This window comes from Psychromonas ossibalaenae ATCC BAA-1528, assembly GCF_000381745.1.
Classification (GTDB): domain Bacteria; phylum Pseudomonadota; class Gammaproteobacteria; order Enterobacterales; family Psychromonadaceae; genus Psychromonas; species Psychromonas ossibalaenae.
This window is the reverse complement of the sequence record NZ_KB906980.1, coordinates 1-57671: the sequence shown is the minus strand read 5'-3', so window position 1 is coordinate 57671 and position 57671 is coordinate 1. Positions and strand designations below refer to the sequence as shown.

Annotated in this window: 43 protein-coding genes (1 of these 43 running past the window's edge); 31 read left to right on the top strand and 12 right to left on the bottom strand. The window is 42.6% G+C overall.

Going from position 1 to position 57671, the window contains the following annotated elements:
* Positions 1-1331, bottom strand: the 5' portion of a protein-coding gene (locus G327_RS24310; RefSeq protein WP_019614419.1) for a sodium-dependent transporter. It extends 169 nt beyond the left edge of the window; 1331 of the gene's 1500 nt are visible here — the first part of the coding sequence; it begins with the start codon at positions 1329-1331; its stop codon lies beyond the left edge, outside the window.
* Positions 1332-1726: 395 nt separating this feature from the next.
* Here G327_RS24310 and mazG point away from each other — a divergent pair, with 395 nt between their 5' ends.
* From mazG to ampD, 4 genes are all read left to right on the top strand, one after another.
* Positions 1727-2560: a nucleoside triphosphate pyrophosphohydrolase gene (mazG, locus tag G327_RS0108900; protein ID WP_026339273.1), complete on the top strand. Its 834-nt coding sequence runs from the start codon at positions 1727-1729 to the stop codon at positions 2558-2560.
* 321 nt (positions 2561-2881) lie between these two features.
* Complete coding sequence (locus G327_RS0108895; protein WP_019614417.1) at positions 2882-4519, top strand: CTP synthase; 1638 nt, start codon at positions 2882-2884, stop codon at positions 4517-4519.
* Positions 4520-4629: 110 nt separating this feature from the next.
* Positions 4630-5928, top strand: a complete 1299-nt coding sequence (gene eno / locus G327_RS0108890) for a phosphopyruvate hydratase (RefSeq protein ID WP_019614416.1) — start codon at positions 4630-4632, stop codon at positions 5926-5928.
* A 629-nt stretch (positions 5929-6557) separates the two neighbouring features.
* Entirely contained in the window at positions 6558-7103 is a 546-nt protein-coding gene (ampD, locus tag G327_RS0108885; protein ID WP_019614415.1) for a 1,6-anhydro-N-acetylmuramyl-L-alanine amidase AmpD, read from the top strand.
* On the opposite strand, the gene G327_RS0108880 is transcribed toward ampD, so the two are convergent.
* Positions 7092-10457 (bottom strand): response regulator, encoded by a 3366-nt coding sequence (locus G327_RS0108880; protein WP_019614414.1) that lies wholly within the window; start codon positions 10455-10457, stop codon positions 7092-7094. The genes ampD and G327_RS0108880 overlap by 12 nt on opposite strands.
* Before the next feature lie 744 nt (positions 10458-11201).
* Between G327_RS0108880 and G327_RS0108875 the strand changes: the two genes are divergently transcribed.
* The 20 genes from G327_RS0108875 (at position 11202) to G327_RS0108775 (ending at position 44112) form a co-directional block, all read left to right on the top strand.
* Positions 11202-12884 (top strand): ABC transporter substrate-binding protein, encoded by a 1683-nt coding sequence (locus tag G327_RS0108875; protein ID WP_019614413.1) that lies wholly within the window; start codon positions 11202-11204, stop codon positions 12882-12884.
* A 205-nt stretch (positions 12885-13089) separates the two neighbouring features.
* Complete coding sequence (locus G327_RS0108870) at positions 13090-14073, top strand: ABC transporter permease (protein WP_019614412.1); 984 nt, start codon at positions 13090-13092, stop codon at positions 14071-14073.
* Positions 14074-14078: 5 nt separating this feature from the next.
* Positions 14079-15119, top strand: a complete 1041-nt coding sequence (locus tag G327_RS0108865) for an ABC transporter permease (RefSeq protein ID WP_019614411.1) — start codon at positions 14079-14081, stop codon at positions 15117-15119.
* Positions 15119-16135: an ABC transporter ATP-binding protein gene (locus G327_RS0108860; protein WP_019614410.1), complete on the top strand. Its 1017-nt coding sequence runs from the start codon at positions 15119-15121 to the stop codon at positions 16133-16135. Before G327_RS0108865 ends, G327_RS0108860 begins: the two co-directional genes overlap by 1 nt.
* Positions 16136-16168: 33 nt before the next feature.
* Positions 16169-17161 (top strand): ABC transporter ATP-binding protein, encoded by a 993-nt coding sequence (locus tag G327_RS0108855; RefSeq protein WP_019614409.1) that lies wholly within the window; start codon positions 16169-16171, stop codon positions 17159-17161.
* Positions 17162-17322: 161 nt separating this feature from the next.
* Entirely contained in the window at positions 17323-19032 is a 1710-nt protein-coding gene (locus G327_RS0108850) for a glycoside hydrolase family 9 protein (protein WP_019614408.1), read from the top strand.
* A 36-nt stretch (positions 19033-19068) separates the two neighbouring features.
* A complete protein-coding gene (locus G327_RS0108845; protein WP_019614407.1) occupies positions 19069-20982 on the top strand; it encodes a beta-N-acetylhexosaminidase in 1914 nt (637 codons plus the stop codon).
* A 68-nt stretch (positions 20983-21050) separates the two neighbouring features.
* Positions 21051-23456, top strand: a complete 2406-nt coding sequence (locus G327_RS0108840) for a glycoside hydrolase family 94 protein (protein WP_019614406.1) — start codon at positions 21051-21053, stop codon at positions 23454-23456.
* 64 nt (positions 23457-23520) lie between these two features.
* Complete coding sequence (locus G327_RS0108835; RefSeq protein WP_019614405.1) at positions 23521-24933, top strand: phosphoglucomutase/phosphomannomutase family protein; 1413 nt, start codon at positions 23521-23523, stop codon at positions 24931-24933.
* A gap of 422 nt (positions 24934-25355) precedes the next feature.
* The gene (locus G327_RS0108825) at positions 25356-27371 is read left to right on the top strand and encodes a TonB-dependent receptor plug domain-containing protein (RefSeq protein ID WP_019614403.1); all 2016 of its coding nucleotides are present in this window, start codon (positions 25356-25358) and stop codon (positions 27369-27371) included.
* 19 nt (positions 27372-27390) lie between these two features.
* Complete coding sequence (locus tag G327_RS26000; protein ID WP_019614402.1) at positions 27391-27948, top strand: YfiR family protein; 558 nt, start codon at positions 27391-27393, stop codon at positions 27946-27948.
* 5 nt (positions 27949-27953) lie between these two features.
* Positions 27954-30344 carry an ATP-binding protein gene (locus G327_RS24300; protein WP_019614401.1) on the top strand — a complete coding sequence of 797 codons (2391 nt, stop codon included), beginning with the start codon at positions 27954-27956 and terminating at the stop codon, positions 30342-30344.
* A 17-nt stretch (positions 30345-30361) separates the two neighbouring features.
* Complete coding sequence (locus G327_RS24295) at positions 30362-32575, top strand: two-component system response regulator (protein WP_083938471.1); 2214 nt, start codon at positions 30362-30364, stop codon at positions 32573-32575.
* A 379-nt stretch (positions 32576-32954) separates the two neighbouring features.
* Positions 32955-33704, top strand: a complete 750-nt coding sequence (gene pdhR / locus G327_RS0108805) for a pyruvate dehydrogenase complex transcriptional repressor PdhR (RefSeq protein WP_019614399.1) — start codon at positions 32955-32957, stop codon at positions 33702-33704.
* A gap of 151 nt (positions 33705-33855) precedes the next feature.
* Positions 33856-36519 carry a pyruvate dehydrogenase (acetyl-transferring), homodimeric type gene (gene aceE / locus G327_RS0108800; protein WP_019614398.1) on the top strand — a complete coding sequence of 888 codons (2664 nt, stop codon included), beginning with the start codon at positions 33856-33858 and terminating at the stop codon, positions 36517-36519.
* Positions 36520-36587: 68 nt separating this feature from the next.
* Positions 36588-38195: a pyruvate dehydrogenase complex dihydrolipoyllysine-residue acetyltransferase gene (gene aceF, locus G327_RS24290; protein ID WP_019614397.1), complete on the top strand. Its 1608-nt coding sequence runs from the start codon at positions 36588-36590 to the stop codon at positions 38193-38195.
* 115 nt (positions 38196-38310) lie between these two features.
* A complete protein-coding gene (gene lpdA / locus G327_RS0108790; RefSeq protein WP_019614396.1) occupies positions 38311-39738 on the top strand; it encodes a dihydrolipoyl dehydrogenase in 1428 nt (475 codons plus the stop codon).
* Between the two features lie 243 nt (positions 39739-39981).
* Positions 39982-42579, top strand: a complete 2598-nt coding sequence (gene acnB / locus G327_RS0108785; protein ID WP_019614395.1) for a bifunctional aconitate hydratase 2/2-methylisocitrate dehydratase — start codon at positions 39982-39984, stop codon at positions 42577-42579.
* 262 nt (positions 42580-42841) lie between these two features.
* A complete protein-coding gene (locus tag G327_RS0108780; protein ID WP_019614394.1) occupies positions 42842-43675 on the top strand; it encodes a winged helix-turn-helix domain-containing protein in 834 nt (277 codons plus the stop codon).
* Between the two features lie 68 nt (positions 43676-43743).
* Positions 43744-44112: a YacL family protein gene (locus tag G327_RS0108775; protein WP_019614393.1), complete on the top strand. Its 369-nt coding sequence runs from the start codon at positions 43744-43746 to the stop codon at positions 44110-44112.
* Positions 44113-44155: 43 nt separating this feature from the next.
* On the opposite strand, the gene mgtE is transcribed toward G327_RS0108775, so the two are convergent.
* From mgtE to kdsC, 9 genes are all read right to left on the bottom strand, one after another.
* Positions 44156-45514: a magnesium transporter gene (gene mgtE / locus G327_RS0108770; protein WP_019614392.1), complete on the bottom strand. Its 1359-nt coding sequence runs from the start codon at positions 45512-45514 to the stop codon at positions 44156-44158.
* A 19-nt stretch (positions 45515-45533) separates the two neighbouring features.
* Positions 45534-45809 carry an HPr family phosphocarrier protein gene (locus G327_RS0108765; RefSeq protein ID WP_019614391.1) on the bottom strand — a complete coding sequence of 92 codons (276 nt, stop codon included), beginning with the start codon at positions 45807-45809 and terminating at the stop codon, positions 45534-45536.
* Positions 45810-45814: 5 nt separating this feature from the next.
* A complete protein-coding gene (rapZ, locus tag G327_RS0108760; protein ID WP_019614390.1) occupies positions 45815-46660 on the bottom strand; it encodes an RNase adapter RapZ in 846 nt (281 codons plus the stop codon).
* 21 nt (positions 46661-46681) lie between these two features.
* On the bottom strand, positions 46682-47128 hold the full coding sequence (gene ptsN / locus G327_RS0108755; protein ID WP_019614389.1) for a PTS IIA-like nitrogen regulatory protein PtsN: 447 nt from the start codon (positions 47126-47128) through the stop codon (positions 46682-46684).
* 151 nt (positions 47129-47279) lie between these two features.
* Positions 47280-48725, bottom strand: a complete 1446-nt coding sequence (locus G327_RS0108750) for an RNA polymerase factor sigma-54 (RefSeq protein WP_019614388.1) — start codon at positions 48723-48725, stop codon at positions 47280-47282.
* A 49-nt stretch (positions 48726-48774) separates the two neighbouring features.
* Positions 48775-49500: an LPS export ABC transporter ATP-binding protein gene (lptB, locus tag G327_RS0108745; protein WP_019614387.1), complete on the bottom strand. Its 726-nt coding sequence runs from the start codon at positions 49498-49500 to the stop codon at positions 48775-48777.
* Positions 49501-49505: 5 nt separating this feature from the next.
* A complete protein-coding gene (gene lptA / locus G327_RS24285; RefSeq protein ID WP_019614386.1) occupies positions 49506-50195 on the bottom strand; it encodes a lipopolysaccharide transport periplasmic protein LptA in 690 nt (229 codons plus the stop codon).
* Positions 50182-50745, bottom strand: coding sequence for an LPS export ABC transporter periplasmic protein LptC (gene lptC / locus G327_RS0108735; RefSeq protein WP_019614385.1), 564 nt, complete (start codon positions 50743-50745; stop codon positions 50182-50184). Before lptC ends, lptA begins: the two co-directional genes overlap by 14 nt.
* Complete coding sequence (kdsC, locus tag G327_RS0108730; RefSeq protein ID WP_019614384.1) at positions 50746-51294, bottom strand: 3-deoxy-manno-octulosonate-8-phosphatase KdsC; 549 nt, start codon at positions 51292-51294, stop codon at positions 50746-50748.
* A gap of 382 nt (positions 51295-51676) precedes the next feature.
* Between kdsC and G327_RS0108725 the strand changes: the two genes are divergently transcribed.
* From G327_RS0108725 to murA, 7 genes are read left to right on the top strand one after another with little or no spacing between them, the layout of a single operon-like run.
* Positions 51677-52486 carry an ATP-binding cassette domain-containing protein gene (locus tag G327_RS0108725; protein WP_019614383.1) on the top strand — a complete coding sequence of 270 codons (810 nt, stop codon included), beginning with the start codon at positions 51677-51679 and terminating at the stop codon, positions 52484-52486.
* Entirely contained in the window at positions 52483-53262 is a 780-nt protein-coding gene (mlaE, locus tag G327_RS0108720; protein WP_019614382.1) for a lipid asymmetry maintenance ABC transporter permease subunit MlaE, read from the top strand. The genes G327_RS0108725 and mlaE overlap by 4 nt, the downstream gene beginning before the upstream one ends.
* 26 nt (positions 53263-53288) lie before the next feature.
* Positions 53289-53759, top strand: coding sequence for an outer membrane lipid asymmetry maintenance protein MlaD (gene mlaD / locus G327_RS0108715; RefSeq protein WP_019614381.1), 471 nt, complete (start codon positions 53289-53291; stop codon positions 53757-53759).
* Positions 53759-54373, top strand: a complete 615-nt coding sequence (locus G327_RS0108710; RefSeq protein WP_019614380.1) for an MlaC/ttg2D family ABC transporter substrate-binding protein — start codon at positions 53759-53761, stop codon at positions 54371-54373. The genes mlaD and G327_RS0108710 overlap by 1 nt, the downstream gene beginning before the upstream one ends.
* Positions 54370-54630: an STAS domain-containing protein gene (locus tag G327_RS0108705; protein WP_157601059.1), complete on the top strand. Its 261-nt coding sequence runs from the start codon at positions 54370-54372 to the stop codon at positions 54628-54630. Before G327_RS0108710 ends, G327_RS0108705 begins: the two co-directional genes overlap by 4 nt.
* Before the next feature lie 11 nt (positions 54631-54641).
* Positions 54642-54890 carry a BolA family protein gene (locus G327_RS0108700; protein ID WP_019614378.1) on the top strand — a complete coding sequence of 83 codons (249 nt, stop codon included), beginning with the start codon at positions 54642-54644 and terminating at the stop codon, positions 54888-54890.
* A 20-nt stretch (positions 54891-54910) separates the two neighbouring features.
* Complete coding sequence (murA, locus tag G327_RS0108695) at positions 54911-56170, top strand: UDP-N-acetylglucosamine 1-carboxyvinyltransferase (RefSeq protein WP_019614377.1); 1260 nt, start codon at positions 54911-54913, stop codon at positions 56168-56170.
* Positions 56171-56221: 51 nt separating this feature from the next.
* On the opposite strand, the gene degS is transcribed toward murA, so the two are convergent.
* Positions 56222-57319: an outer membrane-stress sensor serine endopeptidase DegS gene (gene degS, locus G327_RS0108690; RefSeq protein WP_026339271.1), complete on the bottom strand. Its 1098-nt coding sequence runs from the start codon at positions 57317-57319 to the stop codon at positions 56222-56224.
* Between the last annotated feature and the right edge of the window lie 352 nt (positions 57320-57671).

Sequence of the window (57671 nt, the reverse complement as noted above, 5' to 3'; positions counted from 1 at the left end):
AAAATCACGATTAAAAATGCCGGGCTAATGAAACGCAGGCAGATTTCAAACCATTTACCGATAGTGAATTCAGATACGCTGTTTACATGTTTATGAATATCGGTCAGTTTCACCAACCATCCCATAATGAATAATTCCACAACACAGCTAGCCAGCAGCGCAATGTTATTAATAAAGTAATCCACTAAATCAAGCAGTAATAAACCACCGTTGGTTGCAAAAGACATGGATACAACAAAACCAACACCACAAACAATGGAAGCTGCTTTTTTACGCGACCAGTTTAATTTGTCCATAAAGGCAGAAGTGACTGCTTCAATGATAGAGATATGCGAGCTTAATCCGGCAATCACTAATGCGAAGAAAAATACCGGCCCTAAAACTGACGGTGCAGGCAGTAAGTTAATCGCGGCTGGAATTGTCACAAATGCAAGACCTACACCGGCGCTAACTACCTCTGTTAGAGGTTTTGCCTGCTCATGAGCCATATTACCTAGGATTGAGAATATTAATATACCGGCAACAATAGAGAAACCACAGTTAATTAATACTGTCATAAAGGCATTATTATTAATATCTGATTTTTCAGGCAGGTAGCTTGAATAAGCCAGCATAATGGCAAAACCAACACTTAGCGTGAAAAATATCTGACCATAAGCAGCAGACCAGACTTTAGGATCTGTGATCTTACTGAAATCCGGCTGGAAAAGGTAATTCAGTCCGTCTAAAGCACCTGGTAGAAAAACCATGCGTGCAATTAATGCAACAACCATTAAAAACAGTAAAGGCATCATAATTTTGCTGGCACGCTCAATACCTGCTTTTATACCGCCGAAAATTGCGGCGAAGGTAATCGCCCAGGCAATCAGCATTGGAATAGCAATATGCCACTGTACAGAGCCTAATTTACTTGGAGAGTTATCACTGCCAAGCTTCAGGTATTCACCGAAGAAATAAGCATTTGTGTCTGTTCCCCAGCTTTGTGTAAAAGACATACTGAAATATGAAATTGCCCAGCCGATAACGGCAACGTAATAAACGGCAATAACAGCTGCAACAAAAACCTGGAACCAGCCGAGCCATTCATATTTTTTACTTAACCTGGCAAATGTTCGCGGTGCGGCGCCTCTGTATTTATGGCCCATGCCGAATTCCATGATCATAAATGGAATACCAGCTGTTAACATCGCAAACAGGTAAGGGATGAAAAACGCTCCTCCGCCGTTTTCATAAGCCATATACGGAAAACGCCAAATATTACCTAACCCGATTGCAGATCCTACGGCTGCAAGAATAAACCCCGCACGGGAGCCCCATTGTTCTCGTTTCATAAAAAATTTCCTAAGTAATTCATCCTTGATAATTAGCCGATGCTAACCATTGATCGTACTGTGCTTAAGCTCTCTGGAGCTAAGCGATAAATGCAGACTACCTATTTGAGGCGCTTAAGGCAATAGCTTTGCATGGTAGATCTTGCCGAAAAATGCTGTTTGCTGGTTTTTTGTGTCGCCAAACTCTTGTTGTGTGGGTGAATGTCGTGCTTTTTATGGGTTTGCTGTTATTTTGTTTGGTTGTGAGTTTTTTGATAAAAGATCCCTGGGTGAAGAAAGTTGGGGAATAACTGTATATTGTAAGAATAAATAATATGCAGCTGAGGGTTTTTACAATATTCAGCAATTCCATTATCCTTAAATCTATTCTTACCCCTATTATTGGAAAGCAGCTGATGTCCCAAAGTCACATTGAACAGTTATTAAATATTATGAAGCAGTTAAGGGATCCTGAAAATGGATGTCCCTGGGATATTAAGCAGACTTTTGCTTCGATTGTGCCGCATACCATTGAAGAAGTTTATGAAGTCGCGGATGCGATTGAGCAGAAAGACTATAAGGAGCTGCAGGGAGAGCTGGGGGATCTATTATTTCAAGTGGTGTTTTATGCACAGATGGCAAAAGAACAAAACCTGTTTGAGTTTGATGACATTATTGCCGTCTTAAATGAAAAACTGATGCGCCGTCATCCGCATGTTTTTGCCGATAAAGAATTTGCTGATGAAGATGCTGTTCATGCTAACTGGGAAGCCGAAAAAGAGAAAGAGCGGGCCTTAAAAGCGCAAGCCGCGGATATAGATGAAAGTGTTCTGGATAATATCCCTCTAGCAATACCCGCATTAAGCCGTGCTTATAAAATACAAAAACGCTGCGCAAATGTGGGATTTGACTGGAAGAAGCTTGCTCCAGTGGTTGATAAAATTAAAGAAGAACTCGATGAGGTGCTGGTGGAAGTTAAACGTGATGATTTAACGGATCAGCAGAGGCAGCTTCTCATTGAAGATGAGCTCGGGGATCTGTTATTTGCCAATGTTAATTTAGTGCGTCACCTGAAATGTAACCCTGAACAGGTCCTGCGACAGGCTAACCATAAATTTGAAAAACGCTTCCGTTTGGTCGAGATTGAAGTTTTTAAACAGGGAAAGCGGATGAGTGACTGCTCCTTAGAAGAATTAGAAGAAATTTGGGTAAAAGTTAAAAAGAGGCTTAACGAAGATCTTTCTTCATAGAAAACAAAGGCTAATTTGTTGTTAATGAATGTTGTGCTGTTTTATGTAAGCAGCGCCGCGTGCGTTAAAACAAACCGGTCAGAAAAACTCCGCCATATTTTTAAGTAAATAAGTATAAAAGATTGTCGAAAATGAGAGGTCTTGCTATACTGCATTCCCATCAAAATGTTCAAAATTCTCATTTATAATTACAGTAAATTAATCGGCTGACTTAACCCATCACTTATTCAATTAAGCTGATGTTTTTGTGTTTGCGGGTTTGTTATTAATTGTGAATGAATATAACTTTCTTTTTTCTAATTCCTAATTCTCAGGGTTACTATGACGACAAAATATATTTTCGTAACTGGTGGTGTTGTTTCATCACTAGGTAAAGGTATTGCAGCAGGTTCACTGGCTGCTATTCTAGAAGCACGTGGTCTTGACGTAACAATTCTGAAACTTGACCCGTATATTAATGTTGACCCTGGCACAATGAGTCCTACCCAGCACGGTGAAGTTTTTGTTACAGATGACGGTGCTGAGACCGATCTTGATTTAGGGCATTACGAGCGTTTTATCCGCACCCGTATGACTAAACGTAATAACTTTACAACGGGTCGTATCTACTCTGATGTTTTAGCAAAAGAACGTCGTGGTGACTATCTGGGCGCAACTATTCAGGTTATTCCACATATTACCAATGCAATTCAAGAGCGTGTTATTGCCGGTGGTGAAGGTCATGATGTTGCTATTGTTGAATTAGGCGGCACGGTAGGTGATATTGAATCACAGCCTTTCCTGGAAGCAATTCGTCAGTTAGGTTTAAAAGTAGGCCGTGAAAATGCGATGTACATGCATTTAACACTGCTGCCTTACCTGAAAACTGCCGGTGAAGTGAAAACTAAACCGACACAGCACTCAGTAAAAGAGCTGCGTAGCCTGGGTATTCAGCCTGATATTTTGATCTGCCGCTCTGAAGTGAGTTTCCCTGCCAACGAACGTGCAAAAATCGCACTATTCTGTAATATTCAGGAAAAATCTGTAATTTCATTACGGGATGTAGATTCTATTTACAAAATCCCTGCTTTATTAAAATCACAAGGTCTTGATGAGATCTGTGTAAAACGTTTTGGTATTGACTGCCCAGAAGCAGATCTAAGCGAGTGGGAGCAGGTTGTTTCAGAAGAAGCAAATACAACCAGTGAAGTTGTTATCGGTATGGTTGGTAAATACATTGAATTACCGGATGCCTACAAATCAGTTAATGAAGCATTAAAACACGGCGGCTTAAAAAATGCCGCGTCAGTAAAGATCAAATATATTGATTCACAAGATGTTGAAGTTAAAGGTGAAGAAGCACTTAAAGGTATTGATGCCATCTTAGTCCCTGGCGGGTTCGGCGAGCGCGGTATTGAAGGTAAAATTTTAGCTGCACAGTACGCACGTGAAAACAAAGTACCTTATCTTGGTATCTGTTTAGGTATGCAGGTAGCATTAATTGAATATGCTCGTAATGTTGCCGGCCTTAAAAACGCACATTCAACAGAGTTTAAGCCTGACAGTGAGCAGCCGGTTGTTGGTTTAATTACTGAATGGATTGACAAATCTGGTGAAGTTGAACAGCGTACTGAAACTTCTGATTTAGGTGGTACTATGCGTGTAGGCGCTCAACTTTGTCATTTAAAAGAAGGCTCTAAAGTGATGGATATGTACGGAAATAAAGAAATTTTCGAACGTCATCGTCACCGTTATGAAGTAAACAACAATCTGCTTCCTATTTTAGAAAAAGCAGGTTTAGAAATTACCGGTTTATCTGAAGATAAAAAACTAGTAGAAATTATTGAAAATCCAAATCACCCATGGTTTGTTGCTGCGCAGTTCCACCCGGAATTTACATCAACACCACGTGACGGCCATCCTTTATTCAAAGGTTTCATAAAATCTGCGATAGATCATCAACAAGGCCGATTTAAATAGTTTTTATTGACCCTATCACTTTATTTTGTTAAAAAATTACAAAATAAAGTGTAGCAAAATTACATAAGCAATTTTTAATATTATTTTTACATACAATCAAAGGAACAATTATGTCTAATATCGTAAAAGTACTTGGTCGCGAAATCATGGATTCACGTGGTAACCCAACTGTAGAAGCTGAAGTTCACCTAGCTGACGGTTCTATCGGTATGGCTGCTGCACCATCAGGTGCTTCTACTGGTTCACGTGAAGCTCTAGAGCTGCGTGACGGTGACAAAGGGCGTTACCTAGGTAAAGGTGTTCTTAAAGCTGTTGAAGCTGTAAACGGTCCAATCGCTGAAGCACTAGCTGGTAAAGATGCACTAGCACAAGCTGAGCTTGACCAGATCATGATCGACCTAGACGGTACTGAGAACAAAGCTAAATTCGGCGCAAATGCTATCCTAGCTGTTTCTCTAGCTGCTGCTAAAGCGGCTGCAACTTCTAAGAAAGTTCCTCTATACGCTCACATCGCTGACCTAAACGGTACTTCTGGTGTTTACTCTATGCCTCTTCCAATGATGAACATCATCAATGGTGGTGAGCACGCAGATAACTCTGTAGATATCCAAGAATTCATGATCCAGCCTGTTGGCGCTGCTAACTTCCGTGAAGGTCTACGTATGGGTGCAGAAGTATTCCATAGCCTTGCTAAAGTACTTAAAGCTGACGGTCACTCAACTGCTGTTGGTGATGAAGGTGGTTTCGCTCCAAACCTTGAGTCAAACGAAGCTGCACTTGCTGCAATCAAAGTTGCTGTTGCAAACGCAGGCTACGAGCTAGGTAAAGACATCACTCTAGCGATGGATTGTGCTGCATCTGAGTTCTACGACAAAGAAGCAAACATCTACGATCTTAAAGGTGAAGGTAAGAAATTCACTTCTGAAGAGTTCAACTTCTTCCTACAAGATCTTACTAAAGAATACCCAATCGTTTCTATCGAAGATGGTCTTGACGAGTCTGACTGGGATGGTTTCGCACACCAGACTAAACTAATGGGTGATAAAATCCAATTAGTTGGTGACGATCTATTCGTAACAAACACTAAGATCCTTAAGCGTGGTATCGACAACGGTATTGCTAACTCAATCTTAATCAAGTTTAACCAGATCGGTTCTTTAACTGAAACTCTAGCAGCAATCAAAATGGCTAAAGACGCTGGTTTCACTGTTGTTATCTCTCACCGTTCTGGTGAAACTGAAGATGCAACAATTGCTGATCTAGCTGTTGGTACTGCTGCAGGCCAAATCAAAACTGGTTCTCTAAGCCGTTCTGACCGTGTTGCTAAGTACAACCAGCTTCTACGTATCGAAGAAGCTCTAGGTTCAAAAGCACCTTACAACGGTCTTAAAGAAGTTAAAGGTCAGTAATCACTGATTTTTAAATATTAAGATTTTAAATCCTCACTTCGGTGGGGATTTTTTTTGCCCGCTATTTAGTAAACAAAGAACATTAAGCCGTTCTGACCGTGTTGCAACTCTTTGTTAACTACGGGCAAGCAACAAATATTGATTCAATTTATAACTTATAAATTGAATCAATATTTAACGTAGCTAAGTTGATCTAGGCTCAAAAGCACCTGCATTTACTTCAGTCTTAAAGAAAAGGTCAGTAATATTTACTGAGTTTTAAACGATAAGATTTGAAACGCTTCTTCGGAAGCGTTTTTTTATGTCTGCGGTTTATAAATATAGGTGCAAAGCACCATCATTCACTTCAGTCTTAAAGAGAAGGTCAGTAATTCTGATTTTTAAATTTTAAGATTTAGAATCCTCACTTCGGTGGGGATTTTTTTTGCCTGCGGTTTAGCGGATGAAGAGCTTTAAGCCGTTCTGACCGTGTTGCTCTAGGCGCTGAAACACCTCAACCTTAAAGAGAAGCTCAGTAATTCTGATTTTTAAATTTTAAAGATTTTAAATCCTCACTTCGGTGGGGATTTTTTTTATGTGTAGGAAAGACTATGATGGCTTAGCGAAAATACAGATACTGGAAAATTATTATGATCGACAAACTCGGCATTTACCCGGCAGCAAAACAGATCCGCAGTCCCTTTTATAATGAGCGTCCCGCTGATGTTCAGATTAGCTTATTAGTGATCCACTGTATCAGCCTTCCCGAAGGTATATATGGCGGGAAAGCCGTTGAGCAGCTGTTTACCGGCTGTTTAGACTGCAGTGAAGATCCCGGCTTTGCAGACCTGCAGGGCTTAGAAGTATCGGCGCATTGTGTGATCCGCCGTGATGGTCAAGTGGAGCAGTATGTTCCTTTTGCAAAACGTGCCTGGCATGCAGGTTTTTCTTGTTTTGCAGGTATTGAAGGGTGCAATGATTATTCTATCGGTATCGAGCTGGAGGGGACAGATAAGAGTGCTTATACAGAAGATCAGTATCGGGCGCTTGCTGCATTAACGGTGCAGATTCAGCAGTGTTATCCGGCAATCACAAGGTCGCGGATAACGGGACACAGTGATATTGCACCGGGGCGAAAAACGGATCCCGGTGCTTTATTTGACTGGAATTATTATTTCCGTTTGTTAGCTGATTAACTTCTGCAGCTGTGAGCGCAGCTGCTCAATTTTCAAACGCTGCTGATTGTGTACATCACAATTACTAAGTACATACTCGATAGTGCTTAGTACCGTCCGCCAGCGCGGTGCTTTAGGTAAGGTTTCTAAATGCAGGTATTTATCAAGAGTACGGGTCTGCAGTGTGCTGCGGTCTAAATAAACTCGCCATAAGCGGCTTTGTTCGGCTAGTTCAAATTTAGTTTGATTACTTTCTAATTCCCAGTATTCCAGTGTTCGGTTCATGACATCTACTAGTACCTCGCGTTTAAGCTGGTTTTTATCTGCTCCTTTGCCTTCAACTTTATCCACCAGGCGGGTGAATTCGCCGCCTAACTCTTTTAATGACTGTAACTGTCTGCTGTCGCCGTCAAAGGCATAGCTGGAAAGGGCATCGACGGCATTTTCTAAGTTAGTGACCCGCTGCGCATCATAGTTATCATCAATGCAGAAGATAATCAGGCTGTGCAGCCCTGACTGCTCAGGCAGAGGGATAACTGAAGCGGTTAAGCGTTGAATTTTACCTTCGATATAAATATCAATTTCATGATTATGCTTGTTTTTATTTTCTAAGCTGCGTTTCACTACCAAATCATCAAGCTGATAATGCTGCAGCTGCTGCAGACTGCGTTTGAATAACTTACCGGCGTTGCGGTTGGCAAAATGGATTCTTTCATCATTGCGGATACACAGGACGGCATCTGGGCTATGCTCAAGCAGGGTCAGCAGGTTACCCTGCGTTTCTAACAAGTCTGCTTCTATCTGCTCCTGATTTTTAAGGGTTTGACGCAGCTGTATGTTACTGTTATTCAAACGCTGAGTCTGACTTGCCTGCAGATGGGCATTGATTCGGGCTGCCAGCTCTTTCTGATTAAAGGGTTTACTGACATAATCATTCGCCCCGGCCTCAAAACCTCTAATACGGTCCTTACTTTGACTTAATGCTGTCAGCATAATAATCGGCAGACTGCCGGCATCAAACTCTTTACGCACAGCCTGACAAACTTCATAACCGCTCATTCCCGGCATCATGACGTCTAATAACAATAATGCCGGTATTTCCTGCTCTATAAGATCAAGTGTTTCTACACCGTTTGGTGCGGTTTTTACGCGGTAACCTTCGAGTCTTAAAAAGCTGGTTAATACCTGTAAATTGACTGCTTCATCATCGGCAACAATTAATAACGGAGCATCCGGATTATCGGGCAAGGAGTCGGTTGTAACCGATATCTGTTCATAGGGAGCAGGAATATCAAAATGTTTAACCGCATTGGGCAAATTTGTTTCAGAGACTGCTACTGCTGATGCCAGGGGCAGGGTGAAGCTGAAAGTGGTGCCTATCTGCGGCTGGCTGCTGACATATAAACTGCCGCCCATTAATTCAATTAAACGCCGGCTGATTGACAGCCCTAGTCCTGCACCCTGGCGGTAATAGGGGCTGTCTACATTAGCCTGAATAAGTGGTTCAAAGATATGTTCAAGCTGGCCTGCTTCAATACCGCTGCCGGTATCTATGACCTGCACCTGCAGGTTCGTTTCCATTATACTTGCGCAGATAATAATTTTCCCTTCACTGGTATATTTTATCGCGTTGCCGATCAGGTTGTATAATACCTGTTCTAAGCGTTGTTCATCTGCAGTCACCAGCGGCAGCTGCTCGGGGACTTGGTTAATTATTCTTAACGGTTTGTTATTCAGGAGGTGACTGGAGAGTTCTAAAACCAGGTGTACTGCAGATGATAAATCAACCGCATGTTTGTTAATGTATAAATTACCATAGCGCATTTTATGGTAGTCGAGCAGGTCATCAACCAGATTAGATAAACGCATGCCGCTGTTATTGATTATATCGAGCTGATACAGCTGATCTTTATTAAGGGGGCCGTAGGCACCGGATGATAACATCTCTGTGATACCCAGCATGCCGTGTAACGGAGTGCGAAGCTCATGGGAGGTAGTGGCTAAAAATTCATCTTTTAATTTATCGCTAAGCTGCAGCTCGTTATTCTGCTGCTGAATAAGTGTCAGGTTGGTTTCTAGTTCTTTATTCTGTTTATTAATCAACTGCAGTTTTTCACTTACTGAGTGTTTCATTCGTGCAAAACTGACGGCCAGCCTGCCTATTTCATCCTGGCGCTCAGTTCCTGTCATTTCCTGCTCAAGATCTCCGGCGGCCAGACGCTCTGCAATCCAGGCTAAATTAAGAATAGGGGCGGTAATTGAATTGGATAAATAATGTGAAGCAATAACGACCAGTGCAATAGCAAGCAGCAGAGTGATGATAAATACCTGTTCTAGTTGTTTTATCCGTGCGTAGGCTAATTTTTCCGGCAGCTCAACTGCTAATGCCCAACTTTTCCCTAGCACAGATATCGGTGTAAAGGCTGCCAGTACCTGGTCTCCCTGTGTATTACTGAAGCTGTCAACCGAAGTGAAACCGTTAATTGCCTGTAGGATACTGTCGGTTTGGCTCTCGCTATTTTGCTCCTGTGCAGTTTTGATCCGTGAGCGGGAATTACCGTCAGTTAATAATGTCCGCTGCTGGTGCCCGCTGGATTTAGCAAGCAAAGTACTTAAGTGAGTATTATCAAGTTTAAAAATAACAAAGCTGTGCAGGTACCCCTGCTCTTTTATCGGAGCTGCAAACCAGGCAGGCTCTTCTGTTCCCTGCTTCTTAAAATCAGAAAAAATTACCGGCGTTATTTTTTCGTCTGGATTGATTTTAACGTGCTGAGCAACTGTTTTAAAGGTTTCTGCCAGCGGACTGTTCTGATATTTACCGTTAAGCAGGTTAGTACCGTAATAATCGAATTTGCGGGTAGAATAGACAATCGTGCCTTTTAAATTAACCAGAAGAATATCGCTAAAATCAGATCGAGCCAGCAGGTCTGAATAGAGGTGGTGGTAACGTTTATGGATCAGACGGTAGCGTTCACTACCAAGGTACTCGGGTGAATCGCGTTTTATTTTACTGTTAATAACATCTCCAGAGCCGGTTTCATAACGTCTTTGTGCATGTATTTGTGCTTCCTGGGTAGTATTACCTAAATGCTGGAACGCCTTTACCAGTCCGTAAAAACGTCCGCCGCTGGAGATGCCTAATTCTGAGCGTGCAAAGCTGCGGACTTCAGACTCCTGGGCTTTGAAATAACTTTCTACCTGCTGCTGCTGATTATCACGTTGAGTCGTCAGATGGGTTTTAATCTGTTCGCTTAAATCCTGACTTTGCGTGTATAGGTAAAATAACGAACTCAGAGTTAACGGCGTAATGCTGAGCACCAGGAAAGCGACCATTAAGGTGTTTTTAAGTTTTTTGAAGTAGTTAATTTTAATCATAGAAACTTTTTAAGTGATAACCCCAAGTAGTCTTCATTTTGTCTCTCTTTCAGGAGATGGATCTGTTAAGCGATAATTTTTTTAATTAAACCTATTTTCTCAGCCGTAATAAATACATCAAATATGTAACATCAATTTAAGAGAACAACCTTAATTTGCTAGGCAAAATATTCTAGTTAAAGTTATCACAAAGCGGCATTATTTCTTATCACTTTAGTCTTTTAAATAGAATTGTTAAGTAAAATGCGAGAGAAGTCACAACGAATCGGCAAAATGCAGGAAGAAAAAATCATGAACTGTAACAAATCAAAGTGCTATCGTTTTTTTATGCTCTTTTCTTAAGTGTTGCTTATGTGTCGTTGTAAGTGGGCGCTAACGTAATCTTTCTTTGTGTTGTAAATAAAGGTGATCTACAGCAGATAAATATGTTTATAAAACAAGCATAAAAACGTTGAAAATAACGTTTTTAACGGAGTTTTAAAGGCTTTTGACGTATTTAACGGAGAGAGGAATTGACTCTTTTGAACTGCTGTAGTTTTCTTAGCAGCGAAAGCCGGACATGAGAATGTTTCAGAGTTTAAGTGGCCATGGTTTGAATGGAATTTTTCAATAGGTTAGCACTCAGATAAGAGTGAATACGAGACTCAAGAATGAGCTGCTAGGCACTCAGGATGAGACATAAAACTTATTGAAAAATGTTTGTACGTATAAATATTATTGAAAAATATAGAGTAAGGAATACAAATGTTTGCCAATTTTAAAAAAACGAAAATAACTGCACTTGTTCTTTCAGCAGCTGCTGCGGGTTTGATTACACCGCAAATTGCTCAAGCTTCAGATAAAAGCGAATTAACAATTGTTTCTCACCTATACCCTACAAGTATCCGTAACTTTAATCCGTTCCTGGGTACTGCTTTACGTACAACACTCGGTTTTGTATACGAGCCGCTGGTTATCTTTAATGAGATGCACGCTAACAAACCTGAGTTCCGTTTAGCCACTGGTTTTGAAATGGCTAAAGACCTAAAATCAGTAACCTTTGATATCCGTAAAGGTGTTAAGTGGTCTGACGGTGAAAAATTCACTGCAGATGATGTTGTGTTCACATTCGATTTAGTGAAAAACACAACCTCTCTAGACCAGACCGGTGTTAATAAAGTTGTTACTTCGGTTAAGAAAATAAATGAATACAAAGTTGAGTTCACTTTAGCTGAAGCAAACTCTAACGCACCTTACGAAATAGTTCGTGTACCAGTTGTAGCACAGCACGTATGGAGCAAAGTTGACAAGCCGGATACATTTACCAATGAAAACCCTGTAGGTACTGGTCCGTTTACTGAAGTGGATGTGTTTACTCCTACTTTATACACTCAGTGTACTTCTGCAACATACTGGGATGCAGATAATCTAGATGTTGACTGTATCCGTATGCCGCAAATTGCAAACAACGATCAGTTATTAGGCAAGGTTATCAATTCTGAGCTGGACTGGTCTGCTTCATTCATTCCAGATATCGACAAAACATACGCATCTAAAAATCCAAATCATAAATACTGGTTAACGCCGGCAGGTACTCAGGCATTTGTTGTTAACTTCAAAAACCCTGATGCTGCTAAAAATGAAGCACTGACGAATGTTGATTTCCGTCGTGCATTCTCAATGGCGATAGATCGCGAAACTATTATTGATATCGCATTCTACGGTAACGGTGTGGTGAATGATTTTGCTTCTGGTTTAGGTTATGCGTTTGAAGCATGGTCTGACGAAGCTGTTCATAATAAATACAAAAAATTCAATACCTACAATGTTGACGGCGCTAAAGCCTTATTAACGAAAGCCGGCTTTAAAGATTTAAATGACGATGGTTATGTAGAAACTCCGTCTGGTAAATCATTTGAGCTGATTATTCAGTCTCCAAACGGCTGGACTGATTTTAACAACACGGTACAGCTTGCTGTTGAAAACTTAGAAGAAGTAGGTATTAAAGCTAAAGCACGTACGCCTGATTTTGCGGTATACAACAAAGCGATGCAGGATGCGACTTATGATGTAGCTTACACTAACTACTTCCACGGTAGTGACCCGCACAAATACTGGGACAGCGCGTACGCGTCTAAGTACCAGACAGCAACTGCGCCGCGTTTTGCTATGCACCATTGGAAAAACGCTAAAGTTGACGCTTTATTAGCAAGCTTCTACAAAACGGCTGATAAAGCTGAACAGATCAAGATGGCAAACCAGATTCAGGCAATCATTGCTGCTGATCAGGTAACCATTCCAGTTATGTCCGGCTTAAACAGCTTCCAATACAACACAAGTCGCTTCAGCGGCTGGTGGAATGCAGACAATGCGAAAGGCCGTCCAGGCATCTATGCAGGTATTCCTGAGCGTGTTCTACAGGTATTAGACTTAAAACCGATTAAATAACGTTAACCAAAGGCACACATTGTGTGCCTTTTTTAATTAAACCGTTATTTGTTAAATATAAGTTAACAGTTCTATAGAAGTAAGTTTTGGCGCATCTATTGTGCGCCTTTTTTCCTCGCAATTTTTTATTGTGGTGACTGTTTTACCATGATGATTTTTCCATTCCGCTTACGCGGACAAGTAATGGATTATTAAGGTGTAAGTTATGGGATTTTTCTTAAGACGTTTATCGTTTTACTTTATTGCGTTGCTCTTTGCAGCAACCTTGAACTTTATTATTCCACGGGCAATGCCGGGCGATCCGGTAACCATGATGTTTGCAAACGCAACTACTCAAGTAACACCTGAGCGTATCGCTGCCATGAAAGAGTTATTAGGCTTTGTTGACGGTCCTCTTTATGAGCAGTTTTTTATCTACATCAAAAGTGTTCTTAGCTGGGAGTTAGGCACTTCAGTGCAGTTCTACCCGTTATCGGTAAACTCTGTACTGGGTAACGCATTCGGCTGGTCTCTGTTCCTCGCCGGTAGTGCAGTATTATTATCATTTACTTTAGGCTCTGTACTCGGCATTTTTGCCGCCTGGCGCCGCGGCAGTAAGTTCGATACGATTTTTTCCCCCGGCATGTTGGCTGTTCAGTCTGTACCGCAAGTGGTTATTGCGATGATTCTGATGTTTACTTTTGCTATCGGTTTAGGTTGGTTCCCTACCGGTAATGCCTACACGCCGGGACTCACTCCTGACTGGACAAGCTGGACATTTCTAAAAGATGTCGCTTACCACGCAGTATTGCCGTTAATTGCAGCTTCGATTGTGCAGGTCGGCGGTTTCCTTATCAACATGCGTAATAATATGATCAACTTGTTAGCTGAAGATTACATCACTATGGCTAAAGGCAAGGGGCTGAGTGAAAACCGTGTGGTATTTAACTATGCGGCGCGTAACGCTATGCTGCCGAGTGTCACTGCGCTGTCTATGGCGCTGGGTATGGCTATCGGTGGTCAGATGATTGTGGAAATTATTTTCAATTACCCCGGCCTTGGGACAGTTTTATTGAATGCAATCAATGCGCGTGACTATCAGGTACTGCAGGGGCAGTTACTGGTAATGACACTGTTTATGCTGTTCTTCAATTTATTAGCCGACATGCTTTATGTTGTGCTGGATCCTCGCCTTCGTAAGGGAGCTTAAGAATTATGAAAGGTTTGATTAAATTACTGTCAAATAATCCGAAAGCATTATTCGGCTGCAGCATCCTGTTTATATTTATCTTTATGGCGGTATTTGCACCGTTAATTACCGGGCATGTACCAGATAAACGTACTGGTAAACCGCATGAATACCCAGGGGCTATTGTGAAAATGGCACAAGCTTCTCCAGACGGCTGGGTGGCGCAGAACTTAGCTGATGATAAGCGAAAAATGCTGATGTCTAAAAAAGCAGATCATGTTTTAGGTACAACCCGCATGGGGCGTGATGTCTGGGCGCAGGTTGCCTACGGCGCACGTGTATCTCTGGCGGTTGGTTTCGGCGCAGGTATCGTTGTTTGTTTCTTAGCAACAGTGGTCGGTATATCAGCAGGTTACTTCGGCGGTCGTGTCGACGACATATTAAGTGCGGCGATGAACATCATGCTGGTTATTCCTCAGTATCCGCTGCTGTTTGTATTAGCCGCCTTTATCGGGGAGGCGGGGCCGTTAACCATTGCACTGATAATCGGTATGACCTCCTGGGCATGGGGGGCGCGGGTAATACGCGCACAGACCATGTCATTAAGAGAAAAAGAGTTTGTAAAAGCCGCTGAGGTATTAGGAGAGTCGCGTATACGTATTATCTTTATTGAGATTCTGCCAAACCTGATCTCAATTGTCGGAGCAAGTTTTATCGGTTCGGTCAGCTACGCAATCGTGACTGAAGCAACTATCTCATTCTTAGGTCTTGGTGACCCGGGCACAATCAGCTGGGGCATTATGCTCTATAACGTGCAGACTTCATCGGCGATTCTGATCGGCGCCTGGTGGGAGTTATTAGCGCCGTGTTTAGCACTGTCAACGCTGGCAATCGGTCTTTCCATGCTTAACTTTGCCGTTGATGAAATTGCCAATCCGCAGTTGCGCTCTAATAAGGGCATGAAACGCTGGGAAAAAATGGCTAAAAAAGATAAAGAATCACGTACCCCGCATACAGCTGTTCCAAGCTTTGCTGGTGTAAAAGACTTAGCGGGCGGAGAAAAATAATGACTACACCTCAAATATCTATCCGTAATTTATGTGTTGACTACATCACTGCTGATGGTGATGTACGTGCGGTAAACAATGTTAGTTTTGATATCGGCAAAGGTGAAGTATTCGGCCTTGCTGGTGAGTCTGGCTGCGGTAAATCAACGGTTGCTTTTTCATTAATGCGCCTGCATAAGCCGCCGGCTTATATCAGCGGCGGTGAAGTTCTCTTTGATGATGGTAACGGTGCAAAAGACATCATGAAGTACAGCGATGGTGAAATGGGCATCTTTCGCTGGAGTGAAATGTCCATGGTATTTCAAAGTGCGATGAACGCTTTGAATCCGGTTATCCCGATTGTTGATCAGTTTACCGATGTGATTATGCGTCACACCGATAAAAACAAATATGAAGCAGTAAAACGTGCAGAGCAGCTGCTGCAGATTGTTGATATTCACCCTAATCGTTTATCAGACTATCCGCACCAGTTCTCCGGCGGTATGCGTCAGCGTTTAGTGATTGCTATTGCCTTAGCGCTTAATCCTAAATTAATCATTATGGATGAGCCGACTACCGCGCTTGATGTGGTGGTACAGCGTGAAATATTACAAAAAATCTATGCCTTAAAAGAAGAGTTTGGTTTCTCTATTTTATTCATTACCCATGATCTGTCGCTAATGGTCGAGTTTTCAGACCGTATCGGCATCATGTACTCAGGTGAGTTAATTGAAGTTGCCGCCGCTAAAGACATTTTAGAAAGCCCTTACCATCCCTATACACATGGTTTAGGAAGTTCTTTCCCGTCATTAACCGGACCTAAAGCTGAACTAAAAGGTATTCCGGGAAATCCGCTTAATCTGCTGGATCTGCCGCAGGGCTGTCGTTTTCAGGCGCGTTGTGAACGTGTCACTGATATCTGCCGCAGGAAAGCGACGCAGCTGCGTGATGTCCAGGCAGGGCATCTCTCTAATTGTCATCTTGCTGTCGGCGGCCAGCCGATTGCGATTGTTGAAACTGAGGCTGTCGCGGTTTAGGACCTTCAGATTAGATTATTTAAGGAAATAGTTATGAGTAATAAGTACGGTGAACTTCTGGTTGAAGGGCAGAATATCGTCAAAGACTTCAAGGTCAGCAGTAATGCATTAAAACAGCCGCTGATGCGCGCATCTAATGATGTCTCTTTTAAAATGTACAAAAGCCGCGGTATGGCTGTTGTAGGTGAATCCGGTTCCGGTAAATCTACCATTGCTAAAATGATAGCTAAAATGTATGCCCCGACAGCCGGCAAGATTTTATATAAAGGGCGTGATATTCAGACCATTACACATCGTAAGGAGCTGATGACCTACCGGGAAGGTGTGCAGATGGTCTGGCAGGACCCGTTTGGTTCTTTAAATCCGACCCATAATATCTTCCACCATATTGCCCGTCCTTTGAAGATTCATAACAAGGTCAGCAAGGGTAATAAAAAAGAGCTGGAAGAGCGCGTCTACGAACTTCTTGAGCAGGTTGGCCTTATTCCGGCTAAAGAAACTGCTGCTAAGTTTCCGCATCAGCTTTCCGGCGGTCAGCGTCAGCGGGTTAACTTAGCGCGTAATATTGCGGTGGGGGCTGAAGTAGTACTTGCCGATGAGCCGACCTCGATGCTAGATGTTTCTATCCGCGCAGGGGTACTTAACCTGATGCAGGAAATGAAATTTGATCGTGAAATGTCACTGCTGTACATCACTCATGATATTGCCACTGCACGTTATATCGCTGAAGATCTCGCGGTAATGTATGTTGGTCATATGGTTGAGTGGGGAGATACCGATCAGATCATTCATGATCCGCAGCACCCCTATACACAGCTGTTGGTTTCTGCTGTACCCGATCCGGGCAAATCGATTCATACCAAACTGGCAGGCAACAAGGGAGAGATCCCTTTGTGGACACCTGATTCAGTTGGCTGTCCTTTTGCCGGCCGTTGTTTACATGCTGTACCTCGTTGTAAAGACGAGATGCCGGCGGCTAAGCAGCTTGCTGAAAACCACTTTGTCCGTTGTCATTTACACGAGTAATGGTAAATGCCTGCGATTCAACTCTCCTTTGAATCGCGGAACATCGTTCTAAAGTGGTCTTCCCCGGGCCGTACGGCTCGGGGATTCTTTTTTATAGTAGATCAGATAATTAAGCGCTTTGAAAAGCAACCTTGTTATCTTAACGGACATCTGGAGGTTAAGTGGAGCTGCTTAGCAATCATATAGGTTACGAGCGTTTTGGGGCTAAGCAGGCCGTCCTGCAGACTGAAACGTTTTTAGAATTACCCGCAGTAAAATTAGTATCCGCAGAAAATGGAGAAGTGATTAAACACCTGCCGATTTTATCCTCCGGTTCAGTTGACCAATGGAGCCATAGATACTTTTATCTCGTTGATTTTTCTGATTTTCAGTTGTCAGGTTCATATTTTCTTCGCTGCGGTGACAGTACATCACATACTTTCCTGATTGCTGAAAATATTTTAATGCACAGCAGTTTTTCTGATGTTTTACATTATTTCAAATCACAGCGCTGCACTGGTACTTTTGATCAGCACGATAAGCAGGCACCTGTTTTGGGAAGTGATAAAAAAGTTGATGTACACGGAGGCTGGTATGACGCATCGGGGGATATGAGTAAATATTTCAGCCACCTTTCCTATGCCAATTATATGAATCCGCAGCAGATCCCGATGATCGTATGGAATATGTTTAAAGGTTTAGATTTATTACAAGACAGCCCGGACTTTGCGACCCATTCAAAAATTCGCCTGCAGGAGGAAGCTGTATTTGGAGCCGATTTTCTGCTTCGCATGTTCAGTGAAGAGGGCTATTTTTACCTGACGGTTTTTGATAAATGGAGCAAAGATCCAAAGCAGCGCGATATCTGTGCCTACGAAAAACAAAGCGGTAATAAAACGGATGATTATCAGGCTGCTTTTCGTCAGGGAGCCGGCATGGCAATTGCCGCCCTTGCCCGAGCATCACGAAGCCCTGAAGGTGGAGAGTATGATGCACAGCAGTATCTGAACTGTGCTGAAACAGCTTACTGGCACCTGAAAACCTATAACTGCAATTACTGTGATGACGCCGTTGAAAATATTATTGATGAATATTGTGCATTAATCGCAGCGGTAGAGCTTTTCAGCACAACAGAGCTGGATAAATACCTGCAGGAAGCACGTTACTGGGCGGCACAGTTAAGCAGGCGTCAGCAAAGCGATGCCAGTCACAACCATTTCTGGTCTGCTAATGCCGACGGTTCACGTCCCTATTTTCACGGCGCGGAAGCCGGCCTGCCGGTTATTGCACTTTGTCAGTATCTGGAGATTGAAACAGATCTGCAGCAGAGAGAGCTGTATCAGCAGATATTAATTAATGCACTGAATTTTGAGCTGTCTATCAGCAGTGAAGTTTTTAATCCGTTTTCTTATCCGCGTCAGTACGTTAAATCTGTTAATGGTGAAAAACGCAGTGCTTTCTTTATTGCTCATGATAACGAGAGCGGTTACTGGTGGCAGGGGGAAAATGCGCGTTTAGCTTCATTAGCCTGCATGGCTTATTTTGCTAAACCCTGGGTTAATGATGCAGAGATTACTGCTCAACTAGACAAGTTTGCGCAGGGATCGCTGAACTGGATCCTGGGATTAAATCCATACGATATGTGCATGCTGGATGGGGCGGGTTTTAACAATCCGGATTACCTGCCGGAATTAGGTTTTTTTAATGCCAAAGGCGGCGTTTGTAACGGCATTACCGGCGGTTTTGAAAATGAAAATGATATCGCTTTTAACCCGCCTGTACATGGCAGAGACATGCTTCAGAACTGGCGCTGGGGTGAACAGTGGATCCCGCATGCCGGCTGGTATCTGCTGGCTGTGACTGCGCAGTATGCAGATCAGCAGGAGGTCTGATGAAGTATTTTGCCTTAATTAGAGAAGGAGTAAGAGATGAATTTTAAAATAGATCTCGCAGTTCTCGATGCACAAGAGATGCGCCTGTCTTTAACCCTGCATAATCGAACGGATGCAGCGCTTTCTGACTGGCTGCTGACTATGGATTTTGCGCGTTATATTTTTCCTGAGTCACTGAGTAAAGGTGCAGTAAAACAGGTCGGAACCTTCAGCAGGTTAACACCGCCTGCAGCTGAAATTATTGCTGCTAACAGTAGTTACACTGTTGAATTTAAAATAAAATCTGCGCCGTTTAGTAATTATGAATGCGGTATCAGAGAAGCATTCATTTGTGATGCTTCGGATAATTACCAGAAAACGACAGTGGTATCTATTAATCCGGTTAGTTTAAAACTGCCGGTGCAGAAAACAGTGAACAAAATTACTGCTAAAGCTGCTGCCGGCGCAGTTATTCCACAGCCAGCTTCGCAGGTCAGTCTCTTAGGTGTTTTTGAGTTATCGGCAGATACACAGATTAATTCTCAGTATGAACCGGCCATGGCCGCCAGCGACTGGCTGAGTGCAGAAATTACACAAGCATCGGGTTTTACACTGGGAAGAAGTGTCGGCGGCACTGTCTCTTTAGTATTGGATGAACAGATGCCGGTTTGTGCTTATTCGCTTTCTGTTAATCCAAACAGTGTGCTGATCAAAGCAAATTCGCAGCAGGGTTTTGTGCATGCCTGCGCTACTTTAATACAGTTAATTAGCGGGGCAGAGCGGCTGGACAATGTGATTTTATTACCCTGTCTGAAAATTAATGATCAGCCTCGTTATCAGTATCGTGGTCTGATGCTCGATTGTGCCCGCCATTTTCATTCTATCGCTACGGTTAAGCGTCTGATTAAGCAGTTAGCCTTATACAAATACAATTATTTTCACTGGCACCTGACTGATGATGAGGGCTGGCGGATTGAGATAAATGCATTTCCTGAATTAACAGAGATTGGTGCATGGCGGGGGCCGGGCACTGAGTTAGAGCCGCAGTTTTCACATTTAACTGAAAAATACGGTGGTTATTACACGAAGCAGGAAATCCGCGAGGTGATCAGCTATGCCGAACAGTTTGCCATTACAGTGATCCCTGAAATAGATATTCCCGGGCACAGCCGCGCTGCCATTAAATCACTGCCGTATCTACTGGCGGATCAACAAGACAAGTCGGACTATTTAAGCATTCAGGCTTATACGGATAACGTGCTGTCTCCTGCACTGCCGGGTACCTATCAGTTCATCGATAAAGTAATCGATGAAGTTTGTGCTCTGTTTCCTTCACCTTATATACATATCGGTGCAGATGAAGTGCCAGAAGGAGTCTGGAGCAGAAGTGAAAAATGCCGTTTATTAATGGCTGAGCACGGGTATACGGAAACAAAAGAGCTGCAGGGGCATCTGCTTCGGTATGTGGAAAACAGACTGCATAAACGCGGCAGAAGAATGCTTGGCTGGGAAGAAGTTAAACAGGGTGACAAGGTCAGTAAAGAGACGGTTGTTTACTCCTGGATAGGTGAGCAGGCTGGGTTGGAATGTATACAGAACGGTTTTGATGTGGTGATGCAGCCAAGCCGCTATACCTATTTCGATCTGGTTCAGGATTATGCGCCGCAGGAGCTGGGTGTTGACTGGGCCGGTACTCTGCCTTTAGAGCAGGCTTATAGCTATCAACCTCTGAAACTACTGGACCAGGATGACCCGTTAAGGTCACGCATATTAGGGGTGCAGTGTGCACTATGGAGTGAGGTGGTGCTTAATCAGGATCGGATTGACCATATGCTTTTTCCGCGCCTTCTAGCGAATGCTGAAGTCTGCTGGTCACAGCCGAAAAATCGTAACTGGCAGAACTTTCAAAGCCGACTGCAGGGACATCGTCGCTTGTTAACCGCGCAGGGTATTAATTTCAGAGAATTTTAACAGCAGATTTAATATTTAAATCAGAATAATTATTTACAACTAATTCTACTACAGAGTAAGGAAGCAAAATGAAATACGGTTTTTTTGATAATGACAACAGAGAATACGTTATCACACGCCCGGATGCACCGGCGCCATGGACTAACTACTTAGGTACAGAAAAGTTCTGCACCGTAATTTCGCAGAATGCTGGTGGTTACTCTTTTTATAATTCACCTGAATACAACCGTGTGACTAAATTCCGCCCGAATGCGTCATTTGATCGTCCCGGACATTATGTTTACTTACGTGATGATCAGACGGGGGACTACTGGTCTATCTCATGGCAGCCGGTAGCGAAAAGTTTAGATGAAGCGGATTACGAAGTACGTCACGGTCTGTCTTACTCAAAATTTAAATGTGTTTATAACGGTATTACTGCAACGAAAACCCTGTTTGTACCAAAAGGCGAAGATGCTGAGATCTGGGATGTGGTAATAAAAAATGACGGCGATAAAGCACGTACTATTTCTGCCTTTTCGTTTGTTGAGTTTTCATTCAGCCATATTCAGTCAGATAACCAGAATCACCAGATGTCTTTATACTCTGCGGGCACCTTATACCAGAACGGGGTGATTGAATACGATCTTTATTACAACACCAATGAACTTGATGGTTATTATTATCTGGCTTCTTCTTTTGAACCTGATTCATACGACGGTCAGCGTGATGCATTTTTAGGTGCTTACCGGGATGAAGCAAATCCGATCGCGGTTGAAAAAGGCAGATGTTCTAACTCTGCACAAACCTGTAATAATCATTGTGGTTCTCTGCATAAGCAGTTTGTGATCCAGCCGGGTGAAGAGGTGCGCTTTGTTTACATTTTAGGTATCGGCAAAGGTAACGGGGCTAAATTACGCACCAAATATCAGGACCTAAGCAATGTTGATAGCGCTTTTCAGGAGATTAAAGATCACTGGGAAAGCCGCTGCAGTAAATTCCAGGTTAAATCGCCAAACGCCGGTCTTGATGCCATGATCAATACCTGGACCTTGTACCAGGCAGAAACCTGTGTTGTCTGGTCGCGCTTTGCATCATTTATTGAAGTCGGCGGGCGAACTGGTCTTGGTTATCGTGATACTGCTCAGGATGCGATTTCAGTACCGCATTCAAATCCTGCAATGACCCGTAAACGTATTGTTGACCTGCTCCGTGGGCAGGTTAAAGAAGGTTATGGTTTACATCTGTTTGATCCGGACTGGTTTGATCCGGAAAAAGCGGATGTTGTGCCGTCTAAATCACCAACTGTTGTACCAACACCTTCTGATGATGACAAAATTCACGGTATCGATGATACCTGCAGCGATGACCATCTGTGGATCGTACCGACGATTTGTAAATATGTCATGGAAACCGGTGAAGAGAGTTTCTTTGACGAAGTGATCCCTTATGCCAACGGCGGCGATGCAACTGTTTACGATCATATGAAAGCTGCTCTTGATTTCTCTGCTGAATATGTCGGCCAAACGGGGATCTGTAAAGGTCTGCGGGCTGACTGGAATGACTGTCTGAATTTAGGCGGCGGCGAGTCATCTATGGTGTCTTTCCTGCATTACTGGGCACTGCAGGAGTTTCTCGATCTGGCTAAATATCGTGACAAAGTTGCAGACATTGAAAAATATACGGCAATGGCTGAGGGCGTTCGCGCCGCCTGTGAAAAACACCTTTGGGATGAAGAGGGCGGCTGGTATATCCGTGGTTTAACTAAAAATGGTGAAAAAATCGGTACCGCACAGCAGACCGAAGGCCGTATTCATCTTGAGTCAAATACACTGGCGGTATTATCTGGTGCGGTATCACAAGAACGTGGTGAAACTGCGATGAACTCGGTTGATGAACACCTCTATTCTGAGTTTGGTTTACACCTTAACTCTCCGTCATTCTCAACACCTAATGATGATATTGGTTTTGTTACCCGTGTATATCAGGGCGTAAAAGAAAACGGCGCGATCTTCTCGCACCCTAACCCGTGGGCCTGGGTAGCAGAAGCTAAATTAGGTCGCGGCGATCAGGCGATGAAGTTCTACGATGCACTTAACCCTTACAACCAGAATGACATGATTGAGACACGTATTGCAGAACCCTATTCATATGTGCAGTTTATTATGGGGCGTGATCATCAGGATCACGGGCGTGCTAATCACCCGTGGTTAACGGGGACATCCGGCTGGGCATACTTTGCGGTCACTAACTTTATTCTAGGTGTACGTTTAGGTTTTGATGGTCTGATTGTGGATCCTTGTATCCCGACTGACTGGCCGGGATTTGCAGTAACACGTGAGTGGCGCGGTGCTTTGTTTAATATCAAAATTGAAAATCCAAATAATGTCAGCAAAGGTGTTAAATCAATCACTTTGAACGGCAATATGATCCATGGTGCCGTTCCGGTACAGGATACAGGAAGTGTTAACGAAGTTATCGTGGTAATGGGCTGATTCAATAAAGGGGCTTCGGCCTCTTTTTTAATATTCAGCTTATAGAAAATAGATGGAGATAGTTATGGTTAAGTTCGGTACAGGCGGCTGGCGCTCAATTATTGGTGATGAATTCACCAAAGCAAATGTTTGTTTAGTAGCACAGTCGCTGGCAAATATTATGATGATTGAAGATGTTGTTAACAAAGGTTTTGTGATTGGTTATGACCGTCGTTTTCTTTCCGATAAGGCCTCAAAATGGTTTGCGGAAGTGCTGGCGGGTAACGGTATTAAAGTAAGTTTTATTGATAAGTTCGTGCCGACTCCGATTGTTATGCACAAAGCTAAAGCAATGGGCACAATTTATTCCGCATGTATTACTGCATCGCATAATCCGTCAGACTACAACGGTATTAAGGTGTTTATCGAAGGCGGACGTGATGCAGATGAAATCATTACGGAAAAAATTGAGACACAAATTGAGGCAATAAACTCTGCTGATATTCAAGCGCTGGATTTTGAAAAAGCAGTAGAAGATGGTCAAATTGTTGTTATAAATCCGATGAATGAGTTTGTTGATTCGGTACTGGATCTGCTTGATGTGGAAGCGATTAAACAGGCTAATTTACGGGTTTTAATCGATCCCATGTTTGGTGTGGCTAAAAATGCACTGCAGACGGTATTAATCACCGGGCGCTGTGATGTTGATGTTATCAATGACGGCGAAAACCCGGCCTTTGGTGGGCTGATGCCGTCACCAAGTGCCGCTACGTTATATCAGCTTAAGCATCTTGTGGTAGCGAAAGGTTATGATATTGGTGTCGGCACGGACGGTGATGCGGACAGGATCGGTATTATTGATGAGAAGGGTAACTTTGTTCATCCTAATGAAGTATTAATCCTGCTTTATTACTACCTGATCAAATACAAAAAACAAAGCGGCTCGGTGGTACGTAATATCGCTACCACCCATATTCTGGATAAGATAGCGGCTGATCACGGTCAGAAATCCTTTGAAGTACCTGTTGGTTTTAAGCATATCAGCTCACAAATGGAAGCAGATGATTCATTAATCGGCGGCGAGAGCTCCGGCGGTCTTACAATTCGTGGTCATATCAAAGGTAAAGACAGTGTTTTTGCCGCCAGTCTGTTAGTGGAAATGATTGCGGTAACGGGGAAAAAAATATCTGAGCTGCTTGAAGAGATCTATGATATCTACGGTTACTCTTACACTGCAGAAGGTGACTGTACTTTTAAAGCAGAGCAAAAAGAGGTTATTTACAATAAAGTTTATGTTGAAAAGCAGCTGCCTGAATTTCAATACGACATTGAAAGAGTCAGTTATGCGGACGGTCTTAAAGTTTACTTTAAAAACGGCGGCTGGGTGATTGCCCGTTTTTCCGGGACTGAGCCGTTATTACGCATCTTCTCGGAAATGGAAAGCCAGACGATTGCGGAAGGCATTGTTAATCAGGTGAAGTCTTTCTTAGCACTTTAATTATTGCCCCGTAGAGGGCAATAATTGAGAGTACAGCACAGCCAAACCTCAGCTTAATTACTAAGTTGAGGTTTGGTTATCTTTGTGTGCCACAAAATTATAAATGTATATGTTTTTTTGTTTATGTTTTCACTGTGTTATACAGATAAAAAAAGTGAATTTTTAGTTAAGTATCCAGTTTATTTCAATTTTTTGCTACTAAAAAGCACCTGCAGCTGCTACTTTAAATACTATGACTTGATCATGAGTTGATACGTTTGGGCTTTTAATATCTTCATATTCTGCAGCGGTTTCTAATAACTCACTGCTTATCATTCATTCTCTTCAAGCCGGTGAAATAAATACATGCCGACTGCAGTTAGTTAACAGCCCTGAGGTTAATATCAGCACATAAGATTCCATAGCAAAAGGATTTGATATAGATGAAAAATATCAACTATCTAACTGTACTGCTTAGTTTGTTCTCTTGCCTGGTGCAGGCTGAAAATGAAACAAATGATCTGGCGGAACTTGATTTTGATGAATTAATGCAGATTGAGATCACCTCCGTTAGTAAAAAAAGTGAAAAGCTCTCCGAGGCGGCCGCCGCTGTTTATGTGGTGACTGAAAATGAGATCCGCCGTTCCGGCGCGACCTCTATTCCTGAAGCATTAAGGCTAGTACCCGGGGTTGATGTTGCGCAGATAGATCCTAATAAATGGGCTGTCAGCATTCGTGGTTTTAACGGTCGTCTGGCTAATAAATTATTAGTACTGGTTGACGGGCGTAGTGTCTATACCCCGACCTATTCCGGTGTTTACTGGGAGTATCTTGATTATCTGATGGCTGATATTGACCGTATTGAGGTTATCCGCGGCCCAGGGGCTACCCTGTGGGGCATGAATGCGGTTAATGGTGTTATCAATATTATTACTAAAGAAGCCGTGGATACTCAGGGCGGATATTTGTCACTTGCTGCCGGTAATGAATTACGAGGAATGGCTGAAATACGGCAGGGATTCGAACCTTCTGACAATGCACAAATGCGTGTTTATGCTAAAGGACGCAGCCTGGATGAGTCACTGGATCTGTCTGAAACGGATCAGGATAACGGTGGTGACTACCTACAGACAGGTATGCGTCTTGATGTGCAGCATAAAGATGATCAACTGTTGAGTTTCCAGGGAGATCTTTACCGTAATGATTTAAGGCAGCAGCATACAGTCCCCGGATTTGATCCTCCTTATGCGAATAATATTGCTAATGGTGATGTTGAGGCAAAAGGCGGTAACTTAGGTCTTAGTTGGCGGCAGTTGCAGGGACTGGATTCAGAGCTCAATGTAAAGTTTAATTATGACTTTTATGATCACATTGATCTTAAATATAATGAACGTCGCGATACTGTTAATTTTGAGCTGCAGCATCAGCTTGTTCCTTTTAAGGAGCATGAACTGGTCTGGGGAGCTGGTTATCGCTGGAGTCGTAGTGATGCGACTTCTTCACTGTTAATTTCTATTGAAGATCCTGTGGATCACAGTGATATATGGAGCGCCTTTATTCAGGATACAATTCGATTTCCTGAGCAGAAGCTTTCTCTGACCTTAGGTACTAAATTGGAAAGAAGCAGCTATAGCGGTACCGAGCTGCAGCCTAATATCCGCTTGAGCTGGGTACCGGATGAACAGTTTACTGTATGGGGAGCTGTTTCACGTGCAATGCGTACTCCTTCTCGTGGAGAAAGTGAGTTCATCGTTAATATTGCTTCAGCCCCTTCTTTTGCACTGGACCCGAATAACCCGCTGCCGACTATGATGCAGGTTGCGGGCAGCGAAGATTTTCAGTCTGAGCAGTTAGATGCTTATGAATTCGGCATCCGCTGGCAGCCTCGGGCTGCTTTTGCAGTGGATCTGGCTGCTTTTTATAATGACTATTCAGATGTGCGCAGTTATGAGCCGGGTAGTGCGTCTACAGAGGTTATCAATGGTGAAACATTTCTACTGCTTCCGATGGATATCGCTAATAATATTCAAGTATACAGTCAGGGGCTTGAACTATTAACCACATGGCAGGCCACCTCCAGCAGTCGTTATCGCCTGGTGTACAGCATGATAGATATTCATTTACAGGACAATGGATCTAGTGCTGATCCAACCTCCACGGTGGCCAGTAGAACACCTGAACAGCAAGCCTCATTATGGGGAAGTTTTGATTTGAATCGCAGTCTAGATCTGGATCTACGCCTTTATTATACAGGCACACGCTCCTGGCCGGATAGTACTGTCAACAGCTATATTGATGGCGACCTGCGCCTTGCTTGGCACCCGCTATCATCATTTGAATTATCCCTTACCGGTCGTAACTTGCTGGACTCTGCAAAGCAGGAGACGATAGCAGATCCTTGGGCTTCACCGTCAATGATTGAGCGAAGCGTCTTTGTTCAAGGTGTATTGACGTGGTGATTTATCTTAGGGGATATTAATGCTCAGAGTTGGTGCCTGGCGTTTACCGCTTATTTTTTTCTGCTTGCTAATAACGACCGCTAAAGTGAGTTCAGCGTCTGTTCCGGCTGTGCACACCTTAGAATCGTTAAAGGTTGCATATATGTACAACCTGGCCAAATTTACCCGCTGGCCAGTATCGACTTGGAAGACTCCTGAAAGCTCCTTTCAGTTTTGTGTTTATGGCTCAGGGCGGGTCTCTAATGAGTTACAGACTCTGCATAATAAAAAGATTACTGGTCATTCTATTGTTTTGTATCAACCACTCAATGAGGCTGACTTTAGTCAATGCAATGCCTTGTATATCGAACCATCTGAGCATCTTAGGTATCGTTATATTATTTCATTAATTAACCGCAATGCGGTGTTAACTATCAGTGACGACGGACGTTTCTTACGTCACGGGGGATTAATAAATTTAGTTGAAAAAGATCAGCGTCTGCGTTTTGAAGTGAATATGCGCCGACTCTCGCAGACGGAGCTTAAATTAAGTTCTAAACTGCTTAAAATCGCGATCTTAGTTGATAAACCGAGGTAATGTTAATGATCAGACTCAACCGTTTTTCATTACGCAGTCAGCTAACTTCAATCGGATTGTTATCCGGTACGCTGGTTGCTGTAATTATCGTGATATTAATTGCAGTCATGCAGTACCACTACAGCTATACGGATGCTGAAAATCAACTCAAAGCACTGGCCAGATTAATGGCTTCACAGAGTACTGCTTCTCTAACTTTTCAGGATAAAGAAGCTGCTGAAGAAAGTCTGGCTAGCCTTGAGGCAAAACCAGAAATTGTACTGGCTAGGATTTATGACAACGATAACCAGCTGCTGGCTGAATATATCAAGACTTCTTTTGATCCTGATATAAATAAAAAACTACTGCAGATGAATTTAAAAAGCCTGCAAAGCAGCGGACCTGATGATGTTATCTATCATATTGAGGCGGTTCGTTTAGAGGATAAAATTCTCGGACATGTCATTCTTATTAACGATTTGAGTCAGCTTCTGGCCCGTTTATGGCGCCAGGCATTTTTTGCCCCTTTTATTATTATGCTTGGCACCTTACTGGCTTTTATACTTGCTACCCGTATGCAGCGCCTTATTTCTCTACCTTTACTGCAGATGACTCAGGTGATGGAGCAGGTTTCTGCACAGAGAAATTATCATATCCGCATTCCTGGTCAGCGTAATGATGAAATCGGAGCACTGATCAGCGGTTTTAATATGATGTTAGAGCAGGTTGAAACTCGAGACAGAGTCCTGGCTGAACACCGTGATACTTTAGAGCAGAAAGTAACACTGCGGACTCATGAGTTATTACTAGCCAAAGAAAATGCCGAAGCTGCCAGTAAAGCCAAAAGTGAATTTTTAGCGACCATGAGTCATGAGATTCGTACGCCGATGAACGGTGTGCTGGGTATGACTGAGCTGCTGCTTGACAGTCCGCTTGATCCGCGGCAAAAGCGTTTTACTGAAATTGTTTATCAGTCTGGAAAATCTCTGCTCGATATTATCAACGATATTTTAGACTTTTCGAAAATTGAAGCGGGAAAAATGGAGTTGGAATCGGTTGAGTTTAATCTGCGGGAGCTTATTGAAAGAGTGCTTGTTTTGTATACAGAGGGCGCATCTCGAAAAGGCATACAGCTGACATTTTTTATGCCTGATGATTTTCATTGTACCTATCTAGGCGATCAGATAAGGCTAAGGCAGGTACTTAGTAATCTGATCAGCAACGCCATTAAATTTACCGATCACGGACAGGTAATACTGCGTGTTGCTGAGTTGGAAACTGGAAGGCTGCACTTTGAAGTTGAAGACACTGGAATAGGTATTAAAGAGAATAAAATAGAATATATTTTCAGCTCTTTTTCTCAAGCAGACAGTTCAACTACCAGGAAATATGGCGGCACGGGGTTAGGTTTAGCGATCAGCCGTCAGCTGGTTGAGATGATGGACGGAGAATTAAACGTAAAGTCAGAAGTTGCTAAAGGCAGTTGTTTTGCTTTTACATTGCCGCTGCTGCCTGTAGTGGACACTGCTTCAGCACTTCCTTACGAATTATCTATGCGCCAGACTGCGGAAGTCAATAGTTATGGGCCTATAGGTGATTTTCATTTTGAACAGCCTTATCGTTTACTGCTGGCGGAAGATAATAAAGTCAATCAGGAGGTCGCGGTCGTTATGCTGCAGGCCTTAGGCCTGCAGGTTGATCTGGCAGATAACGGGCTGGCGGCTGTTAAAGCGGTTCTGCATCAGAGCTATGACCTTATTCTGATGGATATGCACATGCCGCAGATGGACGGACTGGAAGCTACCGGAAAAATACGGGAAATGAACTTAAACGGAGTACCTTTTTCTAAACTTCCGATTATAGCATTAACAGCCAATGCTATGGACGGCGACAGGGAGTGCTGTCTGCGGGCTGGGATGGATGGTTATCTGAGCAAGCCTTTTTCGGTTGCTGAACTTTTTGAAGTCTTAAGACCGTGGTTGAGTGCATCAAAGGCGTTAACATCAAATAAGACAGCAGAATCTGCTCAGCGAGAGAGCTTAGCTGCGCTGGAAAAAATTGACAACGAAGTTTCACATTCAGGTCTATGTGTGGATCCTAAAGCTCTGCATGATATTGCAGTGCTGAGTTCGGAAGCGGGGCAGGCCTTAACGGCTAAAGTTACAGCTCTATTTTTAGAAACACTGGAAAAAAGTTTAAAGGAGCTGGCTGAAAAGCCTCAACAGGTCGCAAGCCTGCGCTTATTAGCCCATACTTTGAAATCGAGCAGTGCTAATGTCGGGGCTCATCAGCTGTCGAATTTATGCTGCCAGCTAGAAAAAGCCGCTATTAAGGAAATGTTGTCTGTGATACCTGAACTGATTAGCGAGATTGAAAAGGAATCCTGTGCAGTAAAACGTTATTTTCGTGAAACATAATATAATGTTGAGGTCCTATGAATAGAAAGTCGATCTTGGTGGTGGATGATGATGAAATGACCCGGCTGCTGATTCGCCAGTCATTATCAGAAAGTCTTTATAATATTATCGAAGCGGAAAACGGCTCCCAGGGACTGTCCCTGTTTTATGAACAGTCACCGGATATAGTGCTTTTAGATGTGCAGTTACCGGAATTAAACGGATTCGAGGTGTGCAGACGGATTAGAGAGTCGCTTCAGGGGAAAGATGTACCTGTAGTTATGATTACCGGATCAGATGATACGGCCTCAATTGATAAAGCTTATCAGCTAGGTGCGACGGATTTTATTGTCAAACCGATTAACTGGTCGTTAATTGAACATCATATCCGTTATATTCTGCGTGCCAGTTATTATCTGGAATCTTTAAAGAAAAGTGAAAAGCGCCTGGAGCATGCTCAGCATATTGCCCGGCTGGGGCACTGGGAGCTGGATGGAACTGATGGATGTCTGCTTTTGTCCCGGCAGATAGCTGAAATGTGTTCTTTACCCGGCACCTTGTTTGGTCATGGTCTTGATTACCTGATTGCTTTGATACATCCGGCGGATCGATTATTTGCAAGAAATATATTTATTAAGGCATTATCTAACGGGAAGGCGTTCAGTCTTGATATAAGGTTAAAGCTTGCTAATCAGAGTTTATTATATGTGCAGCTGCAGGGACGGCGGCTGGAAAGCCGCAATAGTGCCAGCCCCGTTCTTTCCGGGGTAATACAAGATGTGACTGAACTCAAGAGGTCGCAGCATCGCCTGGTCCATATTGCCCACCATGACGCCCTCACTGATCTGCCTAATCGAATTTTGTTTCATCAGCAGCTGGAACGGGCGATGGAGCGGGCTAAACGACGTGATCGTAAAGTCGCATTGTTATTTATTGATCTGGACCGTTTTAAGAATATTAATGATTCATTAGGACATGAAATTGGTGACTGCCTGCTGCGTGAGGTTGCCGCCAGGTTTCGCCGTGAAATTCGCAATTACGATATGGTGGCCCGGCTTGGCGGCGATGAGTTTGCCATTATTCTTGATGCAGTTGAAAATGTGCAGGAAGCGCTGCATTTTATTCAACGTATTGTTGCTTTGTTTGAACAGCCTTTTTATCTCAATAATAAAATGCTCTATGTCGAGGCCAGTATCGGTATCAGCCTTTATCCAGATAACGCCTCCAGCGGCGAGGAGCTGCTTCGCAATGCTGATATGGCGATGTATCAGGCGAAACGTGCCGAGCTGCATCACTTTTCTTTTTATTCAGCAGATCTTACCGAAAGTACCATCAGACGTTGGTCATTAGAAAACGGCTTGCGCAAGGCATTAGAAAATAATGATTTTTATCTTTTGTATCAACCTAAAGTAGAACCCGGCAGCGGTCATATTGTCGGTGTTGAGGCTTTGATCCGCTGGGATAGAGGTGATAAGCCGGTAATACTGCCCAGTGAGTTTATTCCGGTTGCAGAAGAAACCGGCCTGCTTATTCCGTTAGGCAGATGGGTGATTCAGCAGGCGGTCAGTCAGCTGCGCAGCTGGCAGAAAACCCTGTGTGCAGAGCTGACGATTGCGGTTAATGTATCTGGTCGTCAGCTGTACAGTGATCAGTTCACCGATTATGTGTGCAGCGTCCTTGAGAAAGAGGGGGTTAGTGCGTCGCTTCTTGAAATCGAGATCACCGAAGACCACCTTGTGCCGAAAAAACGGGACGGTGACTGTCAGGAAACACTAAGAAAATTATCTGAACTGGGTATTAAAATGTCAATTGATGATTTCGGCACGGGATATTCCTCTTTATCACAGTTGAAAAATCTTCCTATTTCTACATTAAAAATTGATAAGTCATTTGTTGATCATATTCCAGATGATGAGCAGGATGTTGCCATCGTTAAATCTATTCTTAGTCTGGCAAAAAACCTCGGGTTAGAAGTTGTAGCTGAAGGAGTAGAAAATGCACAGCAGCTTGCCTGTCTACACGGTTACGGTTGTGATCTGATTCAGGGATATTTTTATTCAAAACCTGTTCCGGTAGATCAGATAGAAGCGCTGCTTGAATCTGATAAGTGTAAATGGTTAAAGTCTTGTGTTGATACTGAAAGCACACAAGGCGAAGCCCGGCTAGATAGAAGTATATCTGTTAACCCCTCTCCGAAGGGGCTGGGAGAGAGCGGAGAAAAAAGCATCATATCCGAAGCGATAGGAAAATAAACCAAAGTTCCTAAGCAGGGACTGCGTGCTCTGTACAGTAAAAGGACGGCACTCGTATAAGTTGATTATCATTCCTTTTGCTGTTTGCTGCTTAACTACATTGTTTTTACCCCATCTGTGTTTATGTAATTACCTTTGCTTTTTACATCCTCAAAAACCCCGGCCTAGTCACATTTTATTAACATTATTTTAAAATTGGTCATACCTTTTGAATATTTAAGTATAAAATGACGCCGATTAAAATCTGTAGTATATCTTTTTGTTGATGTAGATCAATAAGCACTGGACAGTGGTGGAAATAATTGTTAATTTTCATGCTTAAAAGTAAATTGGTAATACCATTTGTTCTACAATTGAATTTCTGTTTATTAAGGGCATCATGTCTTACGCAAAAATCAAACAACCTAAACTTGCAGATGTGATCGAAAACCGTCTTGAAAGCATGATTTTAGAAGGCACTTTAGAGTTAGGTGAAAAACTGCCTCCGGAGCGGGAGCTGGCTAAACAGTTTGATGTGTCCCGTCCTTCTCTGCGGGAAGCTATTCAGCGGTTAGAGTCAAAGGGGTTACTTACACGTCGTCAAGGCGGCGGTACTTATGTTAAAGAGGAACTGCGCGAACAGTTAACCGATCCGCTATTTGAATTATTAAATACACACCCAGAATCTCAATATGACCTGCTTGAATTTCGTCATGCTCTGGAAGGTGTCTCGGCGTATTACGCAGCGCTGCGCGGCACCGCAGAAGATTTCTGCGCTATAAAAAATAGTTTTGAAGCCATTGAAAAAGCGCAGCAGGCTGATGATTTAGAACTTGAAATACAGAATGTTGCATTGTTTTATCTGTCCGTAATCGAAGCGTCGCATAATGTAGTATTTCTACATTTAGCGCGTGGTATTAAACCGTTACTGGAAAAGAATATTTCCGATAACGTTAAGCAGCTTTATTCTTATCCTGAAGTGGCTAAAAAAATTCATCAGCACCGTGTACAGTTGCTGGATGCAATTCTTTCTAAACAGCCGAAAAAAGCGCAGGAAGCGTCGGCAAAACATTTAATTTATATCGAAGAAACACGTCTGGTTATGTTACGTGAAGAGAGTTTGTTTAAGCGCGAGTTAGGACGCTTTTAGCTTTTAAAAAAATAACCGCAATGTGTAGCTATTTAGATTACTTATTGCCGGGATGGCATAAACCACAGGTAGTGGGTCAATCTAAATAGTTATGAAATTTAACGCTTAGCTTAACGGCTGAGATTACCTAGTGCTATATAAGGAAAGTGTCATGACTGACATCTTAAACAGTGATATTGATTCGCAGGAAACTTCTGAGTGGCTTGAAGCGCTTGAAGCGATAATTGAAGAAGAAGGCACAGATCGTGCTCATTTTTTACTTGAGAAATTAATTGATAAAACACGTCGTAGTGGTGGTCATCTGCCATTCAACTCTACAACTGCTTACATCAATACGATTACTCCGGGTCAAGAACCTCATTTCCCTGGTGATTTACCATTAGAGCAGCGTATCCGTTCGATTATCCGTTGGAATGCTCTGATTACAGTATTACGTGCTTCTAAGAAAGATTTAGAACTAGGTGGTCACATCTCAAGCTTTGCGTCTTCTGCGACAATCTATGATGTTGCATTTAACCATTTCTTCCGTGGTCCAAGCGATATTGACGGCGGTGATTTAGTTTACTTCCAGGGACATATTGCACCGGGTATCTACTCGCGTTCATTCCTTGAAGGCCGTATTAGTGAAGATCAGTTAAATAACTTCCGTCAGGAAGTTGACGGTAAAGGTATTCCTTCATACCCGCATCCTAAATTATTACCTGAATACTGGCAGTTCCCGACAGTATCTATGGGCCTTGGTCCAATCTCTGCACTTTACCAGGCACGTTTCCTTAAGTACCTAACGGATCGTGGTATTAAAGACTGCTCACAGCAGAAAGTTTACGCATATCTAGGTGACGGCGAGATTGATGAGCCGGAAGCGCTAGGCGCGATCGGTATGGCATCTCGTGAAAAACTAGATAACTTAGTGTTCGTTGTTAACTGTAACCTGCAGCGTCTTGACGGCCCTGTTCGTGGTAACGGTAAAATCATTCAGGAACTTGAAGGTACATTCCGCGGCGCAGGCTGGGAAGTTATCAAAGTTGTCTGGGGACGTTACTGGGATGCACTGCTTGCACAGGATACGACGGGTAAACTGCTGCAGCTGATGGAAGAAACTGTTGATGGTGAATACCAGAACTTTAAAGCCAAAGGCGGAGCTTACACACGTAAGCACTTCTTCGGTAAATACCCGGAAACAGCGGCTATGGTTGCTAATATGTCAGATGACGACATTTACCGCTTAAACCGCGGTGGTCATGACCCGTTTAAAGTTTATGCCGCTTACAAAAAAGCAGCAGAAACTAAAGGTCGTCCAAGCGTACTTCTGGTTAAAACTGTTAAAGGTTACGGCATGGGTGATGCGGGTGAAGGTAAAAATATCGCTCACGGTGTTAAGAAAATGCCGCTGGATTCGATTAAACATTACCGTGATCGTTTTAATATTCCGGTTGCCGATGCAGATCTTGAGTCACTGCCTTATTATCATCCGGGACCAGAGTCTGAAGAAGTTAAGTACATGACAGCTCGTCGTGAAGCGTTAGGCGGTTTCCTGCCGAAACGTCGTATGCAGACGACTGTTGAGTTAGATATTCCAAAACTAAGCTTGTTTAAAGCATTACTTGCCGGTTCAAACGGTCGTGAAATTTCAACAACTATGGCTTTTGTTCGTGTATTAACTGCACTGCTTAAAGATAAAGCAATTGGTAAACATATCGTACCTATCATCCCTGATGAAGCACGTACATTCGGTATGGAAGGTCTGTTCCGTCAAGTGGGTATCTACTCGCGTGAAGGTCAGAAATATACGCCGCAGGATCGTGAGCAGGTTGCTTACTATCGTGAAGATACGAAAGGTCAGGTACTTCAGGAAGGTATCAATGAGCTGGGTGCTATGTGTGACTGGGTTGCCGCCGCAACATCATACAGTACCAATGATATGCCGATGATTCCTTTCTACATCTACTACTCAATGTTTGGATTCCAGCGTGTCGGTGATATGGCCTGGGCTGCCGGTGATCAGCGTGCGCGTGGTTTCATGATCGGTGGAACAGCGGGACGTACAACACTGAACGGTGAAGGTCTGCAGCATGAAGACGGCCACAGCCACATTCAGGCGGGCGTTATTCCTAACTGTATTACTTATGACCCGACTTACGGTTATGAAGTAGCGGTTATCGTACAGGACGGTATGAAACGTATGTATGATGATCAGGAAGATATCTTCTACTACCTGACTGTTATGAATGAAAACTATGTGCAGCCGGAAATGCCGGAAGGCGTTGAAGAAGGGATCCGTAAAGGTATCTACAAACTGGACGAAGTTAAAGGTTCAGGCAAAGCGAAAGTACAGCTGCTTAGCTCAGGTACTATTATGCTTGAAGTACGTAAAGCCGCGCAGATTCTTAGCGATGATTACGGTATTGATTCAACGGTATTCAGTGCAACATCGTTTAACGAGTTAGCACGTGACGGCCAGGCTGTTGACCGCATCAATATGCTTAACCCGGAAGCGAAAGAAGTTAAAGCGTACATTACTGAGCAGCTTGAAGAGAATGTATTAACAGTTGCATGTACGGACTACATGAAATCATACGCTGAACAGGTACGTGCTTATGTACCAGGTACATACCGCGTATTAGGTACTGATGGTTTCGGCCGCAGTGACAGCCGTGAAAACTTACGCCGCCATTTTGAAGTTAATGCAGGTTATGTGGTTGTTGCGACGCTGCATGAACTTGCTAAATCAGGTGAAGTTGAGCGCTCCGTGGTAACACAAGCAATCGCTAAATTTGATATCGATGTAAACAAAATCAACCCGTTATTAGCGTAAATAAAACTAAGTCTTAGCCATGCTTATCAGCATGGCTTAACTGTTTTTATTGATTAGGAAAAATTATTATGTCTGAATTAAAAGAATTTTTACTGCCTGATATCGGCGCTGATGCAGCTGATATCACTGAAATTTTAGTTTCTGTTGGTGATACTATCGACTTAGATCAGGATATTCTGTCTGTTGAAGGTGATAAAGCCGCAATGGATGTCCCGTCTTCAGTTGCCGGTGTTGTTAAAGAAATCAAAGTAAACGTCGGTGACAGTATCTCTGAAGGTCATGTTGTACTGATTGTTGAAGCTGCCGGCGACAGTTCAGCTGCTGCTCCTGTTGTAGAAGCTGCTCCCGCTGCTGAAGTTAAAGCTGAAACAGCGGCTGCATCGGTTAATGAATTAAAAGAAGTCTGCGTACCGGATATCGGTGGTGATGAAGTTGAAGTAACTGAAGTCTTGGTTTCTGTTGGTGACAGCATTGAAGCTGAGCAGGACATTCTTAGCGTTGAAGGTGATAAAGCGTCAATGGACGTACCTGCACCGTTTGCCGGAATCGTTAAAGAAGTTAAAATTGCTGCTGGTGATAAAGTTTCTGAAGGCACATTAATACTGATTGTTGAAACGCTAAGTGAAGGCGGCGTTCCAGCTCCTGTTGTTTCTGCTCCTGTTGAAGCACCAAAAGCAGTATCGGCAGCTCCTGCGCCAAAAGCACCGCCTGTTTCATACCACCCTGCGTCAAATGAGCAGACCAAAGGCGGGGCAATTCATGCTTCTCCTTCTGTGCGCCGTTTGTCTCGTGAGTTTGGTGTTGATTTACTAAAAGTAACTGGCACCGGTCGTAAGAAACGTATCTTAAAAGAAGACGTTCAGGCATTTGTTAAATACGAATTATCTCGTCCTAAAGCAACGGCATCTACGGTAACCGGCGGCGGAAATGGTCTGCAGGTAATCGCTTCACCTAGCATTGATTTCTCTAAATTTGGTGAAATTGAAGTTAAACCGTTATCCCGCATTCAGAAAATATCCGGCCCGACTCTGCACCGTAACTGGGTAACGATTCCGCATGTTACTCAATTTGATGAAGCAGATATCACGGATTTAGAAGCATTCCGTAAAGAACAGAATGCCATTGCTGCAAAACAAGATTTAGGTGTTAAAATCAGCCCGCTGGTATTTATGATGAAAGCTGTTGCTAAAGCGCTGCAGCAGTACCCTAACTTCAACTCTTCATTATCTGAAGACGGTGAAAGTTTAATTCTGAAAAAATATTTCAATATCGGTATTGCGGTAGATACACCAAACGGTCTGGTTGTTCCGGTTGTGAAAGATGTATTAAACAAAGGTATTTATGATATTTGTCGTGAAATCGGTGAAATATCTAAGAAAGCACGTGCAGGTAAATTAACAACTAAAGATATGCAGGGCGGAAGCATGACAATTTCCAGTCTTGGCGGTATTGGTGGTACACAGTTTACACCTATCGTAAATGCACCGGAAGTGGCTATTTTAGGTGTTTCTAAATCGGCAATGAAACCATTATGGAATGGTAAAGAGTTTGAACCTCGCTTAATGGTTCCTCTAGCTCTTTCATACGATCATCGTGTGATCGATGGTGCTGACGGTGCGCGTTTCATTACCGCAGTCAATAACTACCTATCTGATTTACGTACATTAATTTTATAATAATGTTAACAGGTCGGCATTTGTCGACCTTTTATTTTGCATTTGTTTAACAATTAAATAGACTCGAAAAACTTCAGTCGTTTTTCTAGCGTAAACGCTAATAATAGAGGTCAAAATGAGTAAAGAAATTAAAGCACAAGTTGTGGTATTAGGCTCAGGCCCTGCTGGTTACTCAGCAGCATTCCGTGCAGCTGATCTAGGCTTAGAAACCGTATTAATCGAAAAATACAGCACACTTGGCGGTGTTTGTTTAAATGTCGGCTGTATCCCGTCAAAAGCCCTGTTACATGTTTCAAAGGTGATTGAAGAAGCTAAAGCACTTTCTGAACACGGCGTATTATTCGGTGAACCTTCAACAGACGTGGATAAAATCCGCATCTGGAAAGACAAAGTTGTTTCACAGCTGACCGGCGGCCTGAAAGGCATGGCTAAAATGCGTAAAGTGACCGTGGTAAACGGTTTTGGTAAATTTACCGGCGCTAATACGATTGTTGTGCAGGGCGAAGATGAAAAAACCACGGTTAACTTTGATAATGCGATCATCGCTGCTGGTTCCCGCCCGGTTAAATTACCGTTTATTCCACATGATGATCACCGTGTCTGGGATTCAACTGATGCATTAGAGCTTCGCTGCGTACCGAAACGTCTGCTTATTTTAGGCGGCGGTATCATAGGTCTGGAAATGGGGACTGTATATAAATCACTGGGTTCAGATGTTGATGTTGTTGAGTTTGCAGACCAGCTGGTGCCGGCTGCAGATAAAGATATTGTGCAGATTTATACTAAAAAAGTGAAAAATAAATTTAACATCATGCTGGAAACCAAAGTGACCGCGGTTGATGCGAAAGAAGATGCGCTTTATGTTTCATTTGAAGGTAAAAATGCTCCTGCAGAAGAAAAAGCCTACGATGCAGTATTAGTTGCCGTCGGCCGTGTACCAAACGGTCTGTCTCTGGATGCTGAAAAAGCAGGCATTACTGTGACTGAGCGTGGTTTCATCGAAGTTGACAAGCAGATGCACACTAATGTTGAACATATTCATGCAATCGGCGATATTGTCGGTCAGCCTATGCTTGCGCATAAAGGTGTGCATGAAGGGCATGTTGCCGCTGAAGTTATTTCCGGTAAGAAACATTACTTTGATCCGAAAACGATTCCTTCAATTGCTTATACTGAACCAGAAATGGCCTGGGTTGGTTTAACTGAAAAAGAAGCCAAAGAGCAGGGCATTAACTATGAGAAAGCCGTATTCCCTTGGGCGGCTTCTGGTCGTGCAATCGCTTCAGACTGCTCTGACGGTTTAACTAAGCTTATCTTTGATAAAGAAACGGACCGCGTAATCGGTGGTGCTGTGGTTGGTTCAAATGCGGGTGAATTATTAGGTGAAATCGGTCTGGCAATCGAAATGGGTTGTGATGCCGAAGATATTGCATTAACAATCCATGCGCATCCTACACTGCACGAATCAGTGGGGCTGGCAGCCGAAATTTATGAAGGTTCAATTACTGACCTTCCTAATGCTAAAGCGGTCAAACGTAAGTAACCTACACCAGGTTTATTGTTAAGACAGCTCATTGAGCTGTCTTTTTTTTATCTGAAATTGACCGCATAGCAGGTTTTTTGTTGTGCAGACGGTGTTAACATTTTTGTAACTTAATAAAGGGGCTGGAGGGGCATGCGTTTTATTTGTGCAGATGATGCGATATACTTTGCGCCAAATAACAGTAAAGTAAAATAACGATTCCAATAAAAGCGAAGAATTTCGCTAAAACAAGAGGTTACTATTGTGCTAGAAGCTTATCGTAAACATGTCGCTGAACGTGCCGAACAGGGTATTGTTCCACAACCTTTGAATGCTGAGCAGACTGCCGCACTCGTTGAACTGTTGAAAAATCCACCATTAGGTGAAGAAGTCTTCCTGATTGATCTCTTAGAAAACCGTATTCCTCCCGGTGTTGATGAAGCTGCTTACGTAAAAGCCGGTTTTTTATCTGCCATTGCAGCCGGTGAAGTGATCTCACCGATTGTTCATCCAGAGCATGCCGTTAAGCTGCTGGGCACGATGCAGGGCGGTTACAATATCGAAGCCTTGATAACTCAGCTTGATAATGAAGCGCTTGCACCGCTGGCAGTAACTGCGCTGTCGCACACCCTGTTAATGTTTGATTCTTTTTATGACGTTGAAGAAAAAGCAAAAGCAGGTAATGCTTTTGCACAGCAGGTTATCCAGTCATGGGCTGATGCGCAGTGGTTTACTGAAAAACCAACGGTTGCCGAAAAAATTACTATGACGGTATTTAAAGTAAGCGGCGAAACCAATACCGATGATCTGTCACCGGCTCCTGATGCCTGGTCTCGTCCTGATATTCCGCTGCACGCACTGGCGATGTTAAAAATCTCTCGTGACGGGATTAATGCGGATCAGGAAGGTGTTGTTGGTCCGGTTAAGCAGCTTGAAGCATTAAAAGCGCAGGGACATCCTTTAGTTTATGTTGGTGATGTTGTTGGTACGGGCTCATCTCGTAAGTCTGCAACTAACTCAGTTTTATGGTTTATGGGTAATGATATCCCGTTTGTACCAAATAAACGTGCCGGCGGTGTCTGTATCGGTAATAAAATAGCCCCTATTTTCTTTAATACCATGGAAGATTCCGGTGCACTGCCGATCGAAATGGATGTCAGCGCGTTAAATACGGGGGATGTTATTGATATCTACCCGCATCACGGTATGGTAAAAAACAGTGCGACGGGCGAAGTCGTTTCTGAGTTCGTATTAAAAACAAATATTATTCTTGATGAAGTGCGTGCCGGCGGCCGTATTCCATTAATTATCGGCCGTGGTCTGACTGAGCGGGCTCGTAAATCTTTGGGGCTTGAAGCTTCCACGGTGTTTGAGCTGCCTGTTGATGCAGAGGTTTCAACAAAAGGTTATACGCTGGCGCAGAAAATGGTCGGTAAAGCATGCGGTACCGACGGCGTTCGTGCTGGTCAGTACTGCGAGCCTAAAATGACCACTGTTGGTTCACAGGACACTACGGGTCCAATGACACGTGATGAGCTTAAAGATTTAGCCTGTTTAGGTTTCTCTGCGGATCTGGTTATGCAGTCTTTCTGTCATACGGGGGCTTATCCGAAACCTATTGATGTGATCACCCATCATACTCTGCCGGATTTTATTATGAACCGTGGCGGCGTATCACTGAGACCTGGTGACGGTGTTATCCATTCATGGTTAAACCGTATGCTGATGCCTGATACTGTTGGTACCGGTGGTGATTCTCATACGCGTTTCCCTATTGGTATCTCTTTCCCTGCCGGTTCTGGTTTAGTTGCCTTTGCTGCTGCTACTGGAGTTATGCCTTTAGATATGCCGGAATCAGTACTCGTTCGTTTTAAAGGTGAAATCCAGCCGGGTATCACATTACGTGATCTGGTTAATGCGATTCCGCATCAGGCAATAAAAGACGGTCATTTAACTGTTGATAAAGCAGGTAAGATTAATGTTTTCTCCGGTAGAGTACTTGAAATCGAAGGGCTTTCAACATTAAAAGTTGAGCAGGCTTTTGAGCTTTCAGATTCATCTGCAGAGCGAAGCGCTGCTGGTTGTTCTATTAAGCTGGATAAAGAGCCTATTATTGAATACTTAAATTCCAACATAGTTATGCTTAAATGGATGATTGCGGAAGGTTACGGTGACGTTCGTACGATTACTCGTCGTATTGAAGAGATGGAAGCCTGGCTTGCTGATCCGCAGTTAATGGAAGCAGATAAAGATGCACAATATGCAGCTGTTATCGACATTAATTTAAATGACATAAAAGAGCCGATTGTTGCATGTCCGAATGATCCTGATGATGTAAAACTGCTGTCAGAAGTTGCTGGACAGCAGATAGATGAAGTATTTATCGGTTCATGTATGACCAATATTGGACATTTCCGTGCTGCTGGTAATTTACTTGAAAAATATAAAGGTCAATTACCTACTCGTTTGTGGGTGGCTCCGCCGACGAAAATGGACGCGGCTCAGCTTTCTGACGAAGGTTATTACAGCATTTTTGGTAAAGTTGGTGCTCGTACCGAAATGCCGGGCTGCTCTTTATGCATGGGTAATCAGGCGCGCGTAGGTGATAATACAACAGTTGTTTCTACTTCTACCCGTAATTTCCCGAACCGTTTAGGTAACAGTGCTAACGTATATTTAAGCTCTGCTGAATTAGCGGCAGTAGCTGCTATAGAAGGTAAATTACCATCGGTAGAGGAATACATGAAATATGCAAAATCGTTAGATGCAGTTGCTGCTGAAACTTATAGATACCTTAATTTTGATCAAATTAAGAGTTATACTGATAAAGCAGAGACAATTATTTCAATAAAAGAGGAATAATTTTTTAACTTCTTAAATTGATTGTAAGTCTTTCAATTAAAACCCTATTCTTATTTGAGAATGGGGTTTTTTTGTCTGTAGCTAGTTAATAAACTTAGTTTGTAAAGCAAAAAACTGTGACAAAAACGTTAACAAATGCAATTTAGTTTGTTTTTTCACCAAAATTTGATAAAATTATTAACGATGATAAAAAACAGAGGCTGTCGAAACAGCCCGCAATAATAAATTACTATTAACGTAAATCTATAGAATGGGTACTATTATGTTAGAGAAAAGTTTAGTCGTGGGTGAATACCACATAGATACAAGTCAAAACAGTTTAATCCATGGAAGCCGTAAGGTTTACCTGGGTCCTTTACGTACATCACTATTACATTTCTTATGTAAAAATGTTAACACAGTTGTAACGCGCGAAGATCTCGCTCAACACGTGTGGGGCCGCTTGGTTACTGACCATACTATTAACCAGCATATTTCTCAGCTGCGTAAAAGCATCGGTACGTTGAGTCTGCATGGTTTAAATATTTCTACCATTCCTAAACGCGGTTATATCGCGCGCATGGAAGGTGTTGGTATTTCTGAAAATCAAGTATCACCAATGGTACAGTCTGAAGTTTCTGCTAATGCGATTAACAGCATGAAGGTGTTAGTTGTTGAAGGTCAGGCTGCTGAACGTATTGAGTTAATTGAACAACTTGAAAGTTTAGAAGTTTCTTATGTTGAAGGTGTTGCAACAACTATTGAAGCTGAACGTTCTGTTGCACTGCAGGATTTTGATCTGGTTATTGTTGACACACTGCTTGAAAACAGTGCCGGTGTTGAACTGATCAAGCGTATCCGTACGGGTCAGACTTCTGCATCTGCTGATATCAGCATTTTAAGTTCACACTTTGATGTGCAGCGTGAGCTGCTTGGCCTGAACAGTTTATTAGACGTTCAGGGATTATTATTGAAACCATTTGAGGCTAACCGTCTAAAACAGATGTTAATGGTTGCAAATAAATCAAATGTTGTTTTAAAACCTCAAGCTGCTTATGAGCTTGTACCAACAGACGTATTAGAAGTACTTGCACAAGCAAAAGCTGTTAACGAATAAAGATTCATTTATTCTGTAAAAAGGCTCTAGCGGAAACGTTAGGGCCTTTTTTGCTTTAAAGAGAAATTATGGAATTTGATTTTAGAAAAGATTTTATTACCGGTCAGGCTACGGTTAAGTTATCGATGGGACATGAAGCATTTGCCACCTGGTTGGAACAAGAAGGGCAGGCGCTGAACTGGATAGAAGGCTTACTTACTCAGGTAGTGCAGCTGCAGCAGCGGGAAATTACTGAGGTTAAGTTAGTCGGTAGTGAATTTTCACTTTTACTTAATCAGGAAGAAGCGCAGGTTATTAATCACAGTTTGTTAAATAATGATGATGACAGTGACCTGCAGGATGACTGGAGTTTTTATGATCTGGAAATTGAGGCCTGCTGCGGTCTGGAAGATTTTTTAAATCTACTTGAGTCCTGGTTAGAATTTATCCAGGGATAAGGGGGGAAACTGCAATGACACACCTGTCATTGCAGTAAACTTACTAACTTAATACTAATGTCGCCATACCTAAGAAAGAAAACAGGCCGATAACATCGGTTACCGTTGTTAAAGCCATACCGCCGGCAAGTGCGGGATCTATTTTATATTTATGCATAATCAGCGGGATGGTGACCCCTGCTATTCCGGCCGCTGATAGATTGATAAACATAGCGCCGCCAATGATTAAACCAACGGAAATATCGCCTTTCCACAGGGTAACAGCAGTCGCTACTAAAAATGCCCAGATCAAGCCATTAAGAATGCCGACAGCAGCTTCTTTGCCGATTAACCATTTAGTATTGCCACTGCCTATATGGCCGACAGCAATCCCGCGGATAACTAAAGCAAGAGTCTGATTACCGGCAATACCGCCCATGCTTGGCACTATGGTCATTAATATTGCAAGTGTTGCCATCTGCTCTAATGTTGCTTCAAACATATTCGTGACAGAGGCCGCGATAAATGCCGCAATTAAATTAATCGAAAGCCAAACGGTGCGGCGTTTTGTACTTGGCAGAATAGGAGCAAAAGTATCTTCGTCATCATCCATGCCCGCCATACCCATCATAGAATGCTCAGCATTCTCACGGATGATGTCAACAACATCATCGATGGTAATACGGCCAAGAAGGTGGTTTTGGGCGTCAACAACGGGGGCTGAAATCCAGTCATGACGTTCGAACAGTTTGGCTATTTCAGTTTCATCCATCTCAGCGAGTAACGTTTCGGTTTTATTATCCATCACCTGGGCAACAGAAAGAGAGGGGTCGACGGTCAGCAAAGTAGAAAGAGGGACGTCACCGATTAACTGATCATCTTCATCAACCACATAAAGAGTATCGGTTGCTTCCGGCAGTTCACCTTTTAAGCGCAGATAACGTAATACAACATCAATGGAAACATCCGGGCGCAGGGTGATAGTATCGGTATTCATTATTGAGCCGGCAGTATCTTCCGGGTAGGCAAGTGCCTGCTCTACACGGTGCCTGTCCTGAGCATCCATCTGCTGCAGTACTGCTTGATAAAGACTGTCCGGGATGCCTCGCAGGATATAAGCAAGGTCATCTGTATCCATACCCTCTGTTGCCGCGACCAAGTTAGCAGCACCCATTAAACTGATAATGCCGTCTTTAGCATCTTCGTTTAATTCTTCCAGTATTTCACCCTGCTGGTCGTGATCGGTTAAATTCCATAAAACTTTACGATTGGCAGGGGGGGAGGATTCGAGCAGCAGAGCAACATCACAAGCCGGCATTTTTTCAAGAATGCTGCGCGCGAGTACAAACATGCCGCTTTCGAGGGCTTTATTCACTTCTTGGAGGCGTTGCTGGGCATTTTGTGTGTCGGTATTTTCCAGCATTACGTAAGCTCCTGTATTATTATTCTTCTTCTAAAAACTTATCTTCTATCAGCTTAGTGACCGCAAGCATTGCCTGCTTCGCCTCTGTTCCTTTTGCTAATATTTCAATTTCCTGGCCGTAACATGTTTCTAAAACCAGTAAACCAAGTACACTGTCGGCATCTGCCTGTTTACCTTGATGCTTGATTATAATGGTTGCATCAAAAGAATTAACTAATTCAACAAGTTTAATGGTTGCACGAGTGTGTAGACCTAATTTGTTTTGTATTGTAATAGTTTGTTTGATGATATCCACTTATTTTATTGCTCCTTTAAGCACTTATGCTCAATTTGTACCTGGTATTTTTGTTTGAAACGCGCCGCAATTTGCTCCGTCAGGTAAACGGAACGGTGTTTTCCGCCTGTACAGCCGATTGCAATTGTCACGTAGTTACGGTTATTGGTTTCAAGGTGAGGCAGCCAGGAATGAAAAAGGTTTTCAATCTGGTTAGCGGTCTGTTTTACCAGACTGAAAGAATCAAGATAATCTTTAATCGGCTGATCTAAACCGCTGAATTTTTGTAATTCTGGTTCCCAGTGCGGGTTTGGTAGAAACCGTACATCAAAAATATAATCAGCATCTTCCGGGTGCATATATTTAAAGCCGAAAGACTGAAATATAATCAGCAGCTTGCTTTTGGATGACCCCTGTAGATGAATCTTAATACGCTCACTTAAATTATGGATAGACAGTGTTGTTGTATCGACTGATAAGGCTGCACAGGAACGAATTGGCTGGAGCAGTTCATTTTCAAGCTCAAGCGCTTGAGACAGGGATAATTTTTGTTTAGACAGCGGGTGAAGCCGTCTCGTTTCACTGTAACGGCGGATTAATTCAGTTGTTATTGCATCAATATAAATTATTTCGATAGCAATTTTATTTTTCAATGAAGCAAGCAGCTGCTCTATTGCAGATGTTTCGGTAGGTAAATTGCGAACATCCAGGCTAATCGCCACTTTATTATTTTCTGCATCAATGGTATCGATCAGTTGTTCAAGCAGTTGGAACGGGACACCGTCGATACAGTTATAACCTAAATCTTCAAGCACATGTAGTGCGATGGTTTTTCCTGAGCCGGAGCGTCCGCTAATGATTATTAATTTCATTTTTATTCCAACTTGAGCATGTTAGTTTGTCTGCAGTAACTTGAATAAAGCCTCATTACTTTCAGCGTTACGTAATTGACGTAAAAAAGGTTTATCTAACAGTTTTTTACTGATTTCAGCAAGTGCCGCCAGGTATTCTTTACAGCGGTCTTCCGGCACAAAAATAGCAAAAAGGATATCTACCTTATTACCATCATATGAATCGTAATCGATGCCCGAATCACATTGTATAAATACGGCAGTGGCGGGCAGTGAGCTGTCAATCTTTACGTGTGGGATGGCTATGCCTGATCCTACGCCGGTTGAACCGATTTTTTCGCGGGCGATTAAATTATTAAATAATATCTGCGGATCGATATTTAATTTCTCACCGGCAATATGGCTGATTTTTTCTAACGCACATTTTTTGCTGGTGCAGTTCGTCTGGCTAAAAACGGATTCTTGATTTAATAAACTAGAAATTTTCATATTATATTTAATTTGCTGTAACTGAACGCGCCAGTTTAGCAGTTTGTTGATGAATGGCTATGAAGAAATTGCAGTTTCTTAACATTAATCAACAATAATAATGATTTTAATCATAATATATTTTGCGGCTCTGCTGCTCGTATATTAATACCTAGAGTAGCTGTTTTCGCTGATTTGACGGCGGAATACCCAGTGACTCCCGGTATTTTGCAATGGTACGCCGTGCTACTTTAATTCCCTGCTCTTCAAGTAACTGGGTTATTTTATTGTCACTTAAAGGTTTCGTACTTATTTCTGCATTAACCAGCTTTTTGATCAGTGCACGGATAGCGGTCGAAGAACATTCGCCGCCGTTTTCCGTTGCTACATGGCTGGAGAAGAAAAACTTCAGTTCATAAATGCCCGTTGGAGTATGCATAAATTTCTGTGTAGTGACACGTGAGATGGTTGATTCATGCATCTCAACCTCAAATGCAACATCATTTAAGACCATAGGTTTCATTGCTTCATGACCATATTCAAAAAAGGCCTGCTGCTGCTGCACGATACAGTTTGATACTTTTAATAGAGTTTCGTTACGGCTTTCTAAGCTTTTTATAAACCACTTTGCTTCCTGCAGATGTCCCTTGATAAACTGAGAATCTGTTTTACTGATATTACCTTTGCATAAATCCGCATACTGCTGGTTTACCGACAGGTTCGGGTTACAGTCAGGGTTTAAGGATACCCGCCACTGTCCGGCAATTTTTTTCACATAAACATCAGGCACAATATATTGCGCTTGACTGTCTTCAATCTGATTGCCTGGTCTAGGCTCTAAAGTCTGAATTAGACGCATCACTTCAGCTAACTGTGCTTCCTTTAGCTTACTTTTTCTAGCCAGCGTGCGGTAATCGCGGTTGCCAAGCAGATCCATATATAAATCCAGCACCATTAATGCTTCACTGCGCCATGGAGTCTGTTCAGGTAGGTGCCGCAGTTGTATCTGCAGGCATTCCTGTGTCGAGCGAGCCGCCACACCGATAGGATCAAAATGCTGGATGCGTTTTAATACCACCTGAACTTCATCTAATTCAAGCTCGTTGTCCTCACTCACCAGACTCTCAAAAATAGATTCACAGCTTGTGGTTAAATAACCAGAATCATCGATAGAGTCGATAATTGCTGTTGCAATCATTAAATCGCTGTCAGAAAAAGGAGTCAGCTGCATCTGCCAGATCAAATGATCCTGCAGCGAGGCTGATGACTCTCCCTGATAAACAGTGTTTTCACCATCAAAATTTGTCGAACCTGAAGCCGGCGAAGCTGCCTGTACCGGGGTATATGACTCTTCCCAGTTATTATCTGCCGGCAGATCATCAGAAAACTCTTGTTTGGTTAAGGCCTCTGCTGTATCGACCTGACTGCTGTCCTGCTCTTTATTTACCTGTTCGATGCTGCTGTCGTCATCCTGATCAAGGAGCGGATTCTCATCGAGTGCATTCTGGATCTCCTGCTGCAGATCCAGTGTGGACAGCTGTAATAGTTTGATTGCCTGTTGTAATTGAGGGGTCATCGCAAGCTGCTGACCCATTTTCAATTGTAAACCTTGTTTCATCAAAATATTTTTCCTAATCCGGGAAATAAAGAGTGTAAGTTATTATAAACTATAGTTTAAATTCTTCGCCAAGATATACTTGTTTTACATGGTCGTTCGCTAATATTTCGTCTTGTGTGCCGACTGCAATAATTTCACCATGGCTCACTATATAGGAATGCTGACAGACATCTAATGTTTCGCGTACGTTGTGATCGGTAATTAATACACCTAATCCGCGGTCGCGCAGCTGCTGAATAATATTTTTTATATCAATTACAGATATCGGATCAACACCGGCAAATGGTTCATCTAAGAGAATAAATTTAGGCTCAGTAGCCAGTGCCCGTGCTATTTCAACTCGACGCCGCTCACCACCGGACAGGCTCATGCCTTTATTATCGCGGATATGAGTAATATGAAACTCTTCCAGCAGGGTATTTAGTTTATCTTCGCGCTGCTGGTTAGATAATTCCTTACGTGTCTGCAGAATGCCCATAATATTTTCAGTCACTGTTAAGCGCCTAAATATTGAGGCTTCCTGGGGCAGGTACCCGATACCTTTCTGCGCGCGAATATGCATAGGCTGATGAGAAATATCTTCATTATCAATGATGATAGAGCCTTCATCTTGTTTAACTAAACCTACCACCATATAAAATGACGTTGTTTTTCCCGCACCGTTCGGACCAAGTAAACCGACAATTTCACCTGTTTTTACCGTTAAAGCGACACCATTTACAACCGTGCGGCCTTTGTAGCTTTTTACTAAACCTTTTGCTATTAATTCAGCCATTTTGCTTATTCTTCTTTTTCTGTAGTGTTGTTTTCTGTGTCGACTGCTGATTTATCTGTTTTTTCTGAGACTGTATTTTCAGTGTTAATTTCTGATTTATGAGAACTCATATTTTCAGTATTAGTTTCTACTTGATCAGAAGGGGCATTTTCACTGCTCTTCTCGGACTGCTCTGCCGCCGGCTGCTTAGTTTTATTTTTTTCAAACTGGGCCGGTAAAAATACAGTTTTAACACGTTCACCTTTACTTTGGTCGGTATTGACTATCAGTTCTTCAGTTTCCAGAAAGTAAATTATTTTTGCACCGTTGATCTGGCTGTCAAGCTGCTTCACCTGCGCATTACCTGTGAGGGTTATTTTACCTTTGGCAACCTCATAACGAATGCTGTCTGCTTCCGCATCAAAAGGTTTGCCGTCATCCTGCGTCTGGTAAAAAGTAGCCACTTTTCCTTCGGCTGTCATCACTTCATGATTCGGTTTTGTACCGCGAATAACGGTCAATTTATCACCGGTGATTTTTATTGTGCCCTGAGTCAGCAGTACATCTTTTTGAAAGACAACTGTATTGCTTTTCATTTTCGCATGCTGGCTGACTGAGCTGACATTAATCGGCTGATCAAAGTCAGACTGCAGCGCAAAGCTGGAGCATGAAAAGAAGAATATGCTGAATATGATACTTAGGTTATTTTTTTTCATTTAGGTATACCGTTTTGATTTGGTCTTTAACAATTAATTCTTCTGTCACTAAAGAGGCCCACATTCCAACCCCCTGCTGTTTCATCTGCGGCCCTAACCAGGTTACAAACAGGTCACTGCTGATCTCGTTTTGATCGAGTAGAACCGTTAACTTTTCAGTTGCCATAGACTGTACCAGCTGATCTAAACTGAGATTTTTCAAAAATACATTATTTTCTAATTCTAGGCGGTTCTGTTCGTGAAGTACTGCGTCTTCACTCGTTACCTGCCAGACCGTTGTATCATCCGTTTCTTCATTATAAATATAAACAATGACTTTCGGTTTCTCAAAGACTGTAATATTTTTTTCAGTGAAGCTAGTCGCTTTATCTGCAAAAATTTTGTGACTGATTAAACCTGTCTTATCAAAATGAGTATTGTTTACATTATTGGCAATATAGCTAGGGTGATGTTCAGGTAATTCTGGCAGCACTGCTTCTGGTTTGAAATATAACCATAATAAAAAGGCTGCCAATAATAAAACAAATGGGATGCTCTGGCGTTTGTTCATCTATTCGCTTTTACCCTGTGTGATATCAAGTTTATCTGCGCACTGTAAAAAAAGGTCGCATACTTCTCGTACCGCGCCGAAGCCGCCGTTAACATGGGTAATTAAGTCTGCACCTTGTGAGACAAGCGGATGAGCGTCCTGTACGGCGATACCTAAGCCACAGTCCCGGATAACCGGAAGATCAACCATGTCATCTCCAATATAAGCAACCTGCTGCGGTGTTAAATTAAGTGTAGTTAATAAAGACTGATAAACGGTTAATTTGTCTTCCTGACCTTGGAATATGTAAGGCACTCCCAGCGCTTTCATTCTATTTTCAACAATATTTGACTGACGGCCTGTGATAATAGCGACATTGATGCCGATATTTAATATGGCTTTAATGCCGAAGCCATCCTTGGTATGAAAAGCTTTTAACTCTTCACCCTGGTTGCCTAAATAGATGCGTCCATCAGAGAAGACCCCGTCAACATCGCATATAAGCAGTTTAATTTTTTCAGCCTTTTGATAATTCTCAGTGCTGACTTGTCCGTAAGGCGTTGTGATCATTTTATTCTCGATTAATTCTTATTATGCCGCAAATGAAGGCTGTTGAATAAAATAACAAAATGCCACCTGCAACGCGAGTAATGATTTCCGGTTTAGCAATAGAGGTATAAGTAAAATCGTGAGAACAGGCATAACTGAAGTAAATCTCAGCTTCCTTCAGGTGATAACTGTCGAATAACTTCTTCCATGGTTTTTATAATAAAGTTTACAGCTGTATTTTATTTAATGAAAAATAAACTTACAACTTAAAAAAGGTGCTCATTTTAAGTAAACGGACAGTAAGGCTGCCAATACAGACGATTTCAGAATTTAATTATTTGTATATGCATGAGCATAACCTTACAATATTGATTAATTTTAGATATATAGATAATAGCTAGCGATGAAACAGGCACGCCATCTTTTTATAAACAATCTCTGCTTCTCTCGAAATGAACGATTATTATTTGATAATTTATGTTTCGAATTTGAGCGCGGCAAAATAACGGCTATTCTCGGGCCAAGCGGTATCGGAAAAACGACTCTGCTTAAGCTTATCGGCGGGCAGCTGCCTGTGGATAGTGGTGAGATAATTTTTAATGATATTCCTATCCATAACTGCTCTAACAAGATGTTGTATGAAGCTCGTAAAAAAATGGGCATGTTATTTCAAAGCGGTGCGTTATTTAATGAGCTCAGCGTATTTGAGAATGTTGCTTTCCCGCTGCGGGAGCATTTTCAACTAGAAGAGTCATTAATTTCTACTCTGGTATTAATGAAGTTAGAAGCGGTCGGACTGCGCGGTGCAAAAGATTTAAAGCCTGCAGAGCTTTCCGGAGGCATGGCAAGACGAGTTGCGCTTGCTCGTGCAATAGCATTGGATCCTGAGTTGATTTTATATGATGAACCTTTTACCGGACAGGATCCAATTTCTATGAATGTATTATTAAAACTGGTCAAGCAGCTTAATGATATACTGGGCCTTACCTCTATTATTGTTTCTCATGATGTTAATGAAGTGCTGGCGATTGCTGATAATGTTTATGTGTTAGCAGAGCAGAGAATCATAGCGCAGGGGCCTGCTGATTCCATTCTGCAGCAGACAGATAACCCGCTATTACAGCAGTTTCTGCACGGTAGAAGTGATGGTCCAGTACCTTTTCATTTTAAAAGTGATGATTTTCAGTCGGATCTGAACAAGGTGAATAAATGATAGGCATTTATGTAAGGTCCGTTGGACGTTTTAGTTTAGCGTTAACGCGCACGGCTGGAAAGTCTGCTCTGCTGCTGCTGCGTACTGTCTGGGGAGCACCTCACCCGAAACTATTTTCGCTGTTCATTGCGCAGGTATTTCAGCTCGGTATTTTATCTTTGCCGATTATTTTAACTGCCGGTCTGTTTATCGGCATGGTTTTAGGTCTGCAGGGATATTATGTTTTAGTTGATTATGCCGCTGAACAGAGTTTAGGCAGCATGGTGGCTTTGTCGCTGTTACGTGAATTAGGCCCGGTTGTTGCCGCCCTGCTTTTTGCTGGTCGAGCAGGTTCCGCTTTAACGGCCGAAATTGGTTTAATGCAGAGTACAGAGCAGATTGCCAGTATGGAGATGATGGCTGTTTCCCCTTTGAAGCGGGTGATTGCGCCGCGTTTTTATGCCGGTATTGTAACCCTGCCTATGCTGACGCTGTTGTTTAATGTTATCGCTATCTGGGGGGGATACTTAATCGGCGTGAGCTGGATGAGCATTGACGGCGGCGCATACTGGTCAGTTATGCAGGGCAGTGTCGAATACCTGCCTGATGTCGGTAACGGCATTATTAAAAGTGTCATTTTTGCTGTTATGATCACCTGGGTTGCACTTTATAACGGTTATCACGTTGTTCCCACCGCGCAGGGGATCAGCAAAGCAACGACGCAGACCGTTGTTGTCTCTTCATTACTAGTATTAGCAATGGATTTTATTTTAACTGTATTTATGTTCGGCACATAATCAGTTACGGAATAATTGGAATTAATATGTTACAGAAAAAACTAGAGTTATGGGTTGGTGCTTTTGTTATCGCATCTGTGGTTTCCTTAGGTGTATTAGCCTTCAGTGTTGCTGGTGTTTCATTTAAAGGAGAGGGCGACAGTTATACACTTTACGCTAATTTTTCAAATGTCGGCGGATTAAAGGTACGTGCGCCGGTTAAGCTTGGTGGTGTTGTTGTCGGGCGAGTGGAAAATATCCACCTGGATAAAAATACCTATACACCTGTGGTGCGTTTAGCCATGTTTGAAAATACGGGGTTTTACCCGGAAACATCTTCTTTGGCTATTTTAACGTCTGGTTTATTAGGAGAGCAGTATATCGGTATTCAACCTGGGTTTATTGATGACGATATAGATATGTTAGCGGACGGTGACAGTATCGAAGATACAAAATCTGCTTTGGTGCTTGAAGACTTAATCGGCCAGTTTATTTACTCAATCAATAAGGATAATTAATGCGAATTTTATCAGTTGTTTTATTAATGCTGTACAGTAGTCTGGCCACTGCCGATGAAGTGGATATGAGTAATCCGAATCAGGTTATTCATTCGGTTTCTATTAATACTTTTTCTCGAATTAATGCCGAAAAAGAGCATCTGCAGAAAGAGCCTGGTTATATACAAGTTGTTATTGAAGAAGAATTAATTCCCTATTTTGATTATAAATATGCAGCTTATAAAGTCATGGGCAGTCATTTAAGAAAGACTTCAGCTGAACAGCGCAATGACTTTGTGCAGGCCTTTCGTACTTATCTGGTGAATGCGTACGGGAATATCTTGATTAAATACGATCAGCAGCAGATTGAAATTTTAGACAACACGCATTTTATGGATAAGAAAATAGTGAGTATTCCTGTTAGAATCCGAGATCAGAACGAGCAGCTTACTCAGCTGGCGTTTAAATTACGAAAAAACAAGAAAACCGGTGAATGGAAAGTTTTTGATGTGATAGCAGAAGGGATCAGTATGCTTAATACTAAACAGTCTGAAATTAATGATTTAATTAAGAAAAAAGGTATTAACCATGTTATTCAGCTGTTAGAGAAAAAAAACAGTGAGTTTTCCTCGTGACTAACACAATAAATAACGAGACAATGAGATTAACGGGACCCCTGATACTAAGTGAGTTAGCGGCCGGCAGATTATCTGCGGCTGCTTTTCAAGATGTCAAAACAATTGATTTACAGCAGTTAATAAACATAGACTCCGCCGGGCTTGCATATTTAGTACAAATAAAAACTAAGAATCCCGGCTTATCCTTTATCGGGGTACCTGAAAAAACAACCATCTTAGCCGATTTATACGGGGTAAGTTTTCTCTTCAAATAGTGGGGCATTCAATGAATATTGAAACAATTAAAGAAAAATTAGAGCAGGCATTAGTACTCGATGAATGCATCGTTAAAGGTGAAAATGGTACCTTTCAAGTAATAGCGGTCGGAGAAATATTTTCAGATTTAAGCCGGGTTAAAAAGCAGCAGGTTGTTTACGGACCTTTAACTGAAGAGATTGCAAGTAATGCAATTCATGCATTAACAATTAAAGCATTAACGCCAGATGAGTGGCAAAAACAAAAACATTTTATTTAGTAAGCGGGAAGGATAGTTAGATGGGTCAGTTTTTAATTCAAGGCGGCTGCCGGTTAAATGGTGAAGTTACAATCTCCGGTGCCAAAAATGCAGCATTACCAATTCTTTTTGCCAGCTTATTATCTAAAGGTGATGTGAATTTAAGCAATGTTCCTTTACTTAAGGATATTTCGACAACACTTGAGCTTTTAAAAGAGTTAGGTGCCGATGCATCACAAGATGGTCATAAAGTGCATATTAATGCATCTGGTGTAAAAAATTATACCGCATCCTATGAACTTGTACGTAGTATGCGTGCGTCAATTTTAGCGTTAGGCCCTTTAGTTGCCCGGTTTGGAGAAGCGGATATTTCTTTGCCCGGCGGCTGCGCCATTGGTGCTCGCCCGGTGAATTTACATATTCATGGTTTAGAGCAGATGGGCGCAACCATTAAAGTTGAAGACGGCTTTATTAAAGCGCGTGTTGACGGCCGTCTGAAAGGTGCACATCTATATATGGATCTGGTCAGTGTTACTGGTACTGGAAATCTAATGATGGCGGCGGCACTTGCTGAAGGTATTACTACTATTGAAAATGCAGCTAAAGAACCGGAAATTGTGGACCTGGCTAATTTTATTAACGGCATGGGCGGTAAAATATCAGGTGCAGGCAGCGATACGCTGACTATCGAAGGTGTTGAGTCGTTAGGGGACTGTGCTTATCAGATACAGCCGGACCGCATTGAGACCGGTACATTTCTCGTTGCAGGCGTAGTCAGCGGCGGTAAGGTGAAATGTATAAAAACAAATCCTCACCTGCTGACTGCTGTGCTGGCGAAGCTGGAAGAAGCAGGAGCTTTAGTAACTACTGGTGACGACTGGATTGAAGTGGATATGACTGATCGTGAATTAAAATCAGTCAACATTACCACTGCACCACACCCTGCATTCCCAACTGATATGCAGGCGCAGTTTACGGTATTAAATACCGTTGCACCGGGTACTGGGCTTATCAAAGAAAATATTTTTGAAAACCGCTTTATGCATGTTCCTGAGCTGCAGCGTATGGGCGCTAATATTGAATTAGATGGTAATCTGGCTATTTGTGGTGATCATGATCAATTAAGTGGTGCTAAGGTGATGGCAACAGATTTACGTGCTTCAGCAAGTCTGGTCATTGCAGGTTTGATTGCTCATGGTGAAACCATTGTTGATGAGATTTACCATATTGATCGCGGTTATGAAGCTATCGAAAATAAACTGATTCCGCTTGGTGCGAAAATTAGACGTATTGAAGATTAGGTTTTAATTTTAGCAGTTAAATACAAAGGGAAGCATTAAGCTTCCCTTTTTTTATTCTATATCCTGCTCTTTCCTGGAGAGGGCCTGGATATTATTCAGCTCGCCAATTTCTACCTCAAGCTCAATTTCATTACCTTTGCGCAGCAGGGTCAACACAGCTTTGGTACCGGGTTTGATTTCAGCTACCTTATCCATCGCAATGATTAAGTTTTCAACCTCGACACCGTCGATTTTTAAAAGAATATCATTGACTTGCACACCTGCTGTTGAAGCCGGTCCGCCTGGGTGTATATTTTTGATAATAATGCTGTTCTGCGCTTTTAATCCCCACAATCGAGCTAAAAGCGGATCCAGATTCTCAGCTGTAATACCTAAGGAGCCGCGAATAACACGTCCTTGTGAAATCAGACTCTGCATAATACGACGTGACAGTTTGTAAGGAACTGCGAAACTGATACCGCTGCTGAAGCCATTATTATTGCTGGAGAATTCAGAAGTGTTAATGCCTACTAGCTCTCCCCTACTGTTGATCAGGGCCCCTCCGGAATTACCTTCATTAATGGCCGCATCGGTTTGTAGAAAATCCTGACGCCCCGAAGAGCTCATCCCGTTTCGACCGGTTGCGCTGATGATCCCCTGGGTGGTAGTCTGTCCTAAGTTATAGGGGTTGCCGATAGCAAGCACAATATCACCCACTTGAGGTTTGTACTGCATATTCTGGGGAATGACCGGCAGGTTGTTACCTTTTATCTGCAGAACTGCAAGGTCCGTGATCAGGTCACTGCCGACAATAGATGCAGTAAATAAGCGTCCGTCCTGCAGCGCAATAAGAATCTGATCGGCTTGTGATACCACATGAAAGTTGGTCAGGATGTAGCCTTTTTTATCAACAATAATACCGGAGCCTAACTCAGAAGGCTGCAGATGCTGCTGATTATCAAGGCTCGAGTCCAGATACTGCTGTGAATAAATGTTTACTACTGCCGGTGCTGCTTTTTTAACTGCATCACTGTAACCGGCAACTGTATCAGTCTTTAAAAAAGAAGAGATTACTGTAATGAACTGCGCGCCGTTAGTGACCAGCAGGGCAATAATAATGCCCCAGAAAATAGGTTTTACAAAATACAGCAGCCGTGCTTTCAAATTCATCTGTTTTATGACCAAGTATAAATGGAAAAAGGAAATGCAGATTATATACAAAATGAAAGCTGGATGGGATTTTATTGTATATTCTGCAGTATGAGGTTAAAAAACAAGCGCTAGTTGCAGTGCTTGTATCATTCTATATTTAGTTATTCAGTAATAAAGTGTGTATTGTCTTAATCAACTCATAGATGACTGAAATCCAGACAAAAAAAGCACCGCTAAATGCAGTGCTTCTATCCATTCTGTACTTAGTTATTAAGTAATAACGTGGTCAGAAGAAAAGTGTATTGTCTGAATCAACTTACGGATGACCTAAATCCATACAAAAAAAGCACCGCTAAATGCAGTGCTTTTA

Excerpts from the sequence above, each read along its gene's own strand:
- mazG (WP_026339273.1), top strand. The coding sequence starts at position 1,727 with ATGTCCCAAAGTCACATTGAACAGTTATTAAATATTATGAAGCAGTTA.
- G327_RS0108895 (WP_019614417.1), top strand. The coding sequence starts at position 2,882 with ATGACGACAAAATATATTTTCGTAACTGGTGGTGTTGTTTCATCACTA.
- eno (WP_019614416.1), top strand. The coding sequence starts at position 4,630 with ATGTCTAATATCGTAAAAGTACTTGGTCGCGAAATCATGGATTCACGT.
- ampD (WP_019614415.1), top strand. The coding sequence starts at position 6,558 with ATGATCGACAAACTCGGCATTTACCCGGCAGCAAAACAGATCCGCAGT.
- G327_RS0108880 (WP_019614414.1), bottom strand. The coding sequence starts at position 10,457 with ATGATTAAAATTAACTACTTCAAAAAACTTAAAAACACCTTAATGGTC.
- G327_RS0108875 (WP_019614413.1), top strand. The coding sequence starts at position 11,202 with ATGTTTGCCAATTTTAAAAAAACGAAAATAACTGCACTTGTTCTTTCA.
- G327_RS0108870 (WP_019614412.1), top strand. The coding sequence starts at position 13,090 with ATGGGATTTTTCTTAAGACGTTTATCGTTTTACTTTATTGCGTTGCTC.
- G327_RS0108865 (WP_019614411.1), top strand. The coding sequence starts at position 14,079 with ATGAAAGGTTTGATTAAATTACTGTCAAATAATCCGAAAGCATTATTC.
- G327_RS0108860 (WP_019614410.1), top strand. The coding sequence starts at position 15,119 with ATGACTACACCTCAAATATCTATCCGTAATTTATGTGTTGACTACATC.
- G327_RS0108855 (WP_019614409.1), top strand. The coding sequence starts at position 16,169 with ATGAGTAATAAGTACGGTGAACTTCTGGTTGAAGGGCAGAATATCGTC.
- G327_RS0108845 (WP_019614407.1), top strand. The coding sequence starts at position 19,069 with ATGAATTTTAAAATAGATCTCGCAGTTCTCGATGCACAAGAGATGCGC.
- G327_RS0108840 (WP_019614406.1), top strand. The coding sequence starts at position 21,051 with ATGAAATACGGTTTTTTTGATAATGACAACAGAGAATACGTTATCACA.
- G327_RS0108835 (WP_019614405.1), top strand. The coding sequence starts at position 23,521 with ATGGTTAAGTTCGGTACAGGCGGCTGGCGCTCAATTATTGGTGATGAA.
- G327_RS0108825 (WP_019614403.1), top strand. The coding sequence starts at position 25,356 with ATGAAAAATATCAACTATCTAACTGTACTGCTTAGTTTGTTCTCTTGC.
- G327_RS26000 (WP_019614402.1), top strand. The coding sequence starts at position 27,391 with ATGCTCAGAGTTGGTGCCTGGCGTTTACCGCTTATTTTTTTCTGCTTG.
- G327_RS24300 (WP_019614401.1), top strand. The coding sequence starts at position 27,954 with ATGATCAGACTCAACCGTTTTTCATTACGCAGTCAGCTAACTTCAATC.
- G327_RS24295 (WP_083938471.1), top strand. The coding sequence starts at position 30,362 with ATGAATAGAAAGTCGATCTTGGTGGTGGATGATGATGAAATGACCCGG.
- pdhR (WP_019614399.1), top strand. The coding sequence starts at position 32,955 with ATGTCTTACGCAAAAATCAAACAACCTAAACTTGCAGATGTGATCGAA.
- aceE (WP_019614398.1), top strand. The coding sequence starts at position 33,856 with ATGACTGACATCTTAAACAGTGATATTGATTCGCAGGAAACTTCTGAG.
- aceF (WP_019614397.1), top strand. The coding sequence starts at position 36,588 with ATGTCTGAATTAAAAGAATTTTTACTGCCTGATATCGGCGCTGATGCA.
- lpdA (WP_019614396.1), top strand. The coding sequence starts at position 38,311 with ATGAGTAAAGAAATTAAAGCACAAGTTGTGGTATTAGGCTCAGGCCCT.
- G327_RS0108780 (WP_019614394.1), top strand. The coding sequence starts at position 42,842 with ATGTTAGAGAAAAGTTTAGTCGTGGGTGAATACCACATAGATACAAGT.
- G327_RS0108775 (WP_019614393.1), top strand. The coding sequence starts at position 43,744 with ATGGAATTTGATTTTAGAAAAGATTTTATTACCGGTCAGGCTACGGTT.
- mgtE (WP_019614392.1), bottom strand. The coding sequence starts at position 45,514 with ATGCTGGAAAATACCGACACACAAAATGCCCAGCAACGCCTCCAAGAA.
- rapZ (WP_019614390.1), bottom strand. The coding sequence starts at position 46,660 with ATGAAATTAATAATCATTAGCGGACGCTCCGGCTCAGGAAAAACCATC.
- ptsN (WP_019614389.1), bottom strand. The coding sequence starts at position 47,128 with ATGAAAATTTCTAGTTTATTAAATCAAGAATCCGTTTTTAGCCAGACG.
- G327_RS0108750 (WP_019614388.1), bottom strand. The coding sequence starts at position 48,725 with ATGAAACAAGGTTTACAATTGAAAATGGGTCAGCAGCTTGCGATGACC.
- lptB (WP_019614387.1), bottom strand. The coding sequence starts at position 49,500 with ATGGCTGAATTAATAGCAAAAGGTTTAGTAAAAAGCTACAAAGGCCGC.
- lptA (WP_019614386.1), bottom strand. The coding sequence starts at position 50,195 with ATGAAAAAAAATAACCTAAGTATCATATTCAGCATATTCTTCTTTTCA.
- lptC (WP_019614385.1), bottom strand. The coding sequence starts at position 50,745 with ATGAACAAACGCCAGAGCATCCCATTTGTTTTATTATTGGCAGCCTTT.
- kdsC (WP_019614384.1), bottom strand. The coding sequence starts at position 51,294 with ATGATCACAACGCCTTACGGACAAGTCAGCACTGAGAATTATCAAAAG.
- G327_RS0108725 (WP_019614383.1), top strand. The coding sequence starts at position 51,677 with ATGAAACAGGCACGCCATCTTTTTATAAACAATCTCTGCTTCTCTCGA.
- mlaE (WP_019614382.1), top strand. The coding sequence starts at position 52,483 with ATGATAGGCATTTATGTAAGGTCCGTTGGACGTTTTAGTTTAGCGTTA.
- mlaD (WP_019614381.1), top strand. The coding sequence starts at position 53,289 with ATGTTACAGAAAAAACTAGAGTTATGGGTTGGTGCTTTTGTTATCGCA.
- G327_RS0108710 (WP_019614380.1), top strand. The coding sequence starts at position 53,759 with ATGCGAATTTTATCAGTTGTTTTATTAATGCTGTACAGTAGTCTGGCC.
- G327_RS0108700 (WP_019614378.1), top strand. The coding sequence starts at position 54,642 with ATGAATATTGAAACAATTAAAGAAAAATTAGAGCAGGCATTAGTACTC.
- murA (WP_019614377.1), top strand. The coding sequence starts at position 54,911 with ATGGGTCAGTTTTTAATTCAAGGCGGCTGCCGGTTAAATGGTGAAGTT.
- degS (WP_026339271.1), bottom strand. The coding sequence starts at position 57,319 with ATGAATTTGAAAGCACGGCTGCTGTATTTTGTAAAACCTATTTTCTGG.